The following is a 54,808-nucleotide window of genomic DNA, read 5'->3' as shown; positions in this document are numbered from 1 at the left end:
TACCGCACCGCACTGCGCAACGTGCTGGCCCACAAGGGCCGACTCCTGATGACGGCCCTCGCCGTCATGCTCGGCACCGCCTTCGTCGCCGGCACCATGGTCTTCTCCGACACCTTCGGCAAGGCCATGCAGGACAGCAACTCCAAGAGCTACTCCGACGTGTCGGTCCAGATCGTCGACCGGTCGGCCGGCTCCTCCGCCTCCGCCCGGGAGAAGAGCGAGACGAGCGCGGCCACCCTGACCGACGCCACCGTCCAGCAACTCGGCGCGCTCCCCGGGGCCGCCTCGGCCCGCGGCGTGGTCAGCGGCTTCACCGGCGTCGCCGACCGGAACGGCAACCTGATCGGCCAGGCCTGGACCGCCAAGGGCGCCAACTTCGCGCCCGGCGCGGACGGCAAGGACGTCCGCTACCCGATGGCGGAGGGTCAGGGCCCGAAGAAGGCCCAGGAGATCGCCCTCGACCGCAGGACCGCCGAGAAGGGCGGCTACAAGGTCGGTGACACCGTCCGGATCGCCTCCAACGGCCCGGTCGCCGAGGCGAAGCTCACCGGCGTCTTCACCACCGACGACCCGGTGGTGAACACCGGCGGCACGCTCACCCTGTTCGACCGCGCCACCGCCCAGCAGTTGCTGCTGGAGCCGGGCCGCTACAGCAGCGTCGTGCTCGCCGCCAAGCCCGGCACCACGGAGGCCGCGCTGCTCGCCGAGGCCCAGCAGAAGCTCCCGGCCGGCCGGCAGTTCGACGCCGAGACCGGTCAGCAGCTCAAGGACGACGAGCAGAAGATGATCACGAGCAGCACCGACGGCATGCGGACCATGCTGCTCGCCTTCGCCGGGATCTCACTCTTCGTCGGCATCTTCATCATCGCCAACACCTTCACCATGCTGGTCGCCCAGCGCACCAAGGAGCTCGCCCTGCTGCGGGCGATCGGCGCCAGCCGCAAGCAGGTCACCCTGTCCGTGCTGATCGAGGCCCTGGTGATCGGCGCCCTCTCGGCCGCGGCCGGCCTGGTGGTCGGCATCGCGATCGGCGCCGGGCTGCAGTCCGCCGTCCACTCGCTGAACGACGGCCTGCCCACCGGCGCGCTGGTGGTCAAGCCGCTGACCGTGGTGGTCACCCTGGTGGTCGGCGTCCTGGTCACCGTCCTCTCCGCGCTGCTGCCCGGGCTCCGCGCCTCGCGGATCGCCCCGGTGGCCGCGATGAGCAGCGGGGACCAGCCGACCAGCCAGAAGAGCCTGCTGGTCCGCAACATCATCGGATCGATCCTCACCGCGGGCGGCGGCGCGCTGGTCGCCTACGGCGCCTCCACCGGCAACGGCGACGGCCGCGCACCGGTCGCCCTCGGCGCCGGGGTCGCCCTGATCGGCGTCTTCATCCTGCTGCCGCTGCTCTCCCGCCCGGTGATCGCCCTGGTCGGCCCGGTGCTCGGCAAGCTGGCCGGTACGCCCGGCAAGCTCGCCCGGCAGAACGCGGTGCGCAACCCGCGCCGCACCGCCGCCACCGCCGCCGCCCTCACCATCGGTCTGACCCTGGTCACCGGCCTGACGGTGATCGGCGCCTCGGTCGGCGGAGCCCTCGACAAGGCCGTCACCAGCTCGATGAAGGCCGACTACCTGATCTCGACCGCGAACGACATGAGCCTGTCGCCGAAGGTCCCCGCCGAGGTCGCCAAAACCGCCGGAGTGACGGCCTCCTCGCCGCTCACCACCGTCTACTGGGACCTGAACGGCACCACCAAGTCGATCAGCGGCCTGGACGCGGACACCTTCGACCAGCTCGTCTCCGTCAAGCTGACCAGCGGATCCACCGCGGGCTTCGCCCAGGGCCAGGCCCTGATCGACACGGACGTCGCCAAGAAGAACAACGTCACCACCGGCTCGACCCTGACCGTCACCTACCCGGACCAGTCCACGGGCCGGCTGACCGTCGGCGGTGTCTACGAGTCGGGCGGCATGCTCGGCCCGGTGGTGCTGGCCAACAGCGAGATCGTCAAGCACGAGCCCACGCCGTACATCAGCGACGTCCTGGTCAAGGGCGCCGACGGTGCCACCGACTCGCTCAAGAAGGCGCTCAAGGACGCCACCGGCGCCAACCCGGTGATCGAGGTCAAGTCCAAGCAGGACGTCCGCGACGACTTCAGCCAGATCATCACCATCGCGCTGAACATGATGTACGGCCTGCTGGCGATGTCCGTGCTGGTCGCGGTCCTCGGTGTGGTCAACACGCTGGCCATGTCGGTCTTCGAGCGCAAGCGCGAGATCGGGATGCTGCGGGCGATCGGCCTGGACCGCAGCGGCATCAAGCGGATGGTCCGCCTGGAGTCGGTGGTGATCTCGGTCTTCGGTGCCGGCATCGGCGTGCTGCTCGGCTGCTACACGGCCTGGGGGATCCTCGGCACCCTGAAGTCCAGCATGGCGGGCCTGACCACGACGCTCCCCTACGGCCAGCTGCTGCTCTTCCTCCTGCTCGCCGGCCTGGTCGGCCTGGTGGCCGCGATCTGGCCGGCCCGCCGGGCGTCCAAGCTGGACATCCTGGAGAGCATCAAGACCGACTGACCCACCGGCGCCGGGCACCGCACCGGCGCCGCACACGGAAAGACCCCCACCGGAGGGTTCGGTGGGGGTCTTTCGCTACTTCTGTACTCCGCCCGGTCGCACGGCCGGCTGAGCACCACGGAGGTCGTGGTCCGGCGACGCTGCCGGGCGGAGGGCCTCCGACTCATTTCCCGGTGCTCCCACACCGGGATCTCAGTCGCTTACTTGCTGCTGGCGAGTTCCTTGTCGGCGGCCGGCTTGGCGGCCTCGACCGGCTTCGGCGCGGGCGCCGCGGCCTCCTGGAACGCCTCGAACGGCTTCTCCATCTGGGCCAGGCCGACGGCCTCGCGCTTCAGGAAGACCGCCAGCGTCCAGTCGGTGAAGACGCGCACCTTGCGGTTCATGGTCGGGACCATGGCGCCGTGGTACAGGCGGTGGAACCACCAGGCCGGACGGCCCTTCAGCTTGTACTTGCCGAAGAGGATCGCCACACCCTTGTGCAGGCCGAGACCGGCCACCGCACCGAGGTTCTTGTGCTTGTACTCGGCCTGCGGGAAGCCGCGCATGCCCGAGATCACGTTGTCGCCGAGGACGGCGGCCTGCCGGACGGCGTGCTGCGCGTTCGGCGGGCACCAGGCGCCCTCGCCCGCGGCGAGGTCCGGCACCTGGGCGTTGTCGCCGGCGGACCAGACGTAGTCGAAGCCCTTGACCTGCAGGGTCGGGGCGGTGTCCACGTGGCCGCGCGGGCCCAGCGGGAGGCCGAAGTTGGCCAGCACCGGGTTGGGCTTGACGCCCGCCGTCCACACGATGGTGGAGGCGTCCGCCTCGACGCCGTTCTTCAGCACGACGTGCTGGTCGACGCAGGAGTCCATCGAGGTCTCGATGTAGATCTCGATGTTGCGCTCTTCGAGCTTCTCCTTGGTCCACAGACCGAGGTCCGGGCCCATCTCCGGGAGGATGCGGTTGGCCGCCTCCACCAGGATGAAGCGCATGTCGTCACGGCTGACGGTCTTGTAGATCTTGGCGGCGTCGCGCGCCATGTCCTCGATCTCGGCGATCGTCTCGACACCGGCGAAGCCACCGCCGACGACGACGAAGGTCAGCGCCTTGCGGCGGATCGCCTCGTCCGTGGTGGACTCGGCCTTGTCCAGCTGCGCCATGACGTGGTTCCGGAGGCTGATGGCCTCCTCGACCGTCTTCATGCCGATGCCGTGCTCCGCCAGACCCGGGATCGGGAAGGTCCGGGAGACCGAGCCGGTCGCGACGACCAGGTACTCGAAGGGCAGCTCGTACGAGTCGCCGGCCGCCGGCTGGATGGTGGCGACCTTGCGGGCGTGGTCCACACCGGTGACAGCACCGGTGAGCACCTCCGCCTTCTTGAGGGCGCTGCGCAGCGGCGCGACGAGGTTGCGGGGCGCGACGTTGCCGCCGGCCGCCTCGGGGAGGAAGGGCAGGTACGTCATGTACGACCGCGGGTCGACGACCGTGACGGTCGCTTCGCCATAGCGCATCTTCTTGAGGATGCGCATCGCGGCATACAGGCCGACGTAACCACCGCCGACAATGAGGATGCGAGGACGCTCCGTGGTGCTCATATCCGAAAGTATCCAGCACCGTCCGGAGCAGCCTTCGTGAGGCCCGTCACAAGCTCCTGGACACCCTGTGCTACACTTCGCGGCCACTTTCTCGGCCCCGGGGAGCCGTCTCACAGCCCTCCCCGCCTCCCCGTGAGGCTACGGACCCGAACGGCCCTGCTGAGCAGCAACGATCCATGGCACGCCTGGGTTCCCGCGCGTGATTTCGATTTTCAAACCCCCACGGGGGCGTCACCTGCGATCCAGCGGGCGACACGACGGACAGGCCTTCGGTCCCACATTTCGGACGTAGCGGACCGGTCAGCGCGACGAATGGCTGGATCGCCATGTGAAGAAATTCACGAACTTTCTCGCAGGGCACCGGGCGCGCCCCGGCCCCGGAACCCCTTCGGGGGGTCCGGGGCCGGGGCGGTAAGCCTCGCACCGGGCTAGGAGGCGATACTCCAGGCGATGCCGTCCAGGATGTCGTGCTCGCTCACGACCAGCTCGGCGGCGCCGGTCCGCTCCATGATCTCCAGCAGCTCCAGCGCGCCGGCCGCGATGACGTCCACCCGGCCCGGGTGCATCGACGGGATGGCCGCACGCTCGGCGTGGGTGGCGGCGAGCAGCTCGGAAGCGATCCGGGCCACGTCCTCGCGGGTGATCCGCGAGTGGTGGATCCGCTCGGAGTCGTACCCGGGCAGGTCCTGGACGATCGCCGACACCGTGGTGACCGTCCCGGCCAGACCGACCAGCGTCGCCGCCCCGGTCAGCGGGACGACCTCCTCGGCCTTGTCCAGCTCGGCCCGGACGTGCGCCCGCGCCTCGGCGACCTGCTCCGCCGAGGGCAGCTCGGCGCCGCCGAAGTGCCGCTCGGTCAGCCGGACACAGCCGATGTCGACCGAGCGGGCGGCCCGGACGTCCTCGGCGCCGAGCACGAACTCGGTGGAGCCGCCGCCGAGGTCGAAGACCAGGTACGGCGCCGGGAACTGGCCGCCGGTGAGCTCCTTGGTGGCGCCGACGAAGGAGAGGTGCGCCTCCTCCTCGCCGCTCACCACCTCGGGCCCGACGCCCAGGATGTCGCGCACGCCCTTGGCGTACTCGTCACTGTTCTCGGCGTCCCGCGAGGCGCTGGTGGCCACGAAGCGGATCCGCTCCGGGGCCACCCCGAAGCCGGCGATCACCTCGGCGTACTCGCGGCAGGCCGCGAAGGTGCGGGCCAGCGCGTCCGGGTGCAGCCGGCCGGTCCGGTCCACTCCCTGGCCCAGCCGGTTGATCACCATCCGGCGGTCGAGGTCGGTGATCGCCCCGGTCTCCGGATCGAGGTCGGCGACCAGCAGGCGGATCGAGTTGGTACCGCAGTCGATCGCGGCGACCCGGGTGACACTCATGCGTCGGGCTCCTCGGCATTCTCCTGCGCGGCCCGCTTGGCGGCGCGTTCGGCGGCCTTCTGCTGCTTGGCGGCGATCACGGCCTCGTGGTCCTGCTGCTTGGCACGGTTCCTCGCGACCCGCTCGCCGGCGGCCTCGACCTCGTCGGGGGAGACGCAGGGGCCCTTGGCCCACCAGTCCTCCAGCATGCCGATCGCCTCGTCGCCGAGCGGGTTGACGCCCTCGCCGGCCGCCAGCGAGTGGCCGACCAGCACGTGCAGGCACTTCACCCGGTCCGGCATGCCGCCGGCGCTGGGGAAGCCCTCCAGCACCTCGATGGCGTCGCGGCGCGCGATGTAGTCCTCGTGCGCCTTCTGGTAGGCGGCGGCCAGCTCCGGGTCCTCGGCGAGCCGGGCGGTCTGCTCCTTCATCACGCCGTCCGCCTCCAGCGTGCCGATCAGCGAGGCGGCCTTGGGGCAGGTCAGGTAGTAGAGCGTCGGGAACGGCGTGCCGTCCGCGAGCCGGGGGGCCGTCTCCACGACGTCCGGGTTGCCGCAGGGGCAGCGGTGCGCCACCGAGCGCAGGCCGCGCGGGACCCGGCCGAGCTGTGCGGCGATGGCCGCGACGTCGGTGTCGGAGACGGAGGGGTGGTTCTCAGTGGTCATGGGGGGAGCTGGCTCCAGCAGGGGCAGGGGCGGGTGAAGAGGGCGGGGCGAGAGCGGCGGTGTCGGCGGCGTCCACCGAGTCCCAGACGCTCGCGTACCAGGGCTTGGCGGCCTTGGCCGCGCCGTCGGAGGGGGCGGGCGGGACGGCGGAGGACTGGGTGGCGCCCCGGCCCGCCGGATCCACCGCGATGTACGGGGTCTCCCCCGGCATCGCGTAGTGCAGCCGGCTGCGGGCCTGCGCCTTGACGTACTCCGGGTCCTGCCAGCGGGTCCTCTCCCGGCGCAGCTGCTCGACCTGTTGCCGGGCGTGCTCGGCCTTCGCCCGCTGGGCGGAGATCTCGGAACGCTGGGAGATGAACTGCCTGGTCGGGTAGGCCAGGATCGCGACCAGGGAGCAGAGCACCAGGACGAGGACGGTCGCCCGGCTCGTGAAGCGAGGCCGGGCGGCAAAGCCCGGGATCCTCCAGCCTGCCATCTCCCGTGTCCCCTCCTGATCGCGACGGTGCCCCGCCGTCCACCCTACGGGGTGAACGGCGGGGCACCGGTCAGGCTTGCGCTACTGGGCGCGATCGGCCCTCGTGACGGGCCCGGGCCGACGACTGCTCGGCCGCGCGGTCACTACTCGGCGGAGCGGAAGCGCGGGAACGCGCCGCGGCCGGCGTACTCGGCCGCGTCGTCGAGGATCTCCTCGATGCGCAGCAGCTGGTTGTACTTGGCGACGCGCTCGGAGCGGGCCGGGGCGCCGGTCTTGATCTGGCCGCAGTTGGTGGCGACGGCGAGGTCGGCGATGGTGACGTCCTCGGTCTCACCGGAGCGGTGCGACATCATGCAGCGGTAGCCGTTGCGCTGGGCCAGCTCGACGGCGTCCAGGGTCTCGGTCAGCGAGCCGATCTGGTTCACCTTGACCAGCAGCGCGTTGGCGGTGCCGGTCTCGATGCCCTTGGCCAGGCGGGCCGGGTTGGTGACGAACAGGTCGTCGCCGACCAGCTGGACCTTGTCGCCCAGCTTGACGGTCATGGCCTTCCAGCCGTCCCAGTCCGACTCGTCCAGCGGGTCCTCGATGGAGACCAGCGGGTACGCGGCGACGAGCTCGGCGTAGTACTCGATGAGCTCGGCGGCGGAGAGCGCCTTGCCCTCGAACTGGTAGGCACCGTCCTGGTAGAACTCGGAGGCGGCGACGTCCAGGGCGAGCGCGATGTCCCGGCCGGGCACGTAACCGGCCTTCTGGATGGCCTCGGTGATGAGGTCCAGGGCCTCGCGGTTGCTGTCCAGGTTCGGCGCGAAGCCGCCCTCGTCGCCGAGGCCGGTGGACAGGCCGCGCTCCTTCAGCACGCCCTTGAGGGTGTGGTAGACCTCGACGCCCCAGCGGACGGCCTCGGAGAAGGACTCCGCGCCGATCGGAGCGATCATGAACTCCTGGATGTCGACGTTGGAGTCCGCGTGCGAGCCACCGTTGAGGATGTTCATCATCGGGACGGGCAGGACGTGGGCGTTCGGGCCGCCCAGGTAGCGGAACAGCGGCAGGTCGCTGGCCTCGGAGGCGGCGTGCGCCACGGCGAGCGAGACGCCCAGGATCGCGTTGGCGCCGAGCGAGGACTTGTCCGGCGTGGCGTCCAGGTCGAGCATGGCCTGGTCGATCAGGCGCTGCTCGGTGGCGTCGTAGCCGACCAGCTCGGGGCCGATCTGCTCGATGACGGCCAGGACGGCCTTCTCCACGCCCTTGCCGAAGTAGCGGTTCTTGTCACCGTCGCGAAGCTCCAGCGCCTCGAAGGCACCGGTGGAGGCACCCGACGGGACAGCGGCACGGCCGGTGCTGCCGTCGTCGAGGCCGACCTCGACCTCGACCGTGGGGTTGCCACGCGAGTCGAGAATCTCACGGGCTACGACGACATCGATGGACGGCACGAGGCATCTCCTAGCGGAAGCAGGTTCGGCTGACGATGGGTGCTGTCGGCCGGATGGTTGCGGAGTCGTTACGACCAGAGCCTAACCGCACGGGCTCCCGGGACCACGTCGACCTCGGTCCCGTCTCAGCGTGTGGCCGGGCTACCCACCGGTAGTTCACCTGGTTGTCCCACGAAATGCGGCCGGATGCGGACGAAGGGGGCCGAACCGGCCCCCTTCGTGGCGTCACCGCACGGGGAGTCACCACACGGGCGGTCAGCCGAGATCGAGCTGCTGGCCCGGGAGGATCATGTTGGGGTCGGTGCCGACGGTGCCGCGGTTGCCGTCGTACAGCGTCTGCCAGCCGCCCTCGACGCCCTGGGCGGCGGCGATCGTCGACAGGGTGTCACCGGACTGGACGGTGTAGCCGTGCCCGGTGCGCTGCTGGGCGGCGACCGCGGCCGGGGCGCCGTGGGCGGCGGGGCGGCTGTCCTGGCCCGCGTACCCGCTCGTCTGCTGGGCGGCCTGCTGACCGGCGTACTGCTGGTAGACGCTCTGGTGGCTGGTCCAGTACCAGGCGCCGTCGCTCTGGTACCAGAAGACCTTCGCGTCGGCGTCCCAGCCCGGCTGGCCGGCGAAGCCCGGAGCCCGGTCGTCCTGCTGGGCGGGCTGCTGGGCGGCGGGCTTCGGAGCCTGCTGCTGGGCCGGCTTCTGGGCGGGCTTCTGCGCCGGCTTCTGCGCGGGCTTCGACTGGGCCGGCTTGGCGGCGGCCGTCGGCTCGGCGTCCGAGGAGGTGTCGACCGAGGCCGCGGCCCCGCCCTTGGCCAGGCCCGCCTTCTGGGAGCAGACCGGCCAGGCGCCCGGCCCCTGCGAGGCGAGGACCTTCTCGGCGACCGAGATCTGCTGCGCCCGGCTGGCCTGGTGGGCCTGCGGCGCGTACGAGGTGCCGCCGAACGCCTTCCAGGTGCTGGAGGTGAACTGGAGGCCGCCGTAGAAGCCGTTGCCGGTGTTGATGCCCCAGTTGCCGCCGCTCTCGCACTGGGCGACCGCGTCCCAGGTCGAGGCCGGGGCGGCCGAGGCGCCGGTGGCGGTGAGGAGCGGCAGGGCGAGTCCGACGCCGGCCACGCCGGCAACGGCGATGGCCTTCTCGGTCTGGGTGCGACGACGGTGACGGCCGGTTCCGACGAAGAGCATGGGGAAGTCCCTCTCCGCACGCCTGCGAGGTGAGCTGTCGGGTTCGGACCGGGAGGTGGCCCGGCCGCACGACGCGGACGCCTTCTGCCCGCGCGGGCGGCTTCACCCCAAGCCGTGGGGGACGGCAACAAACCTGGTTCCCCCGCCCCTGCCCAAGGGTTCTGGTCGGTTTCCCGTAACGCGGCGGGCAGGATTCGGCGTTCCGCGCACGAGGTCCGCAGCTGCGAACTCCAGGGAGGGTAGACAGATCCTCACATCAATAACAAGCTCATATCGCAGGTATCACACATAAATTACGGCGCGTGGCCGATCGCCTACCAACGACAGGGCTATGTCCGGTTTGATGCTGATTCATACCCGCTGATAGGGCGTGTCGGCGACACCCCGTCAGCGTGTCGCGGTCTCGGCGCGACGAGATCGAGACACCGCCGGGGGTCGCCGGACGGATTTGCTCAGAGCCCGTCCACCGGTGCCGCGGAGGGCTTCTCGGGGGTGAATTCCACCGGGAGATCGCGCAGTCCACGCATGATCAGGCCACCGCGCCAGCGGAGCTCCTCCGGGCTAGCGGCGAGTCGCAGATCGGGCAACCGGGTGAGCAGGGTGGTGAGCGCCGCGCGCCCCTCCAACCGGGCCAGCGGCGCACCGATGCAGTAGTGGATGCCGTGCCCGAAGCCGAGGTGCGGGTTGTCCGTCCGGGCCAGGTCGAGGGTGTTCTCGTCGGCGAACCGCGCCGGGTCCCGGTCCGCCGCCGCGAGCACCACCAGCACCGGATCGCCGACCGGGATGTCCACGCCGCCGATGGTCAGCGGGCTGGTCGCGAACCGCCAGGTGGCGAGCTCCACTGGACCGTCGTAGCGCAGGAGTTCCTCGATACCGGTCTCCAGCAGCGCGGTCTCGCCGCGGGCGATCGAGTCCTGGAGCAGCGCCCGCTGCCCGGGGTTGCGCAGCAAAGCGTAGGTGCCGTTGCCGATCAGGTTCACGGTCGTCTCGAACCCGGCGAAGAGGAGGATGAAGGCCATCGCCGCGGCCTCGTTCTCGGTCAGGTGCTCACCGTGGTCGCTGGCCCGGATCAGCCCCGAGATGAGGTCGTCGCCGGGATCGGCCCGCTTGCGGTGGATCAGCTCCGCCAGGTAGGCGCGCATCCGCTTGACGGCGCGTCCCACCCCGCCGCGCTGCCCGCTGCCATGGCGGATCATCATGCCCGCCCAGTCCCGGAAGTCGTCCTGGTCCTCGGCCGGCACGCCGAGCAGGTCGCAGATCGCGTAGATCGGCAGTGGGAAGGCGAACTCGTGGATCAGGTCCGCCGAGCCGCGCTCCGCGAAGCCGTCGATCAGCCGGTCGGTGAGCTGCTGCACCCGGGGCTCGAACTCCGCCACCCGGCGCGGCGTGAACGCCTTCGAGACCAGCCGGCGCAGCCGGGTGTGGTCCGGCGGGTCGATGTTCAGCAGGTGGGTCATCAGATTGGCCTGGCGCTCGCCGGGGATGCCGACCCGGCCGCTGCGGTGGGCGTGCCCGCTGTGGTGGGCCGGGTCCTTCGAGAGCCGGCTGTCGGCGAGCGCCTGCCGGGCGTCGGCGTACCTGGTCACCAGCCAGGCCTCCACCCCGCTCGGCAGGGTGGTGCGGTGCACCGGTTCGTGCTCCCGCAGCCACGCGTACGCCGGGTACGGGTCGGCGGCGAACTCCCAGGTGAAGAGCGGCGGGCGGGCTGAATCGGGCTGAACTGGCATGTGTCGACCGTATCCGGTGGGGAACCCCGGCGCGGCAGGCGTGAGCCTGGTCACCTGAGGGGTAATCCCTGTTGCGGAGGGTCAGGACCTGCCTACGATCCTCCGCAAGCAAAATGCGTGGGCGCCGGTGCGGAGCCGCCCACAGGGAGGAGCGCACCATGCGGGTCACCGGGGCAGTCGTGGTCATCGCCGTACTCGCCGGCGGGTCGGGAGCCGGCCTCGCCCGCCGGTTCACCGCCGCGGGCGCCTCCGGCGTCCTCATCGCCGACCAGCAGGTCGGCATCGCCGAGGACCTCGCCACCGAACTCGACCGGCCGGGCTGCCCGGTCGTCGGCGTCTGCGGCGACATCCGCCGCCCGAGCGACATCGCCGCCCTGGTCGACACCACCGAGAAGCACCTCGGCCCGATCGACCTGTTCTGCGTCGCAGGGCCGGGCGGCGAGCGCGTCGTCTCCCTCGCCGAGCTGCCGGACCACCTCGACCTGGAGCGGCTGGCCGAACTGCTCGCCCTGGTCGGCGAGGCGATCGCCGAGGTCGTCGACGAGGTGGTCCCGGTGCAGCGCCGGGCGGTGGAGGACGTGGCGGCGGTCTGACGGGGGGCGGCGGTCGCGGTGCGGGCGGCGTGCCCGGGCGGCGGTCGCGGTGCGGGCGTGCCCGGGCGCGGGTCTCGGCCCGGGCGTGCTCCGGGGGGCCGCTCGGGGCTACTCGGGCTTGAGCCCCTCGGCGGCGCGCACGGCGTCCCGGTAGCCGCGCGCGGCCGCCCGGAGCGCGGCGTCCACGTCCACCCCCGCGTCGAACGCCCGCTGCGCCACCGCGAGCAGCAGCCGGCCCGCCGACTCCGCCGTGAGCTCCGCGGGCAGCTCGTAGGCCGCGTCCGGCACACCGGTGAAGCCCGCCCGGCGCACCCGGGACACCAGCTTCGCCGCGTACGCCAGCGCGGGAAGACCGGCCGGCACGCCGTCCAGCACCGACTCGCGCTCCGACTTCTCGGCGGCCTTCAGCGCCTCCCAGTTCGCCTCCACCTCGGCGGCGCCCTCGGCCTCGACATCCCCGAACACGTGCGGGTGGCGGTACATCAGCTTATCGACGATGTCACCCGCCACGTCGTCGATGGAGAACGCGTCGGTGGGGTGCTCCTCGGCGATCCGGGAATGGAAGAAGACCTGGAGCAGGACGTCGCCCAGCTCCTCGCGGAGCGTGTCGCGGTCCCCCTCCTCGATCGCCTCGACCAGCTCGAAGGACTCCTCCACCAGGTACTTCACCAGGCTGGCGTGGGTCTGCTCGGCGTCCCAGGGGCAGCCGCCGGGCGAGCGAAGGCGGTCCATCACCGAGACCAGGTCCAGCAGCCGCGCGCCCGGCAGGTCGTACGAACCGGGCAGCACCTCGATCTCGGGCACCTCGCCCGCGTGCTCGACCGCGAGGCGCGCCAGCGCGTCGGTGAGCCCGGGGTCGCCGTCCGGGCTGCCCAGCCAGACCGTCGGCCCCGAGGCGGCCGGCTGTCCGGTCAGCAGCCGGGCGAGAGCGGGCGCCGAATCGGGCGCCACCACCTCCACCTCGACCCCCGCCTGCCGCACCGCCGGCAGCTGCGGGTGCGCGGCGTCCCCGGCGAGCACCCGCCCGGCCGACCTCAGCGCCTCCCAGGCGGGCCAGGCCAGCAGGCCGGGAGCCACCCGGTGGGTGGTGGTGAGCAGGATCAGCTTCGCGCCCGGAAGATTCGTCACACCCCGAACCTACCCGGCCCCGGTGAGCCCCCGCCTCCACGTTTCACCCGGCCAGGGGGACGGCGGGGCAGGTGCCGGTCAGGCCGCGTACCGGGTATCGCCCGGGCGGGTGCCGGTCAGGGTCCGGCACCGCCCTCCGCCCGGCCCGACGGGCGACAGGCATCAGCCCCGAGGCGGCGAGACCACGGCACCGGACCGGCCCCACCGCCGTACTCCGCCCGCCCCCGAGGGCGACGGCTGGCCCGGGTGTCGGCCGCGCCCCACCGCCCTCCGCCCGACCCGGAAGACGACGTCGGGGTACGTGCCGGCCCGCCGCCCCGCACCGCCTGACGCACCCGACGCAGAGGGGCAGCGGCAGGCCCCGGTGCCGGTCCGGCTCCGCCCCCTCGGTCGAAGGACGGCGGCAGGCCCATGGGTCCTCGCCCCTCCCGTTCGGCCGCAGCGGCGCGGGCCGGTCGCGCGGCACGGAGTGAGAAGTCGACCGGTCCGACTTCCTGTGCCCGTCGAACCTGAGGGCCAGCCGGCATGGGCCCCCGCCCGCCCCGTTCCGCCGCAGGGGCGCGTACCGGTCGCGGCGCGCGGAGTGGGAAGTCGGCCGGTCCGACTTCCTGTGCCCGTCGGGCCTGGGGGTCAGCCGGCCAGCCAGGGCGGGGTGTCGGGGAGGAGGGCGGCCCGGTCGGCGTCCCAGGTGCCGTAGCGGGGGTTGACGCGCAGGTGGAGGGCGGCTTCGGCCAGGGCGAGGCGGACGGTGTGGTCGCCCGCCGGGGTGGCGGCGTCCTGGCCCGTGGCGGCGGCGAGGCGGCGGATGCTCAGCTCGCGACGGAAGTAGTCGTCGACCCCGGGACCGGCGACACCCCGGGCGGCCAGGACGCGGGCGAGCGGGCCGGCACCGCCGTACCGGTCCTGCGCCGCCGTCCGGGCCGCCGCCACCTCCGCACCGCCCACCGCGAGCCCGCGGTCGGCCAGTGCGCGGGCGACGACCGCGTCGAGCACCAGGTCCGCGACGGCCCGTCGTACCAGTCCGTCCGGCGGCCGGCGGCCGTCCGCGGAGGCGCCGCCGGCCGCCTCGCGCAGCTCCGCGACCCGGGCCTCGACGACCGCCACCGGGATCCGCCGGCCGTCCAGCACGGCCGCCGTGCCCGGCGTCAGCCCGTCGGCTCCGCAGGCGGCCAGCGTCGGGACGGCGAGCAGGGCGCCGACGACGACGGCGGTCCGACGGTGCATGGCTGGTCTCCGGGGTGGGGGCGGCAGGCGTTCGGAGGCGCCTTCCCGCGAGCGGCCGGACGGTGTCCCGAGGGTAGGGCGGCCCGGCCCCCTCGGCGCGGACCGTGCCCCGAACGGCTCACCCGGCGTGCGGCGTCAACCCCGACGATCGTCCAGGTCTCCCCCTGCCTTTCGACCCGGGCCTCGGTCCCCCGGCTACCCCTACCGTCCTGACCATGACGAACAGGGCCAGGAAGAGAGCGGTCAGGACGAGGACGGTCGAGGCGGAAGGGGTCGGGGCCGGAAGGGCCGGGGCGAGCAGGGCGACCGGCACCCGGGTGGCGGTAGCGGTGGCGGTGTTGGGTGCGGGCACCGCCGCGGTCGGGTGGCTGGCACCGACAGGCGGTGGGCGGGCCGGGCACGGCGGGCCGGTACGGGTGACCGGCGGCGCGTCCGCCGGCGGCTACCGGCGGGTGGCCGATGTCGTCGTCGACGCACCGCACCGGCTCGCCTCGCTGCTGGAGCCCGCCAGCGAGGCGGGGTTGCTGGTGCTCGGGCTGCTGCTGGTGCTCTGCTGGTGGACGGCCCGCGGCCGACGCGCCGCCGACGCGGTCGCGGGGGTCGCGCTCACCGGGCTCGGCACCGTCCTCGCCTACGGGGCGAGCGAGGTGCTGAAGGTCGTGGTCGACGAGGAGCGGCCCTGTCGCGCCCTGCCCGACGCCCTGTCGGCACACCCCGTCGTCGCGCACTGCCCGCCGCCGGGCGACTGGTCCTTCCCCAGCAACCACGCGACCCTGGCCGCCGCCCTGACGACCGGTCTGGTCCTGCTGCGGCCGCGCTGGGCCCTGCTGGTCGTCCCGGTCGGGGTCGCGACGGCCGCGCTGCGGGTGGCCGCCGGGGTGCACTATCCGCACGACGTGGTCGCCGGGGCCGTTCTCGGCGGGGCGATCACCGCGGCGGTGGTCGTCGCGCTCCTGCCGCTCGCCACGGCGGCGGTGGCATCGCCGGTCGGGATACGGGTGCTGGGCCCGCTGGCGGCGGCGCGGCCGTCAGGCGCGCGGACCGCCCGCGCACGTTCCGCCGGTGGTCAGGCCGGCCTCGTGGGCGAGGACGGCGGCGGCCGCCCGGTTGGCCACTCCGAGCCGCGCCAGGACGGAGCTCACATGGGCTTTCACGGTCCCCTCCACCACCCCGATCCGGCGGGCGATCTGCCCGTTGGACAGTCCGGCGGCGATCAGCGTCAGCACCTCCCGCTCCCGGGTGGTCAGCGCGGCCACCTGTTCAAGCGCGGCGGAACGTCGGTCGGCCGGCCCGCCGGCTCCGGTGGCGGCGAGGTGGGCGACCACGCGCGCGGCCACCTTGGGTGAGAGGTAGGCGGCGCCGTCCGCCACCGCCCGCACCCCGGCGATCAGTTCCTCCGGCTCACCCGACTTGATCAGGAACCCGTTGGCGCCACCGCCTAGGGCCCGCAGGATGAAGTCGTCCTCGCCGAAGGTCGTCAGCATGACGATCCCGGTGGCCGCGCCGGAGCGGCGGATCTCGGCGGCGGCGGTGATGCCGTCCGTGCCGGGCATTCGGATGTCGAGCACCACGACATCGGGGCGGTGGCGGCGGACCAGCTCGACGGCCTCCCGGCCGTCCCCGGTCTCGGCGACGATCTCGATCCCCGGATCGGTGGTGAGCACGGCGCGGACGCCGGCCCGGACCATCGGCTCGTCGTCGGCGATCACCACCCGGATCGGTGTACCGGCGGCGGCCCGCTCGCCGCCGCTCATCCGGCGCTCACGCGATCAGCGCTTCCAAGGAGATCAGTACGTCCCGTTGGAAGCAGAGCCGGTACGCATCGCCGGAACGGTCGTCGTCGAACGGCTCGGCGGTGATCGCGTAGTACTCGCACGTCACTCCTTCTCCCCGGGGTGGCGGGTTCCCCACGGACGGATGGTACGGAAACTGATGGGCAGGCAGAAACCGCTGGACCGTCGCCCGGTCCTGACCGATCCGCAGCGACGCGTAGTCCGCCGGCTCCAGCACGGCACGGCCGGCCGTGTAGATCGTCCACCCCCGCAGGACGGCGGTCAGCGCCAGCACGGTGACCAGTGGCACCAGTACGGTCGCCGCCATCATCCGGCCCACCCGGCGGCGGGCGCGGCTGAGTTCACGGATGGGGGAGACCGGGGCGGGCCCGGGCGACAGAGTGACGGCGGCGCCGGCGCGCGGCAGGTGGGCGAGCACCTCGAACCCGCCGCCCTCGGCGCGCGGCCCGTACCGGAAGGTGCCGCCGGCCAGTCTGACCCGCTCGGCCAGGCCGATCAGCCCACGGCCGCCCGCGTTCGGTGCTGCCGCTGCTGCCGGTGCTGCCGCTGGACCCACCGGTGGCGGCCCGTTCACCACCTGGACGCGGACGCCCTCCGGCGTGTGGGCGACCCGCACGCCGACCCTCGCCTGAGGCGCGTGCTTGGCCGCGTTGGTCAGCGCCTCCTGGGTCACCCGGTACACGGCGTGCTCCACCGCGCGCGGCAGAGCGTCCGCCGGGCCCGTCATCGTCAGGCGGACCTGCAGACCGGCGGCGGCCGCCTCCTCCACCAGGTGGGCGACCCCCGCGTCGGCGGGGCCCCGGGCGGCCTCGCCCGCCGCGTCCGTCTCCTCCCGGAGGATGCCGATCACCTCGGCAAGGCGTTCCACGGCCGCTCCGGCACCCTTGCGGATCTCCTGGGCCGCCTCCCGGTGCGCCGGGGCGAGGTCGGGTGCCAGCTTCAGGGCACCGGCCCGCAGGGCGATCAGGCTCAGGTCATGACCGAGGGCGTCGTGCATGTCCTGGGCGATCCGGGCCCGCTCCCGCAGCCGGGCCTGCTCCGCCACCAGTTGCTGCTCGCGCTCCAGCCGCTCCGCCCGCTCCCAGCCGGCCCGGACCAGTTCCTGGGACTGCCGCCAGAACCGGCCCGCCATCCAGGGCGCCATGCCCGCGCAGACCACCAGCGAGAGGAAGGACGTCCCCGGGACCATCCAGGCCGGTACCGCCAATGCCACCGTCACCCCGCCCGCCACGACAGCGGCCAGCACGGTCACGGCCCACCGCACGCGATCCGTCCGCCACCCGGCCAGGAACGCCGTGGCGATCGCGGGCAGCGCCCACCAGATGCTTACCGCGCACGCCCCCGTGGCCACCGCCGTACCCACCAGCAGCGCCCCGTCGAGCCACCTGCTCCACCTGCTCCACCACTCACCGTTCACCCTCACGGCTACGACAGTAGGAGGCGGGCAGCAGCACCGAATCTGCCGAAAGTCATACCCGGCCCAGGCGAGCCGACCCAGCGGGCCACGCTGCTCGCCCGACTCACGCTGCACGCCCGCAGGAAGCCGGACCCGCCGACTTCCCACTCCAGCTCAACGGGCCGGCGGCCAGGGAGCGGTGTGCGGGTCGCGGGGTGTGGGGGTGTTGGCCGATCCTCTCGGTGAAGCGGTAACGACCGCCGATCACCCTGGCCGCGGTCACCCCGGCGGCACGCACGGCCGGCCGTCCTCGCGGGCCTGACGGCGCAGCAGTTCACCCAGCCCGCGTATCTCCTCCCCGGTCGCGGGCGGTCCCGGGCCGGACCGGGGTCGACTACGGGGCCGGGTACCCGTAGCCGGGCGCGGGCGGCGGGGTCGGGGTCCCGAAGGGCGGGCCGTACCCGGAGACCGGTGCCTGCGGGTAGGCCGGCCCGGACACGGGCGGTCCGTACGGTGCGGCGGGCGACGGGTGGTACGCCGCCGCGGCGGGCGCCTTCGGCCGGCCCGCCTCCCAGACCGCGCGCAGGTCCATCGCCAGGAAGTGCAGCGGTGCGCCGAGCCACATCAGCACCATGGCCACCATGCCGACGGTGTCCGCGGTGGGCGCGTCGCCGGTGCCGCCGGCCACGCCCGCGCAGACCAGGTAGGTGAGGAAGAGTGCGGCGAACACCGCCGCACCGAGGGTGTCGTACGCCCGGCGGCGGCGGACCGCCAGCAGCAGCGAGGGGATCATGCCGAGCAGGCCGACCGTCACCAGCGGCGTGAGGACGCACAGCACCCGGCCGAGCACCCCGTAGGGCCCGGCCGCCTCCCCGGGCCGCCGGGCCGGACCGGGCGGCGGCGGAGCGGGGTACGACACCGTGCCCGGCGCCCCGCCCTGGGGCAGGCCACCGGGGAACGCGCCGCCGGGCGGTGGTCCGAACTGCCCGGGGTACTGCCCTGACATGTGCGCTCCTGAGCGGGTGAGGACGGCGGTCGGCCGCAGCACGGACGAACCCCGCACACCGTACCGCCCAGCACCGACCCGCCGGCGGGCTTCGCGGGCCCCGGTCCCAGGGCGAGGAGTCAGGAACGAGGATCCGCGGCACAGCAGAGAGCGGCGGCCCCCGGCGCATCGCCCGGGACCGCCGCCGCACATCCGCCGGAACGGGTCGCTACTTCTTCGACCCCGCCAGGTCGTCGAACATCGCGGACAGGAACTCACGGCACCAGCCGAGCAGTTCCCGCCCGACCAGCGGCTTGCCGCCGATCCGCCCGGTGGACGGCCGGGGCACCAGCAACTGCTGGGCGGCCGCCTTCACCTGGCTGCGCGGGTAGAGCCGGTTCAGCCGCAGCTGCTGCGACTCGCGCAGCTCCACCGGCCCGAACCGGACGTTGGCGCCGGCCAGCGTGATGTCGGCGATGCCGCACCGGCGGGCGTACAGCCGCAGCGCGGCCACCAGCAGCAGGTTCTCCACCGGCTCGGGCAACTTGCCGTACCGGTCGACCAGTTCGTCCCGGACCTGCTGGATGTTCTGCTCCGAGTTGACCGCCGCGATCGAGCGGTACGCCTGCAGCCGCAGCCGCTCGCCCGGCGCGTAGTCGTGCGGCACGTGGGCGTCCACCGGCAGCTCGATCTTGACCTCCAGCGGCTCCTCCTCCGGCTCGCCGCCGCCGGACAGCGACTCCCGGAACTCGGCCACCGCCTCGCCGACCATCCGCATGTAGAGGTCGAAGCCGACGCCCGCGATGTGCCCGGACTGCTCGCCGCCGAGCAGGTTGCCGGCGCCGCGGATCTCCAGGTCCTTCATCGCCACGTACATACCCGCGCCCATCTCGGTGTGCTGGGCGATGGTGGCCAGCCGCTCGTGCGCCGTCTCGGTCAGCGGCTTCTCCGGCGGGTACAGCATGTACGCGTAGCCGCGCTCGCGCCCACGGCCGACCCGGCCGCGCAGCTGGTGCAGCTGGGAGAGCCCGAAGGTGTCACCGCGCTCGACGATCAGGGTGTTGGCGTTGGAGATGTCGATGCCCGACTCGACGATCGTGGTCGACACCAGGACGTCGAACTCCTTCTCCCAGAAGTCGACGACCACCTTCTCCAGCGCGGTCTCCCCCATCTGCCCGTGCGCGGTGGCGATCCGCGCCTCGGGGACGAGGTCCCTCAGCCGGGCCGCCGCCTTGTCGATCGACTCGACCCGGTTGTGGATGTAGAAGACCTGACCCTCGCGCAGGAGTTCACGCCGGATGGCGGCCGAGATCTGCTTCTCGTCGTAGGGGCCGACGAAGGTCAGCACCGGGTGCCGCTCCTCCGGCGGGGTGGTGATGGTGGACATCTCCCGGATGCCGGTGACCGCCATCTCCAGGGTGCGCGGGATCGGCGTGGCGGACATCGTCAGCACGTCCACGTTGGCCCGCAGCTTCTTCAGCTGCTCCTTGTGCTCGACGCCGAAGCGCTGCTCCTCGTCGACGATGACCAGGCCGAGGTCCTTGAAGCGGGTCTCCGAGGAGAACAGCCGGTGGGTGCCGATGACGACGTCCACCGAGCCCTCGAACAGGCCCTCCAGCACGGCCTTCGCCTCGCTGTCGGTCTGGAAGCGGGAGAGCGCCTTCACCGTCACGGGGAAGTTGGCGTACCGCTCGGCGAAGGTGGAGAAGTGCTGCTGCACCAGCAGCGTGGTCGGCACCAGCACCGCCACCTGCTTGCCGTCCTGGACGGCCTTGAAAGCCGCCCGCACCGCGATCTCGGTCTTGCCGTAGCCGACGTCGCCGCAGATCAGCCGGTCCATCGGGACGGACTTCTCCATGTCCGACTTGACCTCGGCGATGGTGGTCAGCTGGTCGGGCGTCTCCGCGTAGGGGAAGGCGTCCTCCAGCTCGCGCTGCCACGGGGTGTCCGGGCCGAAGGTGTGGCCGGGCGCGGCCATCCGGGCGGAGTACAGCTTGATCAGGTCGGCGGCGATCTCCTTGACCGCCTTCTTGGCCCGCTGCTTGGTCTTCGCCCAGTCCGCGCCGCCGAGGCGGTGCAGCGTGGGGGCCTCGCCGCCGACGTACTTGGTGACCTGGTCCAGCTGGTCGGTCGGCACGAACAGCCGGTCGCCGGGGTGGCCGCGCTTGGCCGGCGCGTACTCCAGCACCAGGTACTCGCGGGTGGCCCCCTGCACCGTGCGCTGCACCATCTCGACGTAGCGGCCGACGCCGTGCGCCTCGTGGACGACGTAGTCGCCGGCCGCCAGAGCCAGCGGGTCGATCGCGTTGCGGCGCCGGGAGGGCATCCGGCGCATGTCCTTGGTGGAGGACTTCTGCCCGGAGAGGTCCGTCTCGGTGATGACGGTGAGCTTGAGCGCCTCGTCGACGAAGCCGTGCTCGATCGAGCCGCAGGAGACGTAGACGACGTCCCTGGTCGGCGCCTCGCCGAGGTCGGCGACCAGGCGGGCCGGGATGCCCTCGTTGCCGAGCACCTCCGCGAGCCGGGAGGCCGGGCCGTGGCCCTCCGTCACCATGACCACCCGCCAGTCGGCGGCCAGCCGCTCCTTGGCGTCGGCGATGGCCCGGGCGGTGTCGCCCCGGTACGCCTCCACCGCGTGCATGCCCAGGGTCAGGGTGTTGACGTCGAACTCCAGCACCTCGCTGATGCTGGACTCGCTGGTCGCGAAGGGGCTGACCGACCACCAGGGGAGCCCGATCTCGGCGGCGTGCTCGCGCACCTCCGCGAGCGAGCGCAGCGAGGCGGCCGAGACGTCGATCGTCTCCAGGTCGATCGGCCGGTCCCCGCCGGCGGCGGCCGCCACCCAGGAGGCGTGCAGGAACTCCTGGCTGGTCGCCACCAGGTCGGCCGCCCGGGTGCGGACCCGCTCCGGGTCGCAGACCACGGCCACCGATCCGAGCGGGAGCACGTCCATCAGCAGTTCCATGTCGTCCACCAGGACGGGCGCCAGCGACTCCATGCCCTCGACCGCGATGCCCTCGGCGATCTTGTCCAGGATCTCGGCCAGCCCGGGCTGCTGGGCGGACAGCTCGGCGGCCCGCGCCCGCACCTCGTCGGTCAGCAGCAGCTCACGGCAGGGCGGCGCCCAGAGACCGTGCTCGGCGATCTCCAGCGAGCGCTGGTCGGCGACCTTGAAGTACCGGATCTCCTCGACGTCGTCGCCCCAGAACTCCACCCGCAGCGGGTGCTCCTCGGTCGGCGGGAAGACGTCCAGGATGCCGCCGCGGACGGCGAACTCGCCGCGCTTCTCGACCAGTTCGACCCGGGCGTAGGCGGCTGCCGACAACCGCCGGGCCACCGCCTCCAGATCGTGCGACTCACCGCGCAGGACGGCCACCGGCTCCAGCTCGGCCAGCCCCTTGACCTGCGGCTGGAGCACCGAGCGGACGGGGGCCACGATCACCTGCACCGGTCCGGCGGCCGGGTCGTCCGCCCGCGGGTGCACGATCCGGCGCAGCACCGCCAGCCGGCGGCCGACCGTGTCCGAGCGCGGCGAGAGCCGCTCGTGCGGGAGCGTCTCCCAGGCCGGGTACTCGGCGACCGTGTCGGGCGGCAGCAGCGAGCGGAGCGAGGCGGCGAGGTCCTCGGCCTCCCGGCCGGTCGCCGTGACGGCCAGCACCGGGCGGCCGCGCTCCCCGGCCGACTGCGCGGCCATCGCGCGGGCCAGCGCGGCGATGGCGAACGGCCTGGCGGCGGGCGGGCCGACCAGGTCCAGGTGGTGGCGAGCGCCGGCCGCGGTACCGGTCGCGGTCGCGGCCTCGATCGCCTCGGCGAGCGCCGCGTCCCGCGCGACGACATCGAGCAGTCCGGTCAGGCTCATCAGGAGTCTCTTCTTCGTGCCGTGGCTGGTGCCGCCCGGGCGGCACCAGCCTGCCGGGGCAACGCGAACGGCCCGGCGCGCCGAGCGGCCGGGGGTCTCCAGCCTACGCCGCAGGGCCGACACGCACGCGGCGCACGGGCCCGGCGGGGCCGCGGGACGGGTGCGGCGGGCGCGGGGCCGGACCGGGCCGGCGCCCGGACGGGGACGAAGCACCGGCCGCACGCTGCGGCTCCGCCTCCGCGTTCCGCCACGAACTGGACATACTCCTGTCACTGGCCGTCCATGGAGATCGCGCACCATGGTGACTGTGCCCGCCGCACCCAACCGTGGGGGATGGCTGCGGAGGGCACAGTCGCACACCCGATGGGGGTCGGGGGTGCGAGGCCGGGCGACCCTGGGTGGGGGCGCCCGCCCAAGCGCCGGGAACCGTGGCGCCCTTTCCTGGAGGGCGCCACGGGTCTCGGCCTCTTTCGTGGTGCGCGGGCACCCGCTCCGCGCGCCCGTTCCCCGCCGCGCACCCCCCTTCCGCGCCCTCGCCGCACCGCGCACCCGGCCACGCCGCCGCCGCACCGCGCCCCCGGCCACCACCCACCGGACCCCCGCGCCCCCGGCCACCACCCACCGGACCTCCGCGCCCGCGCGACCACCACCCCAGCCACCACCACCTGAACGGCCACCACCCGCCCGCGCGGCACGGCTCCGCCCACTTCGCCGAAAGGCCACGCGGCCCGGCGCCGCTCCCTACCCTGTGGTGAAGGCCGTGTGGGGATGCCCCGGCGGGGACCAGGGGGCGTCGCGATGGAGGGGGTTCTTCGTCATGCGCGTTGTCATCGCAGGTCAGGGGTATGTGGGGCTGCCGCTGGCGGTCCGGGCGGCCGAAGTCGGCTATCAGGTGGTCGGCTACGACGTGGACGAGCGCCGGATCAAACGGCTGGCCGTCGGCGAGTCCTACGTCGAGGACATCCCGGCCCCCCGGCTGCGGCCGCTGCTGGAGAACGGCAGCTACCTGCCGTCCGCCGAGCCGGCCGACGTGGCCGGCTTCGACATCGCGGTGATCACGGTCCCGACGCCGCTGCGCGACGGGGTGCCGGACCTCTCCTACATCGAGGCCTCGGCCCGGTTGCTCGCCCAGCACCTGCGCCCGGGCGCCACCGTCGTGCTGGAGTCCACCACCTACCCGGGCACCACCGAGGAACTGCTCGCGCCCCTGCTGGAAGAGGGGTCCGGACTGACCGCCGGCCGGGACTTCCACCTCGGCTACAGCCCCGAGCGGATCGACCCGGGCAACCCGACCTGGCGACTGGAGAACACCCCGAAAGTGGTCTCCGGCATCGACCCGGCGGCGCTGGCGGCGGTCGACGGCTTCTACGGACGGCTGGTCGAGCGAACCGTCCCGGTCTCCTCCTGCAAGGAGGCCGAGCTGACCAAGCTGCTGGAGAACACCTTCCGCCATGTGAACATCGCGCTGGTCAACGAGCTGGCGATGTTCGCCCACGACCTCGGCATCGACGTCTGGGAGGCGATCGACGCCGCCTCCACCAAGCCGTTCGGCTATCTGCGCTTCACCCCCGGGCCGGGGGTCGGCGGGCACTGCCTGCCGATCGACCCCTCCTACCTGTCCTGGCGGGTGGAGCGGGCGCTCGGCCAGTCGTTCCGCTTCGTCGAGCTGGCCAACGACGTGAACAGCCACATGCCCGACTACGTGGTGCGCCGGCTCGCCGAGGCGCTGAACGAGCGGCAGCGCTCGGTCAAGGGCTCCCGGGTGCTGCTGCTCGGGCTCGCCTACAAGAAGAACACCGGCGACGCCCGGGAGACCCCGGCCGCCCGGGTCGCCGAGCTGCTGACCCGGATGGGCGCCGAGGTCCGGGCCGCCGACCCGCACGTGGTCGTCGGGGTGCACGTCCCCGAGCCGGTGATCCCCGGGCAGCGGGCGGCCGAGCTGGACCCGCACGGCGACCCGTTCGCCGCCGTCCGCCGGGTCGAGGCGACTCCGGAGGAGCTGGCCGGGGCCGACGCGGTGGTGCTGCTCGCCGACCACGACGAGTTCGACTACGAGGCCGTCACCGCGCACGCCCGGTACGTGCTGGACTGCCGCCGCCGGCTCTCGGGCGCGACGGTCGAGGTGCTGTAGGGCCGGTCGGCCCGCGCGAACGCGGTGCCGGGCGTCCGCACCCGCCCGGCACCGCGCACAAGGGATCCGGCCCGCCCCGGCTCCCGGTGACTACCAGCGGGACAGGTTGATGTCGTACATCGTCACCTGGTGGCCCTGGTTGCCGTTGAAGTCGTACTGCTCCCAGTTGAAGACGGTCCAGGAGCCGAGGCCACCCCCCAGATAGGTGATGACCCGGTTGTTGCCCGCGTCGATCCGGTCCACGTTGTAGACCCGGACGGACATCCAGCCGTCATTCGCGAAGCAGAGCCGGCCGCTGTAGCCGTAGTTGTACACCTTCGCGAAATCGGTGCGGTTTCCGCATTCGACCTGGCTCACCGCGTTCGCGCCGGTCGTCGGCAGCAGTGCGGCGGCAGCGGCGGTGAGAACGGCGAGGGCACCGATCCGGCGGGCCAGGACATTTCCGGTGCGGCGATCCCTGCGGGGATTTGCGGGATTTGTGCGGCGAATCATGAAACCCCTCCATCGACAGCGGTTGCGACTCCAGAGATTTACATGGGGGCCTGTCGCCGAACAGCTGATTTCCGGCCAAGCCGAAACCCCCGGGACGGGCCGCCGGGCCGGGGTCGAGCGGAATGCGCTAGGGTCCGAACAAGCTTGCCGTGCCCGAGGATCGGAGCAGACGATTGGCACGTCCACCACATTTCGGACGATTCGCCGCCATCACCCTGGCGGCCGTGCTGTCGGCCATTTCCGCAGGCTGCGCCGAGGATACCGGGGGGAAGTCGGTGAAATCCGCGCCGACGCCCCCCGCGATCGGCACCCCTGAACCCCCGGAATCCGGCCGCGCCGGAATGACCGGACTGCCGCTTTCCGCTTATCAGGCCAATGACCAGGTGGCCGTGAAAGAGATTCAGGCCAGGAATATGCTGGTCGTCTCCTGCATGCAGCGGGCCGGATTCACCGGTTTCGGCGGCGACGGCCTCCAGGCGGCGCAGGCCCCGGACAACGCGACGGCCCTGCCGGCCGGCGCCTGGGGGTACCTCGGGGCCGAGGCCGCCGCCGTCCAGGGGTTCCACCCCCCGAAGCGGGCGCTGCCCCGGCCCGTCGCGCCGGCGGCCGGCCCGGCCGAGGCCTACGACGCGGCCCGGGTCGACTGCGATCGGCAGGCGGCGGAACGGATCGGCTCGCCGCCGGGGCCCGGGGCCGAGCTGGTCGGCCGGCTCTTCGACGAATCGATCGGGGCGACCGGCCGCGACGCCCGGGTGGCCGCGGCGACCGGCGAGTGGTCCACCTGCATGGCCGCCGCCGGCTTCCGCGTCGACGACCCGGCGGCCCTGCCGGAGCGGTACCGGGCGGTCGCGGAGATCACCCCGGGCGAGCTGGCGACGGCCCGCGCCGACGCCGACTGCACGGCCCGGAGCAATCTGGCGGGGATCTGGTTCGCCGTACTGGCCGGCTACCAGCGGCAGCAGATCGACCGGAACGCGCAGGCCCTGACCGCCCAGCGGGAGGCGGTCAGGGCCCAGGACGCGAAACTCACCCGGCTGGTGGCCGGCGGCTCGTGAGGCCCTCACGGGGTCACGAGCCGCCGGGCCACCCGGTGCCGGGACCGGCGCTCGCGGTGCCTCAGCGCCGCCTGTTGAGGCCCACCGTGTTCGGGGTGGCGTAGTCGCTGCCGTCGTCGACGATCACGATCTTCGGAATGATCCGGGTCTCGTCCTCGGCGGGCCGGCCCGGCGCGTCGGCCGCCTCGTCGTCGGCCACCTCGTCGGCGGCGGTCGCGGCCGACCCGCTCGGCGGCGTGCTCGGCGTGCTCGGCGTGCTCGGCGGCGCGCTCGGCCGGGGCGGCACCCCCGCCGGGGCGGCGGGCGCCACCGGACCGGGCGCGACCGGTCCGGGGCTGACCGGCCCGGTGGCGACCGCGCCGGCGACGGCCGGAGCGGAGTCGGCCGGAGCGGAGTCCGCGGCCGGGGCCGGGGCAGCATCGTCGGGAGCGGCGTCGAAGGGACCCACCGGGCCGGGAGTGACCGGCAGCACCGCGGTGGCCGCCTCGGTGACGGCCCGCTGCCCGCCGCCCACCGCGACGGTCTTGCGCAGGTTCGCCACCGCGATCTCGCCGGTGTCCGCCTCGGAGTCGACCGCCGGCGCGGGCCCGGCGGGGGTCTCGGCCGCCAGGTCGGGCTCGATCGCGCCCACCGCCGCGCCGGTGAGCGAGGCGAGGGTGCCCTTGATGTGGTCCAGGTGCTGCTGCACCGTCTCCTGCCGGGCCGCGAACTCGCGCTGCTCGCGCTCGCTCTCCGCGTTGATCCGCTCGGCCTCGCGCCGGGCCTGCTCGATCAGCTGGTCCGCCCGGGCCTGCGCCTCGGCGTCGGACTGCTTGATCTGCCCGAGCACGGTCTCCCGGTACTGCTCGGCCTCCTTGACCCGGCGCTCCGCGGTCGCCGAGATCCGGGCGTCCTCGGCGTCGGCCCGGGCCTCGGTCGCCGCGAAGGTCTCGTCGGCCTCCCGGCGCAGCTCGGCGAGCTTGGCCTCGGCCAGCTCGGAGGCCTCGGCCGCGGCGACCCGCACCTTGGCGGCGTGGCCGGTGGCGGCGTCCCGCACGGCCCGGCTCTCGCGGTCGGCGTCGGCCCGGATCGCCTCGGCCTCGGCGCGGGTCCGCTCCTCGGTGCGCCGGGCGGCCTGGTCGGCCTCGGCGCGGGTGGTGGCGGCGTACTCCTTGGCGGCCTGGCCGAGCGCCTGACCGGCCTCGTAGACCTCGTCGCGGAGGTCCTCGGCGAACCGCTCGGCGGCCTCCCGGACCGCCCGGGCCTCGTTCGCGGCCATCGTGGCCAGTCCGGCGGCCTGCTCGCTGAGCACCTGGTAGTCCGGGTCCGGAGCGTCGGCGGCGGCCTGCCGGATCTCGGCCAGCCGCCGCTCCATCTCCCGGATTCCGGCGCCCAGCACGCTCAGCCGTTCCCACGCCTCGTCCCGTTGGGCGGTGAAAACGGTCAGGGCTCGGTCGACCTGCTCGGGCGCGTAACCGCGCCGGGCAGCGGTGAAGCCGTGCTGGGGGACGGCATCGCTCATGGGCTCTTCCCCTCGTGTCGCGGGCTGCGGAGCCCATGATCGGACGGAACGGACGGATCCGGAACCGGAACCGGAAGGCGGTCCGGAATCGGACGCCGTACGGATCGGAACGCGGCGAGGAATGGACGAATAGACCCATCCTCTTGACCTATTTTGCGCAGATCAGGGCGAAACCCCAACGAGGCAGAGCCGCGACGGCACGCCGAAGGGGTCGTTCCGGACACCGGAACGACCCCTTCCACCTGCACGGATCCGCGTCGGCCCGCTACAGCAGGCCGTCCCAGAACTGCTCCAGGAGGACGGCCCACCAGGTGTCCGCCGACTGCAGGGCCGCGGGGTCGATCGCGGCGAGCTGAGCCTGGAAGTCGGTCGTCCAGCGACCGGCCTGGTCCGGGGTCAGCCCGTACCGCAGCCGCCACATCCGGCCCAGCAGGGCCAGGGCGCGAACGAACTCCGGTACACCACTGTTGACGAACCGGGGCGGCTCGCCGGTTCCGTCGATGTCCACCGCGACCACGTGCGCCGTGCCGTACTGCACGCAGAGCTGGCGGCCGTAGTCGTTGCCGAGCACCAGGTAGCCGCCGAAGTCCGGGCCGCCGGTCAGTCCGCGCTCGGCGGCCAGCTCGGCGAGCGTCGGGATCGGGCGGCCCTCCTGGGCCTGCGCCCAGAAGAAGGGTCCGAACTCGCGCGGCAGGCCCCCCCACATCAGGGTCTGCGCCACCGGCTCGGGCACGCCCTGGCGGGAGACGGCGCGCTGCTCGAAGTGGAACACGTTCGAGCCGAAGGCCTGGCTCACCTCCTGGCCGAGCTGCTGCGGTGCGATCGGCGGCAGCACCGGAACGCTGCCCGGGGCGGGCGGCGGCACCCGGAACGGGCGGACCCGCTGGGCGCCGGAGGCCAGCTGGTGCAGCTCGTCCAGGTGGTCCAGCAGCTGGGCCATGCCGGCCTGCCGGGAGTGGTGGTCCCGGCCGTAGTCGGCGGTGTGGGTGAGCCGGACGTTCGGCCAGGAGGCGGCGATCATCCGGTTGCAGTAGCCGCCCGGCAGGTCGCAGGACTCCAGCTCGGTGTAGAGCTCCAGGACCTGCTCCGGCGGGACGTTCAGCCGGCGCAGGTCCTGGAGGATCTTCCACTCCGGGTGCGGGGTGCCGGGCTCGCTGCGGTGCAGCAGCTTCTGCTCCGAGCCGTCCGGGCCGCGGTAGCTGAGCGCGGCGAAGTAGCCGGGGCCGACGGCCGGCACACCGGGCGGCACCGGGGCGCCCTGCGGCGGACCGGGGACCGGCGCCGGGGCGGCGGCCGGGGCGGCCGGCGAGGCCGCGCCGGGGTAGCCGTAGCCGGCCGCGCCGGGGCCGGGCGGGGGCGGCACGGCCGGGCCGCCGGACGGCGGCGTGCCGGGATCGGCCGGGGCACCGCCCAGCAGCGCCGGGTCGATCGCTCCCGCCAGCTGGGTGCGCTCGTACGCGACCCCGCCGGCGGGCGGGCCGGCGGCGGGTGGCGCGGGCGGGGCCGCGGGGCCGCGCAGGCCGGCCGGCGGCGGGGGCGGCGGGGCACCGGCCGCGCCGCGACCTCCCGCGGCCGCGGCGGGGGCACCCGTGCCCGAGGACTGCCGCAGGCCGCCCGGCGGGGGCGGCGGCGGGGCGGCGGCCGCGCTCCGGCCGAGCGAGACCGGTGCTCCGCCCGGAGCGGCCGTGCCGCCGCGCAGGGCGGCCGGCGGGGGCGGCGGCGGGGCGGCCGCCGCGCTCCGGCCGCGCGCCCCGTGCGACGCGTCGGGCGCCGGAGCGGGCGCGCCGGGGGTACCGGGGGCGCCGGGGGCGCCGGGCAGGCCCATCAGGCCGGGCATCGCGTCCGGCGAGGCCAGCACGGTCGCGGCGTGTTCGACACCGGGGCCGCCCGGCGGGATCGCCGGGCCGCCGGGAGCCGGCGCGCCCGGACCGGGGGCACCGGGCAGGCCCATCAGGCCGGGCATCGCGTCCGGCGAGGCCAGCACGGTCGGGGCCTGCTCGGCCGACGGCGGCACCGGCGCGGCCGGCGCACCGGGGGCCGGGGCGCCCGGGCCCGGGGCGCCGGGCAGCCCCATCAGGCCGGGCATCGCGTCCGGCGGCGCCAGCACCGTCGGGGCGGGCTCGACCGCCGGAGCGGCGGCGGGGGGCACCGGGGCCATCCCGTAGCCGCCCTCGGGCAGCAGCACGGTGGCCGCCTCGGCACCGGGCCGCGGCTCGCCGGCCAGACCGGCGCCGTTGGTCCGCAGACCGTCGGGCAGCAGCACGGTCGCCGCCTCGGCACCGGCGGCCGGCGGGGACGGGACGGGCGGGGCGGGCGGAGCGAGCGGCGTGGCGGGCACCGGCGGGGCGACCGCCGGCGCGGCCGGGGGCGGGCCGCCCTGGCCGGGCGGCGGGGCGAGCATGGTCGGTGCGTCCCCGGCCGGCCGCTCGGAGACCGGCGGCGTGGTCAGCACGGCGGGTGCCGGCGGCACCGGCGGCGCCTCGGAGCCGGCCGGACCAACCGGAGCGGCCGGAGCGGCGGCGGGTGCCGGAGCCGGCGGGGCCGGATGCGCGGGCGCCGGGGCGCCGAGCCGTTCGGCCTCGGCGGCGATCGCCGCGGCCCCCGCCTCCTGGAGCCACTGCGGCGGGCTGAGCAGGAAGGACGTCGCCTCCACCGGCCCGGGCGCGGGCCTGGCCGCCCCGGCCGGATTGGCCGCGACCGGCCGTCCGTAGACCTCCTCGTACTGCCGGACCACCTCGTTGACCGGCAGCGCCGGCCAGAGCGTGCTGGCGCCGGAGTCCCGGGCGATCACCAGCCGCGCCTCACCCGCCGAGCCGCCCGGGGCCGCCGAGCCCTCGGAGCCGTCCGCCGGGCCGCCGGAGCCACCGGCCGCGCCCTCCGCGGGCTGCACCGCCCAGCAGACGAAGCCCAGGTCGAACTCCCGGACCCGTACCTCGCGCTGCCGCGGACGCGGCACCCCGCCGTTGATCCACTCGTCGGCGAGCTCCTGCGCCTGCGTGTACGTCACCACGCCCGGTTCACCCCTGTCCCCTTCGTCCCCGCTTGTTCCGCTACCACCGTCGCCGCAGCCGTACGGGCCACGTCAGCCCACCGGCACGGCGCGGGCGAACCCGCCGTCCACCATCAGCTCCGCGACCGTCTCCAGTTCCGGCGGACTGCCGGCCAGCCGGAGCAGGAAGTCGTCGAAGTCCTCGCCGCAGGGCAGCAGCAGCCGGGCGACCCGCTCCTCGGGCGCCTCGGGGGCGCCGCCGTCACGGGCGTCGTCGTAGAGGCAGAACCAGACCGAGCCGGCCCGGTCGCCGCGCACCTTGAGCGCCACGATGCCGCCCTGGGCATACGCGATGCCCAGGTAGTCCTTGGTGAGGTGGTCGCGCAGGCACTTGTTGGCGTAGACGACGTCCTCCGTCCCGTACTCCTCGCTGAGGGTCAGGAACGGCTGGTCGAGCAGCAGCCCCAGCTCGGGGTCGAGCGCCACGCCGACCGGGGCCCGGCCGCCGGCCAGCTTGAGGAAGGTCCGGTACGCGCCGGGCAGCCGGTAGCCGAGGCGCTCCTCGGCCCGCTGCACCAGGTCCTCGGGGACGCCGATCGGGTCGCCGCCGTCCCGGGCGAGCGAGAAGTGCACCGGCCGGCGCTCCTGCAAGGGGCGGGTGCCCCGGCGGGTGTGGTCCGCGGTGGAGGTGGCCAGGCCGCCGTGGTGCCGCAGCAGCGCCTTCACCTCGACCGGGACGAGCTCCATCCGCCGCCAGCCGGGCGCGGCCCGGCCGACCGCGTGGTGCCAGGTCCAGCCGGGCGGGGTGGCCACGGCGGTCTCCAGGTCGGCCCAGAGCGGATGGCCCTGGGTGAACTGCGCGGCATTGGCCGAGACGTAGTCCGTCAGCCGCAGTTCGTCGACGCCGAAGCCCTCCGGCGGATCGGCCACCTCGGCCGCGGCCGCCGCGTACGGACCGAAGTCCGGGTGACCGTGCTCGTCCACCCTGACCCCGGCGGGGTGCCGCTCCGCCCGGACCGGGTCCGGGAACTGCACCACCTGACCTGCGTACGCCGCGTTGGGCGCGGCGGCGACGCCGGGCCGACCTGTCGTCATCTGGGAGCCCCCACTGGCTGCTGCAAATTCGGTGCGCTTGCTGGACACCAGCGTAGGGGGTCCCCCCGGGCCACGACCCCCCGCCCGGGCACACCGGACAGCCCGCGGGCCACGGGCGGGGAGCGCGGCCGCGGGCCCGGACCGCGCCGGCCCGCCGGGGCTCAGGCGGCGAGCGCCTTGGCCAGCGTCTCCACGACGCGTTCCTGCTGGGCCGCGGTGATGTGCGGGTGGAGCGGCAGGGTGAGAAGCTCCCGGGCGGCCCGCTCGGCGACCGGGAACGCGCCCGCACCGTGGCCGAGTTGCCGGAACGCCGGCTGGAGGTGGACGGGTACCGGGTAGTGGACGCCGGCGCCGATGCCCGCGGCCTGCAGCGCGGCAAGCACGGCGTCCCGGTCCCGGCCGGGCCCGATCCGCACCGCGTACAGGTGCCAGACGTGCTCGTTGCCGGGCGCGGTCCGCGGCGGGGTGAGGCCGTCGATCCCGGCCAGCAGCCGGTGGTAGCGCTCGGCGGCGGCCCGGCGGGCCTCGTTCCAGGCGGGCAGCCGGCGCAGCTTGGCCCGCAGCACGACGGCCTGCAGCGCGTCCATCCGGGAGTTGAAGCCGAACCGCTCGTGCTCGTACTTGCGGCCCGAGCCGTGGTCGCCGATCAGCCGGACGGCGGCCGCCAGGGCGTCGTCGTCGGTGACGACGGCGCCCGCGTCCCCGTACGCGCCGAGGTTCTTGCCGGGGTAGAAGCTGGTGGCGGAGACCAGCCCGTGGAGGGCGCGGCCGTGCTGCCGGGCGCCCTGGGACTGCGCGGCGTCCTCCACCACCGGCCGGCCGGCGGCCAGCTCCAGCAGCGGGCCCATCGGGGCGAGCTGCCCGTTGAGGTGGACGGGCAGCAGCGCGACGGCGCCGGGCAGCGCGTCCGCCACGCGCTCGGGGTCGATCAGCAGGTGGTCCGGGTCGGCGTCGACCAGCACCGGGCGCAGCCCGGCCCGGACCACGGCCTCCGCGGTGGCGACGAAGGTGTTGGCGGGGAGCACCACGCCGCCGCCGGGCGGCAGGTCGAGGGCGCGCAGCGCCAGTTCGAGCGCGTCGGTGCCGTTGGCGGCGCCGACGCAGTGCCGGGCGCCGGAGAAGGCCGCGTACTCCGCCTCGAAGCCGGCCGTCTCGGGGCCCTTGATGTAGCCGCCGGTGGCGAGCACCCGGTCGAAGCCGGCCCGGACCTCGGCCTCCACCTCGGCGTGCGCGGCCTTCAGGTCCACCAGCGGAACCGGCTCGTCGACGGGCTGATCGGTGCTCATCCTGGTCTCCCCCTGGGTGTCTCGGCGGATCGGAGCGGGCGGACGGCGGCGACGGCCCGGCCCCGGGCCGTGAACGTGGCCGTGGCCGTGGACGGGCGGGGCTGGCCGGGCCGGTTCAGCCGAGCGCCGCGCGCACGGCCCCGACCACCCGGTCCTGCTGCCGCTCGGTGAGCGCGTGGTAGAGCGGCAGGATCAGCGAGCGGCCGGTGAGCAGCTCGGTGGCGGGCAGCGGCACCCGGGCGGTGCCCTGGTACGGGGCCTCCAGGTGGGCCGCCATGATGCCGCGCCGGGCGGAGACGCCGGCGGCGGCGAGGTCGGCGAGCACCGCCCCGCGGTCGGGGGCGGTGTCCGGGAGCAGCAGCCAGCAGGACTGGTAGTTGGTGCTGCCGTGCGCCGGGTCGGCCACCAGCCGGCCGCCGGTGCCGGCCAGCAGCTCCCGGTACCGCTCGGCGAGTTCGCGCCGCCGGGCGACCATGGCCGGCAGCTTGCGCAGCTGCACCAGGCCGATCGCCGCCTGGATGTCGGTCATCCGGTAGTTGAAGCCGATCTCGTCGTACGTCTCCAGCCGGCCGGCGCCGTCCTTCGCGGCGTGCCGGTCGGCGGCCGAGACGCTCATCCCGTGCTCGCGCAGCCGGCGCAGCCGGGCGGCGAGCGCGCCGTCCTGGCAGGTGACCATGCCGCCCTCGCCGGTGGTGAGCAGCTTGCGCGGGTGGAAGGAGTAGGCGGCCAGCGCCGCCGTGCCGCCCACCGGCCGGCCCCGGTGGACGGAGCCGGCCGCGCAGGCGGCGTCCTCGACCACGGTCGCCCCGCGCGGTTCGACCAGCGCGCGGAGCCCGTCCAGGTCGACCGGGACGCCGCCCTGGTCGACCGCGATCACGGCCCTGGTCCGCTCGGTGAGCAGGGGTTCGACGGTGGCGGCGGTGAGGTTGCCGGTGGTGACGTCCACGTCGGCGAAGACCGGGACGGCGCCGACGTAGGTGACGGCGTTGGCGGTGGCGACGAAGGAGAACGAGGGGACGACGACCTCGTCCCCCGGCCCGACCCCGGCGCCGATCAGCGCCAGGTGCAGGGCGGTGGTGCAGGAGGAGACCGCGACGGCGTGCGGTACCCCGAGGTGCTCGGCGAAGGCCCGCTCGAACTCGGCGACCCGGGGGCCCTGGGCCACCCAGCCGGAGCGGACGGCCTCGGCGGCGGCGAGGGCCTCCTCCTCGCCGAGCCAGGGGATCATGACGGGGATGGTGGACACAGGTGTACTCCGAACTGCCGTGCAGACGAGGGGACTACTGCTCGCGCCACCAGGCGACCAGCCTGCGCAGGCCGTCGTCGAGGCCCAGTTCGGGCTTCCAGGCGAGGTCGCGTTCGGCGGCGGTGATGTCCGCCAGGCGCCGGACCACGCCGCCGGCGGTGCCCCGGGCGGGGCCGTGCTCGACGTCGAGGTCGGTGCGGTCCATCGCGGTGAGCAGGGCGTCGGCCAGCCCTCGCAGCGAGACCTCGGTGCTGCTGGCGATGTTGTAGACCCGATCGGTGACGGGCGCCGCGGCGGCCAGCAGGTTGGCCCGGGCGATGTCCTCGGTGTAGACGAAGTCCATGGTCTGCGCGCCGTCGCCGAAGATCAGCGGCGGCTGCCCGGCGGCGATCCGCTCCATCCAGCGGATGAACACCTCGGTGTACTTGCCGTGGACGTCCATCCGGGGCCCGTACACGTTGAAGTACCGGAGCGCGACGTAGTCCAGGCCGGCCATCGCGTGGAAGCTGCGCAGCAGCCCCTCGTTGAAGACCTTGGCCGCCCCGTACAGGGTGTCGTTGTGGTACGGGTGCTGGGTCTCCGGCGTCGGGAAGACGTCGGCGAGGCCGTAGACGGAGGCGGTGGAGGAGGCGATCACCTTGCCGACGCCGACCTCCGCGGCGGCCTCGACCACGTCGAAGGTGCCGTCCACCATGATCTCCAGGGCCAGCCTGGGCTCGGTGGCGCACTGGGTGATCCGGATCGCGGCCAGGTGGAACAGCAGGTCGGTGCCGGGGCCCAGCAGCTCGCGCAGCAGGCCGCGGTCGCGGATGTCGCCGTCCACCACCCGCAGCTGCCCGGGTGCGGCGATCTCGCGGGCGTACGCCAGGTTGGCCGCCCGGCCGCGGACGAAGTTGTCGAGCACGACCACCTCGCGGGCGCCCGCCGCGATCAGCTGGTCGACCACGGTGGAGCCGATGGTGCCGGCCCCGCCCGTGACCAGGCAGCGGGAGCCCTCGATCTGTACAGCGTTCACCGCGCGGCGGCCCTCTCGTTCGCGTCGGACAGTTCGTCGGGACCGGCGCCGACCGGGACGGTGGCGCCGCCGAGCTCCAGGCTGAGCGAGGCGGCCTCCAGCAGCTGCAGCACGCGCAGTCCGGCCCGGCCGTCGGTGAGCGGGGCCCGGCCCTCGGTGATGGCGGCGGCGAACTCGGCCATCACGTTGCGCAGCGCCTCCTGCTCGACCAGCGCGGGCGCGACCATCTCGCCCACCCGGTAGGAGATCAGCGTCTGGTGGCGGATCGCGTCGGTCAGCTCGTCGGGCGGGGTGAGGTCCACGCCGCGGTCGTGCACCGCGAGCCGGGCCTGCGGGTTGAGGTCGTCCCAGACCAGGGTGCGCCGCGAGCCGCCGATGAGCGTCGTGCGGACCTTCGTCGGGGAGAGCCAGTTGACGTGGCAGTGCGCCAGCGCGCCGTTGCTCAGCCGGACCGTCAGATAGGCCACGCAGGCCCGGCCGGCCCCGATCGGGTCGGCGCCCTGGGCGGAGACCCCGATCGGTTCGACGCCCGGTGGCAGGACGAAGTCCAGGATGGACAGGTCGTGCGGGGCGAGGTCCCAGAGCACGTCCACGTCCGGCTGGACCAGCCCGAGGTTGATCCGCACCGAGTCGAAGAACTGGACGTCGCCGATCTCCCCGCCGTGCACCAGCTCGCGGATCCGGCGCACCACGGGCGTGTAGCAGAAGGTGTGGTCGCACATCAGCACCAGGCCGCGCTCCTCGGCGAGCGCCACCAGCTCGGCGGCCTCCGCGGCGGAGGTGGTGATCGGCTTCTCCACCAGGACGTGCTTGCCCGCCTCCAGCGCGGCCCGGGCCAGCCGGTAGTGCGCGGCGGCCGGGGTGGCGACCGCGACCGCGCCGACCCGCTCGTCCGCGAGCACCTGGGCGAACGAGGTGGTGGACCGGACGGTGCTGTACTCGCCCAGCACCCGGCGGGACCTGGCCTCGTCCAGGTCGCAGAGCCAGTGCAGGCGCAGCGCCGGCGTCTGCTGCGCGTTGCGGACCAGGTTCGGGCCCCAGTAGCCGGCGCCGACCACCGCGATCCCGACCGGGTGCGCGGGCGCGGGCTGCGGCGGCGCGCCCGGGGTGGGCACGTGCTCGCCGGGCGCCTCGTTCGCGGTTTCCGTCCCCGTCATCGCAAGACCCCCCTTGCTCGACGCCGGGGCGCCCTTGCCCCGACGGCCTCAAAGGCCAGACCGAGCAGAGGAGTTGCCGCACCGGCCGATCAACCCCCCAGGGACCGGCCGCCCCCTTGGCTCGCTGCTGGAACGCTACCGGCCGCCGCCCCCGGCCGGAGGCGGATTCGGGAAACCCGGGGACGAGTCGTGACGACGGCGTGCGGATCCGGCCGACCCGGCGTGCCCACCGGCCCGCCGGTGGCCGGCCGTCGCCCCCCGGTTGTACGGATGTCGGTGCCATTTGACAGGCTTGCCCCGGACTGACCCCACACGGTCCCGTCACCGGCGGACGAACAGGAGGAGGACGACGTATGACCACCGGCGAACCGGCCGGCCCGCCCGTGCTGCGCCACTTCCGCGACAGCCTGCTGCCCGCCGTCGCCGCCGCCCTGTCGCTGAAGGGCGGCGAGGTGCACACCCTGGCGGGCGACAAGCCCGCCCGGCGCCCGGCCCTGCATCCCCTGGTGGCCGACTTCCTGGACGCGCTGCCGCTGGAGCACCGCGAGCGCTTCACCGGCCGCTGCCCGGAGGCCGTCCTGCTCTCCCAGTACCTGGCCGTCGTGGACGCCAAGCGCTCCAAGCGCGCCGCCCGCAAGCCGCTGGGCCTGCCCGAGGCCCGCAAGGCGCTCAAGGGCTCGCGGCTGACCACCGTACGGATCCGCGAGGAGCACGACCCGGCGCACGGCACCCACGCCCCGCCCTGCCGCTCCTGCGTACCGCTGCTGGAGCACTTCGCCGTGCGGAGCGTCGCGGTCGGGCCGCCCGCCCGCTGACCGCGCACCCGCGTACGCCCCCCGTCCCCGAGCCGCCGGAGCCCGCCCTGAACCCGCCCAGTCCGCCCAGTCCGCCGCTGCCCCCGCCGAGCACGTCCGGCGGGTCCGCCCTGCGCAGCCGCCCGCGCTTTCCGGCCGATGTCGCCGCCGAACTCAAGGCGGCCGGCTGGCACCCCGGCCGCTGGCAGATCCGCCAGGCCGAGGAGTGGGCCGACGCCCTGGCGGCGTACGGCGGCCCGGCCGGCGTCGGTCACGCGGTGTTCCCGGCCGCGGTGGAGGCCTGGGCCGAGTTCGGCGGCCTCGCCTTCGACCTCGACGGCCCGGGGCGCCAGCTGGCCCGGACGCCCTTCCTGGTGGACCCGCTCTGCGGGCTCCACCAGCCGCGCACCCTGGCCGACCTCGGCCGCGCCCTGGACACCCGGCTCGCCCCGCTCGGCGAGGAGGCGTACGGCCAGGCCCTGCTGGCGGTGGACGAGGAGGGCCGGGTCTACAGCCTGGACCACACCGGGGAGTGGTTCCTCGGCCACGGCGTCGACCAGGCGATCAGCACCCTCGTCCTCGGTACCGCGCCCGAGCGGCTGCGCACCGCCGACGAGGGCTGAGCGCTCCGGCCCGGGCCGCGCCGGGCGAACGCCGCCCGGCCGGCGGCCTCACCCCAGCCGGTCGGCCCGGACGGCCAGCCTGGACGGCAGCACCGCCTCGACCCGGAAGCCCCCGTCCGCCTCCGGCCCCGCCGAGAAGGTGCCGCCCAGCGCGACCACCCGCTCCCGCATCCCGATCAGCCCGTTGCCCCCGCTGGGCAGCGCCGCCGCCGTCCGCTCGCCGCCCGGACAGGCGTTCACCACGCTGACCCGCACGCCGTTGGGCGCGTAGGCGAGCAGCACGGCGACCTGCGCGCCACCGGCGTGCTTGTGCGCGTTGGTCAGGCCTTCCTGGACCACCCGGTACGCGGTCTGCTCGGCCTCGGTGGTGAACTCCTGGCGGCTGCCGCTGACGGTCAGGGTGACGGCCATCCCGGCCGCCCTCGACTGGTCGACCAGCCGGGGCAGCGCGACCAGCGAGTCCGGCTCCGGCGCGCTGTCGTCCGACATCCGCAGCACCCCGAGGATCTCGCGCAGTTCGTTCAGCGCCTGCCGACCGACCTCCCCCATCAGCTTGGCGCTCTGGGCCGCCCTCTCCGGGTCCTTCGCCACGATCCGCTCCAGCGCCCCGGCGTGCACCACCATCAGCGACACCCGGTGGGCCACCACGTCGTGCATCTCCCGGGCGATCCTGGTCCGCTCCTCCAGCCGGGCCCGGCGGGCACGCTCGCGGGCCTGCTCGGCCAGCAGGTCCAGCTCGGTCTCCAGGCCGTGCGCGCGGTCCTTGAGCGACTCGATCAGCCGCCGCCGCGCGCCCACGTACAGGCCGGTGACCACCGGCGGCACGGTCAGGCCGACGGCCACCAGCACCGACAGCAGCACCTGCCCCCAGAGCGGCGGCTGCTCCACCGTCAGGTCGGAGGGGGTGAGCATGGACACCAGCATCACGCCGACCGCCTCGGCGAAGGCCAGAGCGGACAGCGCCACCACCCGCCGGCGCCGGCTCGGCCACTCCCAGGTCTCCGCGAGCGTGTAGAGCGACACCGTCAGCAGCACCACGCCCAGCATCCCGGGCATCGCCACCAGGGCCACCAGCACCGGCACCGCCGGCCAGCGCCGCCGCAGCACCAGCGTGGCGCCGGCCGCCGCGCCGAACAGCGCGACCCCGACGATGGCCACCACGCCCAGGTGGACCCGGGGCGCCAGGAAGGCGACCGCGCTGGCCGCGCACTCCAGCGCCGCCAGCGCCGCCAGCCCGATGTCCAGGAGAGCGCTGCGCCGGCGCTCCCACCACCAGAACGACCGGTCCCGCTCGCGCTCCCCAGGCGACTTGCTCATAGCCCCACAGCCTAAGCGTGAACCCCGACCCGTCCCCACCCGGTTCCGCCCCGACACCCGGGCGGGCCTTCAAGTGGTCCAGACCACCTGAACCGGCTGTGATCTTGTCCGCCATCCGGCCACCTCGCGGACAGCAACCGCCCCGACACCTATGCTGGGTCGCGTCGGACAGCGCGGTCCGCACGCGTCACACCCGCCACACGTGTGCGGAGCTGTGACGATGAGCCGTTGCCGAACCCCACCACCACAGGGAGCCAGCCGTGACCGCTCCGGTCCCCACCCCGGCGGACAGCCCCAGCCGTGTCGGCCCCGCCGGCGCCGACGCCGACAACACAGCCCTGCGCGCGGACATCCGCCGCCTCGGCGACCTCCTCGGCGAGACGCTGGTCCGCCAGGAGGGCCCCCAGCTGCTGGGCCTGGTCGAACAGGTCCGCCTGCTGAGCCGCACCGACGGCGAGGCCACCGCCGAACTGCTCTCCGACATCGACCTGGACACCGCCGCCAAGCTGGTCCGCGCGTTCTCCACCTACTTCCACCTCGCCAACGTCACCGAGCAGGTGCACCGCGGCCGGGAGCTGGCCACCCGCCGCGCCCGCGAGGGCTCGCTGCTCGCCCAGACCGCGGACCAGCTCGGCGAGGCGGACCCGAAGCACCTCGCGAACACCCTGGCCCACCTGGCCGTCCGCCCGGTCTTCACCGCCCACCCCACCGAGGCCGCCCGCCGCAGCGTCCTCAACAAGCTCCGCCGGATCGGCGAGCTGCTCGACCGGATCCACCGCGAGCAGATCGCCGCCGGCCTCTCGCACGCCGACCAGGCCCGCACCACCTCCGCCAAGCGGCAGGCCGACCGCCGCCTCGCCGAGGTCATCGACCTGCTCTGGCAGACCGACGAGCTGCGGATCGCCCGCCCGGAGCCGACCGACGAGGCCCGCAACGCCGTCTACTACCTGGACGAGCTCTACCGCGAGGCCGTACCCGAGGTCCTGGAGGAGCTGCACGAGGAGCTCGCCCGGGTCGGCCTCACCCTGCCCGACGGCGTCCGCCCGCTCACCTTCGGCACCTGGATCGGCGGCGACCGCGACGGCAACCCGAACGTCACCCCGCAGGTCACCTGGGACGTCCTGAACCTCCAGCACGAGTACGGCATCAAGGACGCCCTGGCGGCCGTCGACGACCTGCGCAACTCGCTCTCCACCTCCGAGCGCCTGGCCGGCGCCTCGGCCGAGCTGGTCGCCTCGCTCCACGCCGACCTGGACGTGCTCCCCGAGCTCAGCCCGCGCTACAAGCGGATGAACGCCGAGGAGCCCTACCGCCTCAAGGCCACCTGCGTCCGGCTCAAGCTGGAGAACACCCGCGAGCGGCTCGCCCAGGGCACCCCGCACGTCGCGGGCCGCGACTACCTCGGCACCCGCGAGCTCGTCGCCGACCTCCGGCTGATCCAGGAGTCGCTCCGCTCCCACCGCGGCGGCCTGATCGCCGACGGGCGGCTCGCCCGCGCCATCCGCACCATCGAGGCCTTCGGCCTCCAGCTCGCCACCATGGACGTCCGCGAGCACGCCGAGGCCCACCACCACGCGCTCGGCCAGCTCTTCGACCGGCTCGGCGAGGAGGCCTGGCGCTACGCGGACATGCCCCGCGAGTACCGGCAGAAGCTGCTCGCCAAGGAGCTCCGCTCGCGCCGCCCGCTCGCGCCCACCCCGGCCCCGCTGGACGCCGCGGGCACCAAGACCCTCGGCGTCTTCAACACCATCCGCGAGGGCTTCGAGCGGTTCGGCGACGAGATCGTCGAGAGCTACATCATCTCGATGTGCCAGGGCGCCGACGACGTGTTCGCCGCCACCGTGCTGGCCCGCGAGGCCGGTCTGATCGACCTGCACGCCGGTATCGCCAAGATCGGCATCGTGCCGCTGCTGGAGACCACCGACGAACTCCAGGAGGCCGACCGGATCCTGGACGAGATGCTCTCCGACCCCTCCTACCGGCTGCTCGTCTCGCTGCGCGGCGACGTCCAGGAGGTCATGCTCGGCTACTCCGACTCCTCCAAGTTCGGCGGCATCACCACCTCCCAGTGGGAGATCCACCGCGCCCAGCGCCGGCTGCGCGACGTCGCCCACCGCTACGGGATCCGGCTGCGGCTCTTCCACGGCCGCGGCGGCACCGTCGGCCGCGGCGGCGGCCCCTCGCACGAGGCCATCCTGGCCCAGCCCTGGGGCACCCTGGAGGGCGAGATCAAGGTCACCGAGCAGGGTGAGGTGATCTCCGACAAGTACCTGCTGCCGTCGCTGGCCCGGGAGAACCTGGAACTGACCATCTCGGCCACCCTGTCCGCCTCGGCGCTGCACACCGCCCCGCGCCAGGCCCCCGAGGAGCTGGCCCGCTGGGACGCCGCGATGGACCAGGTCTCGGCGGCCGCGCACACCGCGTACCGCGCCCTGGTCGAGCAGGAGGACCTGCCGAAGTACTTCTTCGCGGCCACCCCGGTCGACCAGCTCGCCTCGCTGCACCTGGGCTCCCGGCCGTCCCGCCGCCCCGACTCGGGCGCGGGCCTGGACGGCCTGCGCGCCATCCCGTGGGTGTTCGGCTGGACCCAGTCCCGCCAGATCGTGCCCGGCTGGTTCGGCGTCGGCGCCGGCCTCGCCGCCGCCCGCGAGGCGGGTCTCGGGGACGTCCTGGACGAGATGTACGGCCAGTGGCACTTCTTCCGCAACTTCCTGTCCAACGTCGCCATGACGCTGGCCAAGACCGACCTGCGGATCGCCCGCCACTACGTCGAGCAGCTGGTGCCCGCCGAGCTGCACCACATCTTCGACCAGATCACCGCCGAGCACGAGCTGACCCTGCGCGAGGTGCTCCGCCTCACCGGGGAGAGCGAACTGCTGGAGCACAACCCGGTGCTGAAGCAGACCTTCACCGTCCGCGACGCCTACCTCGACCCGATCTCCTACCTCCAGGTCGCGTTGCTGCGCCGCCAGCGCGAGGAGGCCTCCACCGGCCGCCCGGAGGACCCGCTGCGGGCCCGCGCCCTGCTGCTGACCGTGAACGGCATCGCCGCCGGCCTGCGCAACACCGGCTGACCGGCGCCCGGCACCGCAAGGGCCCGGTGCCGCCCCCTCGGTCGAGGGGGCGGCACCGGGCCCTTCGCGTCACACCGGTCGTACCGTCGTCACTCCACCGGATCGCCCGCGCGCCGGCGCTTCAGCCAGAGGGCCGCGCCGCCCGCCGCCACGACCAGGCCGCCGCCGACGGCCAGCAGGCCCGCGTCACCGCCGACCGAGCCGCCCAGTACCGGCCCGAACTGGGCCGCCGCGGGATCCTGGGACACCACACCGGGATCGGGGTCCGCCACCGTCTCCGCGTGGGCCACGCCACCGCCCGAGAGCAGCACGCCGGCCGCCCCCAGCGCACCGGCCGTGCCGACCTTGCGGCCGAGCTTCCTCAGCCGTACCACCCGAACCCGCCGCAGGCGCCGGACCGGCCGCAAACTCCGCATCGAGAACTCCCCAGGACCCGTTCGCGTACGGGCCCGACGCTATCCGATCCGGCACGGGTTTCTCACACCCATTCAGGTTTGGGCGGCCAAGCGTTGTACGACTGTTGCCCAGCCGCCCCGCCCACCGCGGCGGGCGGGCGGGGATCCGCTCCCTTGCCGAACAACCGTCCTGACGCCGGATCAGGAGTGGTAGACGCCCTGGGCCCGCTCCAGGCCGTCGGTGAGCAGTGCCTCCACGGCGTCCGCCGAGCGGTCCACGAACCACTCCAGCTCCTTGCGCTCGGTGGCGGAGAAGTCCTTCAGGACGAAGTCCGCGACCTCCATCCGGCCCGGCGGGCGGCCGATCCCGCAGCGCACCCGGTAGTACTCCGGGCCCAGCGACTTGGTGATCGACTTCAGCCCGTTGTGGCCGTTGTCGCCGCCGCCGAGCTTCAGCCGCAGCGTCGCGTAGTCGATGTCCAGCTCGTCGTGGACGGCCACCAGGGCCGAGGCCGGCGTCTTGTAGAAGTCCCGCAGGGCGGTCACCGGCCCGCCCGAGAGGTTCATGAAGGTCATCGGCTTGGCCAGCACCACCCGCCGGCCCGCCAGCCGGCCCTCGGCCACCTGCGCGCGGCTCTTGTGCGCCTTGAACCTGGCACCCATCCGCTGCGCCAGCAGGTCCACCACCATGAAGCCGATGTTGTGCCGGTTCCGGGCGTACTGCTCCCCCGGATTGCCCAGCCCGGCCACCAGCCAGGGGCCCTCGTACGCGTCCTCGCTCATCGCATCGCTCCTCGTGCTCTCGCTCGTCGACATCATCCCGGACACACCGCTGCCCCGGCCGCTCCAGTACGGAGCGGCCGGGGCAGCGGTCAGACGGTGCGGGAGGCTCAGGCCTCGGCGCCGGCCTCGGCGGCCTCGGCGTCGGCGTCGGCCTGCGAGGCCTGGGCGCCGATGACCTGCAGCACGACGGTGTCGGCCTCGACGGCCAGCGTGGTGCCCTTGGGCAGCGAGATGTCACCGGCGGTGATCGAGGCACCGGCCTCCAGGCCCTCGACCGAGACGGTCACGGACTCGGGCAGGTGGGTGGCCTCGGCCTCGATCGGCAGCGCGTTGAGGACGTGCTCCAGCAGGTTGCCGCCGGGGGCCAGCTCGCCCTCGGTGAGGACGGGGATCTCGACGGTGACCTTCTCGCCGCGCTTCACGAGGAGCAGGTCGACGTGCTCGATGGTGCGCTTGATGGCCTGGCGCTGGATGGCCTTCGGCAGGACGTACTCGTCCTTGCCCTCGATCGGAACGACCAGCAGGGCGTTCGGGGTCTTGAGGGCCATCATCAGGTCGTGGCCGGGCAGGTTCAGGTGAACCGGGGCGTGGCCGTGGCCGTAGACGACACCGGGGACCAGGCCGGCACGGCGGGCCCGGCGGGCAGCGCCCTTACCGAACTCGGAACGGGTCTCAGCGGCGATGCGGATCTCGGACACGACTGCACTCCTCGTGAAAACTGGCGCGGGGGTGCAGGCAACGCGAAAAACCGCCGGGACCACACCCACAGTACGTTCGGGGGTCACTCGGCGGCGTACGACCTCTGCCAACGGCCGGAAGAACCGGCCCCAGCAGCGCGTCGATCACGGAGCACGGGCACCCGACGAGCAGGCACACGGCATCCCTCGCCGAGCATTTTCACGAGTCTAACCGCACCGGTGCCCTCCGACGAAATCGACGGCGGCCCCGGCCCTTTGAGGACCGGGGCCGCCTGCGCGGGCTTCGTCAGTGCACGCCCTCGAACAGGCTGGTGACCGAGCCGTCCTCGAACACCTCGCGGATCGCGGCGGCGATCGACGGGGCGATCGACAGCGTGGTGATCTTGTCCAGCTGGAGCTCGGCCGGGGTCGGCAGGGTGTTCGTGAACACGAACTCGCTGACCCGGGAGTTCTTCAGACGGTCCGCGGCCGGACCGGAGAGCACGCCGTGCGTGGCGGCCACGATCACGTCCGCGGCGCCGTTCTCGAACAGCGCGTCGGCCGCGGCGCAGATGGTGCCGGCGGTGTCGATCATGTCGTCGACCAGGACGCAGACCCGGCCCTTGACGTCACCGACCACCTCGGCGGACAGGATGGTGTTGGCCTGGGTCATGTCGCGGCGCTTGTGGATGATCGCCAGCGGCGCGCCCAGACGGTCCGACCACTGGTCGGCGACCTTCACCCGGCCGGCGTCCGGGGACACCACGGTGAGGCGGTCGCGGTCGACCTTGTCGCCCACGTAGTCCGCCAGCAGCGGCAGCGCGAACAGGTGGTCCACCGGACCGGAGAAGAAGCCCTGGATCTGCGCGGTGTGCAGGTCCACCGCCATGATCCGGTCCGCGCCGGCGCTGGCCAGCAGGTCCGCGATCAGGCGGGCCGAGATGGGCTCGCGGCCCAGGTGCTTCTTGTCCTGGCGGGCGTACCCGTAGAACGGCAGGATCGCGGTGATGCTCCGGGCCGAGGCCCGCTTCAGAGCATCGATCATGATCAGCTGTTCCATGATCCACTGGTTGATGGGAGCCGTGTGGCTCTGCATCACGAAGCAGTCCGCACCGCGCGCGGAGTCCAGGAAGCGGACGTAGATCTCACCGTTGGCGAAGTCCAGGGCCTTGGTCGGGACCAGCTCGGTCCCGAGCGCCTCGGCCACCTCCCTCGCCAGCTCAGGGTGGGCACGGCCGGAGAAGAGCTTGAGTTTCTTCTCACCCGACGTCGTGATCCCGCTCACTGCACCGTCTCCTCGCGTTGCTGACGCTGAACCCGTCCGCACCGCAGGCAGGCACGAGCCCGCTGGCGATAGGGGTCGGGGAAATGTCGGTACGCCTGGACACGGGCGGTAAGCCCAGTGGCGCACGTATGTCCCCAAGGTTACGCGCCCGTGCGGAAACCGTCCGCCCCGGGACCGCCCCTCGGACTCCCACCCGGCCCGTCAGACCTCCGCGGCCCCGTCCGTCGCGGCAGCCGCGGCCTGCGCCGATGCGGTCCCGGGGCGCTTGCGCTCCACCCAGCCCGCGATGTTGCGCTGCTGCGCCCGGCTCACGCCCAGCGCGCCGGGCGGAACGTCGCCGGTGATCACCGAGCCGGCCCCGGTGTAGGCGCCGTCGCCGACCGTCACCGGGGCGATGAACATGTTGTCCGAGCCGGTCCGGCAGTGCGCCCCGATCACCGTGCGGTGCTTGTTCACCCCGTCGTAGTTCACCGTGACGGAGGCCGCGCCGATGTTGCTGCCCTCGCCGATGGTGGCGTCCCCGATGTAGGACAGGTGCGGCACCTTGGCGCCCTCGCCCAGCTCCGAGTTCTTCACCTCGACGTAGGTGCCGACCTTCGCCTTGCGCCCGAGCCTCGCCCCCGGCCGCAGGTAGGCGTACGGGCCGGCGGTGGCGAAGTCGCCCACCTCGGCGCCGTCCGCCGTGGTGTTGCTCACACGCGCGCCGGCGCCGATCCGGGTGTCCTTGAGCGTCGAGTTCGGGCCCACCTCGCAGCCCTCGCCCAGATGGGTGAGGCCCTGCAGCTGGGTGCCCGGCAGGACGACCGCGTCCGGCTCGTAGGACACCTGGACGTCGAACCAGGTGGTCGCCGGGTCCACCACCGTGACGCCGGCGCGCATCGCCCGCTCCAGCAGGCGGTCGTTCAGCAGGCGCCGGGCCTGGGCCAGCTGCACCCGGTCGTTGATGCCGAGGATGTCGCGGTAGTCCGCGGCCACCACGGCGCCGACCCGGTGGCCGGCCGTCCGCAGGATCTCCAGGGTGTCGGTGAGGTACTCCTCGCCCTGGACGTTGTCGGTGGTGACCCGGGACAGCGCCTCGGCCAGCAGCTTGGCGTCGAAGGCGAAGACCCCGGAGTTGATCTCGTCGACCGCCCGCTGGGCGTCCGAGGCGTCCTTCTCCTCGACGATCGAGGCGACGGCGCCGTCCGCCTCGTCCCGCAGGATCCGCCCGTAGCCGAACGGGTCCGGGACGACGGCCGTCAGGACGGTGACGCCGTTGCCCTGTTCGGCGTGCGCGCCGGCGAGGGCCGCCAGCGTCGCGCCGGTCAGCAGCGGCGCGTCCCCGGTGGTGACGATCACCGTGCCGTCCAGCTCCACGCCGTCGGCCGCCAGGGCCTCCAACGCGGTGCGGACGGCGTGCCCGGTGCCCTTCTGCTCCTCCTGCACCACGGCGCGCGCCGCCGGGTAGTGCGCCCCCAGGTGCTCCTGCACCTTCTCCCGCATGTGCCCGACCACGACGACCAGCTGCTGCGGGGTCAACTCCTGTGCTGCCGCGACCGCATGGCCCACCAGCGACCGCCCGCAGACCTCGTGCAGCACCTTGGGCAGGCTGTTCGACTTCATCCTGGTCCCGCCACCGGCGGCAAGCACGACAACGGCGGCAGGCGAATTGGCACTCACGGGGGGAGGCTCCTCAGTCGGTTCACAGAGAGGGCAGTGCAGCCCGGCCGGGACCCAGGCCGGTCGCCTTCGCACAGTCCGCCGAGCAGCCCCGACAATACCGGGGGGCGGGGGATGCGCCCGAAACAGAGCGCCCGCTGGCTCCGCCGCTAGGATTCGAACCCAGACAAAGGCCTCCAAAGGGCCCTGTGCTGCCATTACACCACGGCGGATCGATCATCAACTCGCAGCGCCCGAGGCGCTCCGACACAGCCTAAGGGTTGCGGCCGCATAGCTCCACCACCCCGGCGCGGCCGGCCCGGCCCGCGCGGATCCCGGGCGTTGTCCATCCAGTCGGGTGAAATACGCCGAGCCGCCCGCGACCACGTATTCCCCTGACGGCCGAACGCAACCTACGATGCCGTAGGTTACGCAGACGTAACCTCCACCCCGCCCTCAAGGGACACCCATGACCATCCAGGCCGGCGAGGCGCGCGCCGATACCGCGCACTCCATCGATCCCGCCCCGACCCTGCTCTCCGCCACCCGCGGCGGGGAGAACCAGGGCCTCGCCGAGCGGGTCGCGCTCGGGTTGTTCATCGCCGTGCCGTTCGCCGCCCTGCTGGCGGCCGTGCCGGTGGCCTGGGGCTGGGGCCTGGGGTGGACCGATCTCGCGATCGCCACCGTCATGTACTTCCTCACCTGCCACGGCATCACGATCGGCTACCACCGCTACTTCACCCACGGCTCCTTCAAGGCCAACCGGGCCCTGCGGATCGCCCTCGCGGTGGCCGGGTCGCTGGCCATCGAGGGCCCGCTGGTCCGCTGGGTGGCCGACCACCGCAAGCACCACCGGTACAGCGACAAGGACGGCGACCCGCACTCGCCGTGGCGCTACGGCGAGACCGTCCCGGCCCTGCTCAAGGGCCTCTGGTGGGCGCACATGGGCTGGCTCTTCGACGAGGAGCAGACCCCGCAGCTCAAGTACGCGCCGGACCTCGTGGACGATCCGGCCATAAGGCGGATCTCCCGGCTGTTCTGGCTCTGGACCTCGCTCTCGATGCTGATCCCGCCGCTGGTCGGCGGGCTGGTCACGCTCTCCTGGCAGGGTGCGCTCTCCGCCTTCTTCTGGGGTTCACTGGTCCGGGTCGCCCTGCTGCACCACGTCACCTGGTCGATCAACTCGATCTGCCACGCGCTCGGCAACCGCCCGTTCCGCTCCCGCGACCGCTCCGGGAACGTCTGGTGGCTGGCGGTGCTCTCCTGCGGCGAGTCCTGGCACAACCTGCACCACGCGGACCCGACCTCGGCCCGGCACGGCGTGCTGCGCGGGCAGGTCGACTCCTCGGCCCGGCTGATCCGCTGGTTCGAGCTGGCCGGCTGGGCCCGGGACGTCCGCTGGCCGGACGCGCAGCGGATCGCCGCCCGCCGCGCCGCATGAGGGCTCGCCTGCAGCATGATGTAGGGGTGAACGGGAGCAGCGCAGACAGCACAGGCGGCCACGAGAGCCCGCGGACGGACGCCGCACCCGATCCGGTGCAGGCCCGTCCGCGTGCCGCTGCCCCGGCGGGCGCCGCCGCGCCCGCGGGCCGCCGCCGCAGCGGCCGGGTGCGGATGACCGGGAAGCAGCGGCGGGAGCAGCTGCTGGAGATCGGCCGGTCGGTGTTCGCGGAGCGCGGCTACGACGGCACCTCGGTCGAGGAGATCGCCGAGCGGGCCGGGGTCTCCAAGCCGGTGGTGTACGAGCACTTCGGCGGCAAGGAGGGGCTCTACGCGGTGGTCGTGGACCGCGAGATGCAGCTGCTGCTGGACATGGTGACGGGGGCGCTGACCGGCGGGCACTCGCGGGAGCTGCTGGAGCAGGCGGCGTTCGCGCTGATGGACTACATCGACACGTCCACGGACGGCTTCAAGATCCTGGTCCGGGACTCCCCGGTGGCCCAGTCGACCGGCACCTTCGCCTCGCTGATCAGCGACATCGCGACGCAGGTCGAGGACATCCTGGGCCTGGAGTTCAAGGCGCGGGGCTTCGACGCGCGCCTCGCCCCGATGTACTCGCAGATGCTGGTGGGCATGGTCGCGCTGACCGGCCAGTGGTGGCTGGAGGTGCGCAAGCCGCAGAAGGCCGAGGTCGCCGCCCATCTGGTGAACCTCGCCTGGCACGGCCTGGAGGGGATGGAGCGGCACCCCAAGCTGGTCGGCGACCGCAAGGCCTAGGCCCGGGCCGCCGCCGTCCGGCCGCTACCGCTTCACCCCGACGGCGAAGATCCGCCGGAACGGGAAGACCGTGCCGTACGGGCCGGCGGGGTAGGCCTCGCGGAGCAGGGCGCCGTACTCGGCGAGGAAGGCCGCCCGCTCGGCCGGGTCGGTGAGCCGGGTCAGCACCGGCCGCAGGGCGGTGCCCTTGACCCACTCCAGGACCGGGTCCGCGCCGGGGAGCAGGGTGCTGTAGGTGGTCTCCCAGACGTCGGCGGCGCAGCCGGCCCCGGCCAGGGCCGCCAGGTAGGCGCCGGGTCCGTGGACGCCGGCCCGGGTGGCGCCCTCGCCCAGGGCGTCCCGCCAGCGGGGGCTGCGGCGGAGCCCGGCGAGCAGGGTGTGGCTGGGCGAGTCGAAGTTGCCGGGCACCTGGAAGGCGATCACGCCGCCCGGCTCCAGCGCCGCCGCCCAGCGGGGCAGCAGGTCGAGGTGTCCGGCGGGGCCGGCGGCCCCGTGCTCCGGGGTGAAGCCGATCCACTGCAGCGCCGCGTTGGAGACGATCAGGTCCGGTGCGGCCGGGGCCGGGTCGTAGCCGCGGGCGTCGGCGAGCAGGTAGTCCGCGGTGGGCTCGCCCTCGGCGCGGGCGGTGGCGAGCATCTCGGCGGAGTTGTCGAGGCCGGTGATCCGGGCTCCGGGCCAGCGTTCGCGCAGGACGGCGGTGGAGTTGCCGGGGCCGCAGCCGATGTCCAGGATCCTGGCGGCCGGTTCGTGCGGGAGGACGGGGACGCGGGCGAGCAGGTCGCGCAGCGGGCGGGTCCGTTCGTCGGCGAAGCGCAGGTACTGCTCCGGGTCCCAGACGGGGGTGCTCATGGTCGACCTCGCAAGTATCTCGACATCAAGATATCCAGTCGCAGGTTCCACGTTACATTTCTCGATGTCAAGAGACTTCACATCGACACATCCCCCGATACACTGATCGTCATGGAGGACGAGGTCGACCGCCTGGTCGCAGCATGGCGCCGAGAGCGCCCCGACCTCGACGTGGAACCACTTGAGGTGCTCAGCCGGGTCAGCCGACTCGCCCGGCACCTCGACCGCGCCCGCCGGACGGCCTTCGCCGAGCACGGCCTGGAGCCCTGGGAGTTCGACGTCCTGACCGCGCTGCGGCGCGCCGGCTCCCCCTACCAGCTCTCCCCCGGCCAGCTGCTCACCCAGACCCTGGTCACCTCCGGCACCATGACCAACCGGATCGACCGGCTCACCGGCAAGGGCCTGGTCAAGCGCCTGCCCGACCCGGACGACCGGCGCGGCGTGCTGGTCCGGCTCACCGAGGACGGCCGCGACCGGGCCGACCAGGCGCTCGCCGGGCTGCTGGCCCACGAACGCGAGCTGCTGGCCCAGCTCACCGGCACCCAGCAGGGCGAACTCGCCGGACTGCTGCGGCAGCTGGTCGCCCCCTTCGACAACATCCCGAGCTGACCGCCGCCCGGTCCGCCGTCAGAAGCCGTCCGGGTACGGGGAACTGAGCGCGGGCACCGGGACCGGCTCGGCCTCCGCGGTGCGGTAGCCGGGCAGCAGCTCGGCCAGCCGCCGGCGCACCTCCCCGTCGCTGTTGCCGACCGCCGCCGCGTACAGGCCCGTCAGACCGCCCGCGAGGTCCTCGGGGCCGCCGCCGCACCCGGCCACGGTCGCGTAGATCCGGGCGTGCGCGGTGGGCAGCCGCTCCTCGCCCTCCGAGAACAGCGCCTCGTTCAGCTTCTCGCCCGCCCGCAGCCCGGTGAAGCGGATCTCCACCTCGTCCCGGCCCAGTTGCACCTGCTCGGCGAAGTTGTGGACCAGGTCGACGATCCGCACCGGATCGCCCATGTCGAGCACGAACACCTCACCGCCGCGGGCCATCCGGCCGGACTCCAGCACCAGACCGACGGCCTCCTCGATGGTCATGAAGAACCGCGTCACATCGGGGTGGGTGATGGTCACCGGGACGCCGCTGCGCAGCTGCTCGGCCAGCACCGACAGCAGCGAACCACGCGAGCCCAGCACGTTGCCGAACCGGACCGCCGAGAACACCCCGGTGCCCAGGTTGCGCGCGTCCCGGGCGTTCGCCTGCACGATCAGCTCGGCCAGCCGCTTGCTGGCGCCGAGCACCGAGGTCGGATCGGCCGCCTTGTCGGTGGAGATCAGCACGAACCGCTCGACACCGGTGGCCAGCGCCGCCTCCACCAGGTGGTCGGTGCCCAGCACGTTGGACTTGACCGCCTCGCTGGGGTGACGCTCCAGCAGCGGAAGGTGCTTGTGCGCGGCCGCGTGGAAGACCACCTCGGGCTTCAGATCGCGGAAGATCTGCTGGATCCGCGGCCGGTCCCGGATGTCCGCGATCACCAGGGACTCGTCGGTCAGCAGCGCCTCACCCCAGATCTCCAGCTGGAGCCGGTGCAGGTTGGACTCGTCGTGGTCCAGCATGTAGAGCGCGCTCGGATTGAACGCGTGGACCTGGCGGCAGAGTTCGCTGCCGATCGAGCCGCCGGCCCCGGTCACCAGCACCCGGCGGCCCTCGATCACGTCCCGCACGTCGGCGGAGACCACGTGCACCTCGCGCCGCCCGATCAGCCGGTTGACGTCCAGGCTGCGCATGTCCGAGCCGACCACCTCGCGGCGCAGCGCGGCCAGGAAGGACGGCAGGTAGCGGACGGCGGCGCCGGCCGCGGCGGCGGCGGCCGCGAGCCCCCGGACCCGCTGCGGGGCCAGGCCGGGGATGGCGAGCGCGACCACCTGGACGCGGTGGCGGACGGCGAGCTCGGTGAGCTCGGCGAGGGTCCCGAGGACGGGGACGCCGCCCACGACCCGGCCCGCCTTGGCCGGGTCGTCGTCGAGCAGGCCGATCGGGTCGAGGCCGAACTCCGGTGTCCGGCCGAGGTCGCGGACCAGCGCCGTCCCGGCCGCACCGGCTCCGACGATCAGCGTGCGCAGGCCCGTCGGCGGTGTCGCGGCCGCGGTGGCCGCGGCCGGCGAAGGGGCCTCCCTGCCCCCGCTCGGGCCGGACCGGGCTGCGTGCGGGCGTGCGGAAGTGCTGTGCGGCGACATCTGTCCTCCGGATTTCCCTGACCTGACGGACCTGAGCCGGTACCTGGGTGTGACGGGCGGATCAGCCGGCGCCGGGAGCTGTGGTCGAGGCGACGGACGGCGGGGCAGTGGGCGCGGCCGGCTCGGAGGGGCTGACGCCCGCCCGCCGGGCGACCGCGACGGCGGCCAGGGTGGAGTGCACCCCGAGCTTGCCGAGGACGTTCTGCATGTGGGTGCGCACGGTGTGCGGGGAGAGGTAGAGCCGTTCGGCGACGGCCTGCCGGCCCAGGCCGGCCACCATGCAGCGCAGGATCTGCTTCTCCCGGGGGGTGAGCGTGTCGACCAGGCGCTCGCTCTCGGTGCGGTCCCGCCGGGCGGTGGTGAGCTCCCGGATGACACCGGTCAGCAGGGCGGGCGGCAGGTGCGTCTCGTCGCGCAGCACGCCCCGGACCACGGCCAGCAGGCGGGCCAGCGAACTCTCCTTGGCCACCCACCCGGTGGCGCCGGCGTGCAGGGCGCGGGCGGCGCGCAGCGGGTCGTCGGCGGCGGCCAGGACGATCGCCCGCAGCGCGGGATGGTGGCGGCGGACCCGGGCGAGCAGGGTGATCCCGTCGGGCGCCGGGGCGGCGTGGTACCGGTCGGGCGAATACGGCCCGGGCGGGTACGGGGCGGTCGAGCAGGCCGCGGCAGGGGCGCCGCGGGCCGGGACACCGGGGCCGGCGGGCGGCCCGGGTGCGGCGGCCGGGCGGCGGGGCGCGGGCAGCGTCACCGGCGGGCGCCGTCGCAGGGCCTCTGGCGGGTCGGCACCGGGCTGGCGCGGTGTGCGCGCTCCGTCGGCGTCGGCACCGAGGTCGGCATCGATCAGGACGACGTCGAAGGCCCGGCCCTCGGTGGCGGCACGCTCCAGGGCACGCTCGGCGGCGGCCGCGCTGCCGGCCGCGCCGACCTCCACGTCGGGCTCGGCGGCGAGCGCCGCAGCCAGCGCCTCGGCGAAGATCCGGTGGTCGTCGACCACCAGGACGCGGATCCGCCCCATCGTCACTCCCCCCTGTTCGGCCGAGCTGCGCCCGGGGCGCCGGCGCGGACCACCGCCGTGGCCCGGGTCCTGCTCCGCCGCCCACCCCCCGGCTCCCGGGAGGACCAAAGCACCGACCCCCACCGGTACCGGAATCAGCGTACGGGGTGGGGGGCGGCCCGGTGGGGGTTTGGTGAAGTTTCGCCAGGAGGTGCGGACTTGGCGTGATTCGGCGACGGCGGTGCCTCCCGGCGGGCGGCGGTGACCGGAGTGGTGGCGGCCCGGGCGACGCCGCGGAGGGGGCGGCCCGGGTGTCCCGGCGACCGGCGGCCGGTCAGGCGCCGTAGGGGCGGACGGCGCGGGCGTCCCGCAGCGCGTGGGCCCACCAGGTGAGCTGGTCGAGCATGCCCTTGGCGGCGCCGGTCGGGACGGTCGGGTCGACGGGCTCGCCGTCCTCCCCGAAGGCGCCCCAGACGCTGTGGAAGCTGACGGAGTCCCGGACGGTGACGGTGTGCAGCTCGGCGAAGATCAGCCGGAGCTGCTCGACCGCGCGCAGCCCGCCACCGAGGCCGCCGTACGAGACGAAGCCGACCGGCTTGGCCTGCCACTCGGCGCGGTGCCAGTCGATGGCGTTCTTCAGCACGGCGGGGAAGCTGTGGTTGTACTCGGGCGTGACCACCACGAACGCGTCGGCGGCGGCCAGCCGGGGCGAGAGCGCGGCGAGGCACTCGGCCTGCTCGGCCGTGGGCTCCTCGCCCAGGTGCGGCAGCGGATGGTCGGCCAGGTCGATGACATCGAGATCGAGATCGGCCCGCTGCCCGGCGGTGCGCACGAACCACTCGGCGACGGTGGGCGCGACGCGGCCCGGGCGGTTGCTGCCGACGATGACGGCGACGCGGTACGGGGTCTCGGACATGACGGTCTCCGGGAGTTGGTCTCTACGGTCACCGCCCGATCGGACGGCCCGTCAGGTAAAGTACAACGTTCGTGGCACTAGGTACAACGCTTATGGCAAACCTCTCGGGAGCCCCTCGATGACCGGTGAGAACGACACCCCTACCGCGCCCCGCCGAGGACTGTCCGAGAAGCGACAGGCCATCACCCGGGCCGCCCGGACGGTCTTCGGCCGGGACGGCTACTCCCGCGCCGGCATCGACGCCATCGCGGCCGAGGCGGGGGTGTCCACCCGCACCATCTACAACCACTTCGCCGGCAAGGAGCTGCTCTTCCGGACCGTCGTCCAGGAGAGCACCGGACAGGTCGGGAACGCCCAGCTGGAGGTCATCGACCGCCACCTGGCCAAGGTCACCGACCTGGAGTCGGACCTCGTCGCGCTGGGCCTGGCCTGGGTGGGATCGCTGACGGCCTTCTCCGACCACTTCGCGCTGGTCCGGCAGATCAACGCCGAGGCGGCACACCTCCCGAAGGACCTGCTGGAGGCCTGGCAGGCCGCCGGGCCGCTTCGGGCCGTGGTCGAACTCGGCTGGCGGTTCGGCGGGTTGGCCGACCGCGGACTGCTGGACGCCCCCGATCCGGAGCGCGCCGCGCAGCACTTCGTCCTGCTCGTCGGCAGCGAGATCACCCAGCGTTCCTACTGGGGGGCGTTCCCGCTCGCCCCGGCGGAGACCGAGGAGCTCGTCACCACCGGCGTGCGGGCCTTCCTGCGCGCCTATGCCGCGCGCCCGGCGCACTGACCACCGACAGACCGGCACACTGCTCGCGACGGGCGCACCGGCGAGCGGCGGGAACGGCGAAGCGCCGCCCCCGGGGCGGGGAGCGGCGCTTCGTTCACGGCACGGGCCGACGACCGCGGGCCGACGACCGCGGGCCGAGGCCTAGAGGCCGTTCTTCTCCAGGGTGAACTTCCAGGCGTCGGCGACGATGTCGTCGAGGTTGGGGCGCTTGGGGGTCCAGCCGAGCCTCTGGTGGGCGCGCTCGGCGGAGGCCACCAGGACGGCCGGGTCGCCGGCCCGGCGCTCGGCGGTGACCACCGGGATCTCGCGGCCGGTGACGCGCTTGACCGACTCGATGACCTCGCGGACCGAGAAGCCGCT

At 74.0% G+C, this 54,808-nt stretch carries 43 protein-coding genes, 1 tRNA gene, 2 pseudogenes and 1 riboswitch; of the genes and pseudogenes, 12 read left to right on the top strand and 34 right to left on the bottom strand.

All coding sequences use genetic code 11. From position 1 onward, the window contains the following. Window positions 1–2,556, top strand: a 2,556-nt coding sequence (locus ACZ34W_RS31850) for an ABC transporter permease (RefSeq protein WP_465609034.1), incomplete at its 5' end; no start/stop codon positions are given. 200 nt (window positions 2,557–2,756) lie between these two features. Here ACZ34W_RS31850 and ACZ34W_RS31845 read toward each other — a convergent pair. From ACZ34W_RS31845 to ACZ34W_RS31815, 7 genes are all read right to left on the bottom strand, one after another. Beyond that, a complete protein-coding gene (locus tag ACZ34W_RS31845) occupies window positions 2,757–4,130 on the bottom strand; it encodes an NAD(P)/FAD-dependent oxidoreductase (protein WP_329489347.1) in 1,374 nt (457 codons plus the stop codon). Between the two features lie 428 nt (window positions 4,131–4,558). After that, the gene (locus ACZ34W_RS31840) at window positions 4,559–5,500 is read right to left on the bottom strand and encodes a Ppx/GppA phosphatase family protein (protein ID WP_329489346.1); all 942 of its coding nucleotides are present in this window, start codon (window positions 5,498–5,500) and stop codon (window positions 4,559–4,561) included. Then, a complete protein-coding gene (locus ACZ34W_RS31835) occupies window positions 5,497–6,162 on the bottom strand; it encodes a DUF501 domain-containing protein (protein ID WP_380390315.1) in 666 nt (221 codons plus the stop codon). The genes ACZ34W_RS31840 and ACZ34W_RS31835 overlap by 4 nt, the downstream gene beginning before the upstream one ends. Beyond that, window positions 6,134–6,619 (bottom strand): FtsB family cell division protein, encoded by a 486-nt coding sequence (locus ACZ34W_RS31830; protein WP_465609031.1) that lies wholly within the window; start codon window positions 6,617–6,619, stop codon window positions 6,134–6,136. Before ACZ34W_RS31830 ends, ACZ34W_RS31835 begins: the two co-directional genes overlap by 29 nt. A 143-nt stretch (window positions 6,620–6,762) precedes the next feature. Next, window positions 6,763–8,049, bottom strand: coding sequence for a phosphopyruvate hydratase (gene eno / locus ACZ34W_RS31825; RefSeq protein ID WP_329489343.1), 1,287 nt, complete (start codon window positions 8,047–8,049; stop codon window positions 6,763–6,765). A gap of 255 nt (window positions 8,050–8,304) precedes the next feature. Continuing rightward, entirely contained in the window at window positions 8,305–9,222 is a 918-nt protein-coding gene (locus ACZ34W_RS31820) for a transglycosylase family protein (protein WP_465609029.1), read from the bottom strand. A gap of 5 nt (window positions 9,223–9,227) precedes the next feature. Next, window positions 9,228–9,400, bottom strand: a riboswitch (cyclic di-AMP (ydaO/yuaA leader). Window positions 9,401–9,674: 274 nt separating this feature from the next. After that, a complete protein-coding gene (locus ACZ34W_RS31815; RefSeq protein ID WP_329489341.1) occupies window positions 9,675–10,949 on the bottom strand; it encodes a cytochrome P450 family protein in 1,275 nt (424 codons plus the stop codon). A gap of 158 nt (window positions 10,950–11,107) precedes the next feature. Between ACZ34W_RS31815 and ACZ34W_RS31810 the strand changes: the two genes are divergently transcribed. Further along, window positions 11,108–11,542: an SDR family NAD(P)-dependent oxidoreductase gene (locus ACZ34W_RS31810; RefSeq protein WP_329489340.1), complete on the top strand. Its 435-nt coding sequence runs from the start codon at window positions 11,108–11,110 to the stop codon at window positions 11,540–11,542. Between the two features lie 108 nt (window positions 11,543–11,650). Here ACZ34W_RS31810 and ACZ34W_RS31805 read toward each other — a convergent pair whose 3' ends face one another. The 3 genes from ACZ34W_RS31805 to ACZ34W_RS31795 form a co-directional block, all read right to left on the bottom strand. Continuing rightward, window positions 11,651–12,670, bottom strand: coding sequence for a nucleoside triphosphate pyrophosphohydrolase (locus ACZ34W_RS31805; protein WP_465609026.1), 1,020 nt, complete (start codon window positions 12,668–12,670; stop codon window positions 11,651–11,653). Between the two features lie 630 nt (window positions 12,671–13,300). Then, a complete protein-coding gene (locus ACZ34W_RS31800; RefSeq protein ID WP_465609024.1) occupies window positions 13,301–13,894 on the bottom strand; it encodes a SurA N-terminal domain-containing protein in 594 nt (197 codons plus the stop codon). Window positions 13,895–14,336: 442 nt separating this feature from the next. Further along, complete coding sequence (locus ACZ34W_RS31795; protein WP_329492413.1) at window positions 14,337–14,504, bottom strand: hypothetical protein; 168 nt, start codon at window positions 14,502–14,504, stop codon at window positions 14,337–14,339. On the opposite strand from ACZ34W_RS31795, the pseudogene ACZ34W_RS31790 reads away from it, so the two are divergent. Next, window positions 14,440–14,781: pseudogene (locus tag ACZ34W_RS31790) on the top strand (phosphatase PAP2 family protein); the annotation flags it as partial. The gene ACZ34W_RS31795 and the pseudogene ACZ34W_RS31790 overlap by 65 nt on opposite strands. 141 nt (window positions 14,782–14,922) lie before the next feature. On the opposite strand, the gene ACZ34W_RS31785 reads toward ACZ34W_RS31790, so the two are convergent. The 4 genes from ACZ34W_RS31785 to mfd form a co-directional block, all read right to left on the bottom strand. Beyond that, the gene (locus ACZ34W_RS31785) at window positions 14,923–15,648 is read right to left on the bottom strand and encodes a response regulator (RefSeq protein ID WP_465609022.1); all 726 of its coding nucleotides are present in this window, start codon (window positions 15,646–15,648) and stop codon (window positions 14,923–14,925) included. Between the two features lie 7 nt (window positions 15,649–15,655). Then, window positions 15,656–17,110: a sensor histidine kinase gene (locus ACZ34W_RS31780; protein WP_465609020.1), complete on the bottom strand. Its 1,455-nt coding sequence runs from the start codon at window positions 17,108–17,110 to the stop codon at window positions 15,656–15,658. A gap of 367 nt (window positions 17,111–17,477) precedes the next feature. Beyond that, window positions 17,478–18,089, bottom strand: coding sequence for a hypothetical protein (locus tag ACZ34W_RS31775; protein WP_465609018.1), 612 nt, complete (start codon window positions 18,087–18,089; stop codon window positions 17,478–17,480). 208 nt (window positions 18,090–18,297) lie between these two features. Then, window positions 18,298–21,927, bottom strand: a complete 3,630-nt coding sequence (gene mfd, locus ACZ34W_RS31770) for a transcription-repair coupling factor (RefSeq protein ID WP_465609016.1) — start codon at window positions 21,925–21,927, stop codon at window positions 18,298–18,300. An 817-nt stretch (window positions 21,928–22,744) separates the two neighbouring features. Here mfd and ACZ34W_RS31765 point away from each other — a divergent pair. Next, entirely contained in the window at window positions 22,745–24,058 is a 1,314-nt protein-coding gene (locus ACZ34W_RS31765) for a nucleotide sugar dehydrogenase (RefSeq protein WP_329489333.1), read from the top strand. Between the two features lie 90 nt (window positions 24,059–24,148). Here ACZ34W_RS31765 and ACZ34W_RS31760 read toward each other — a convergent pair whose 3' ends face one another. Further along, window positions 24,149–24,550, bottom strand: a complete 402-nt coding sequence (locus tag ACZ34W_RS31760; protein WP_329489332.1) for a beta/gamma crystallin domain-containing protein — start codon at window positions 24,548–24,550, stop codon at window positions 24,149–24,151. Window positions 24,551–24,939: 389 nt separating this feature from the next. Between ACZ34W_RS31760 and ACZ34W_RS31755 the strand changes: the two genes are divergently transcribed. Next, complete coding sequence (locus tag ACZ34W_RS31755) at window positions 24,940–25,605, top strand: hypothetical protein (RefSeq protein WP_465609013.1); 666 nt, start codon at window positions 24,940–24,942, stop codon at window positions 25,603–25,605. Between the two features lie 61 nt (window positions 25,606–25,666). On the opposite strand, the gene ACZ34W_RS31750 is transcribed toward ACZ34W_RS31755, so the two are convergent. The 7 genes from ACZ34W_RS31750 to ACZ34W_RS31720 form a co-directional block, all read right to left on the bottom strand. Continuing rightward, window positions 25,667–27,106, bottom strand: a complete 1,440-nt coding sequence (locus tag ACZ34W_RS31750) for a cell envelope integrity protein TolA (protein WP_465609011.1) — start codon at window positions 27,104–27,106, stop codon at window positions 25,667–25,669. 265 nt (window positions 27,107–27,371) lie between these two features. Further along, window positions 27,372–30,116, bottom strand: coding sequence for an SUKH-4 family immunity protein (locus tag ACZ34W_RS31745; RefSeq protein ID WP_465609009.1), 2,745 nt, complete (start codon window positions 30,114–30,116; stop codon window positions 27,372–27,374). A 72-nt stretch (window positions 30,117–30,188) separates the two neighbouring features. Further along, window positions 30,189–31,190: an HNH endonuclease gene (locus ACZ34W_RS31740; RefSeq protein WP_329489328.1), complete on the bottom strand. Its 1,002-nt coding sequence runs from the start codon at window positions 31,188–31,190 to the stop codon at window positions 30,189–30,191. 161 nt (window positions 31,191–31,351) lie between these two features. Continuing rightward, window positions 31,352–32,476, bottom strand: coding sequence for a DegT/DnrJ/EryC1/StrS family aminotransferase (locus ACZ34W_RS31735; RefSeq protein ID WP_465609007.1), 1,125 nt, complete (start codon window positions 32,474–32,476; stop codon window positions 31,352–31,354). Window positions 32,477–32,591: 115 nt separating this feature from the next. Next, window positions 32,592–33,704: a DegT/DnrJ/EryC1/StrS family aminotransferase gene (locus ACZ34W_RS31730; protein WP_465609005.1), complete on the bottom strand. Its 1,113-nt coding sequence runs from the start codon at window positions 33,702–33,704 to the stop codon at window positions 32,592–32,594. A 52-nt stretch (window positions 33,705–33,756) separates the two neighbouring features. Further along, complete coding sequence (locus ACZ34W_RS31725; RefSeq protein WP_465609003.1) at window positions 33,757–34,737, bottom strand: NAD-dependent epimerase/dehydratase family protein; 981 nt, start codon at window positions 34,735–34,737, stop codon at window positions 33,757–33,759. Further along, window positions 34,734–35,894 carry a Gfo/Idh/MocA family protein gene (locus ACZ34W_RS31720; protein ID WP_465609001.1) on the bottom strand — a complete coding sequence of 387 codons (1,161 nt, stop codon included), beginning with the start codon at window positions 35,892–35,894 and terminating at the stop codon, window positions 34,734–34,736. Before ACZ34W_RS31720 ends, ACZ34W_RS31725 begins: the two co-directional genes overlap by 4 nt. 353 nt (window positions 35,895–36,247) lie before the next feature. Between ACZ34W_RS31720 and ACZ34W_RS31715 the strand changes: the two genes are divergently transcribed. Together ACZ34W_RS31715 and ACZ34W_RS31710 are read left to right on the top strand one after the other, a co-directional pair. Beyond that, window positions 36,248–36,709: a YwqJ-related putative deaminase gene (locus ACZ34W_RS31715; protein WP_329489323.1), complete on the top strand. Its 462-nt coding sequence runs from the start codon at window positions 36,248–36,250 to the stop codon at window positions 36,707–36,709. Between the two features lie 110 nt (window positions 36,710–36,819). Further along, the gene (locus ACZ34W_RS31710; protein WP_329492226.1) at window positions 36,820–37,311 is read left to right on the top strand and encodes an SUKH-3 domain-containing protein; all 492 of its coding nucleotides are present in this window, start codon (window positions 36,820–36,822) and stop codon (window positions 37,309–37,311) included. A 48-nt stretch (window positions 37,312–37,359) separates the two neighbouring features. Here ACZ34W_RS31710 and ACZ34W_RS31705 read toward each other — a convergent pair whose 3' ends face one another. Beyond that, window positions 37,360–38,628, bottom strand: coding sequence for a sensor histidine kinase (locus ACZ34W_RS31705; RefSeq protein WP_329489322.1), 1,269 nt, complete (start codon window positions 38,626–38,628; stop codon window positions 37,360–37,362). A 260-nt stretch (window positions 38,629–38,888) separates the two neighbouring features. Here ACZ34W_RS31705 and ppc point away from each other — a divergent pair, with 260 nt between their 5' ends. Further along, complete coding sequence (ppc, locus tag ACZ34W_RS31700; protein WP_465608999.1) at window positions 38,889–41,702, top strand: phosphoenolpyruvate carboxylase; 2,814 nt, start codon at window positions 38,889–38,891, stop codon at window positions 41,700–41,702. Between the two features lie 89 nt (window positions 41,703–41,791). Here the strand turns inward: ppc and ACZ34W_RS31695 are convergent, their stop codons facing one another. The 6 genes from ACZ34W_RS31695 to ACZ34W_RS31670 all read right to left on the bottom strand — a co-directional run bounded on the left by ACZ34W_RS31695 (window position 41,792) and on the right by ACZ34W_RS31670 (window position 46,713). Beyond that, window positions 41,792–42,118: a hypothetical protein gene (locus ACZ34W_RS31695; protein ID WP_352290665.1), complete on the bottom strand. Its 327-nt coding sequence runs from the start codon at window positions 42,116–42,118 to the stop codon at window positions 41,792–41,794. Between the two features lie 180 nt (window positions 42,119–42,298). Then, window positions 42,299–42,880, bottom strand: a complete 582-nt coding sequence (gene pth, locus ACZ34W_RS31690) for an aminoacyl-tRNA hydrolase (RefSeq protein ID WP_329489320.1) — start codon at window positions 42,878–42,880, stop codon at window positions 42,299–42,301. Between the two features lie 107 nt (window positions 42,881–42,987). Beyond that, window positions 42,988–43,578, bottom strand: a complete 591-nt coding sequence (locus ACZ34W_RS31685; RefSeq protein WP_329489319.1) for a 50S ribosomal protein L25/general stress protein Ctc — start codon at window positions 43,576–43,578, stop codon at window positions 42,988–42,990. A 286-nt stretch (window positions 43,579–43,864) separates the two neighbouring features. Continuing rightward, a complete protein-coding gene (locus ACZ34W_RS31680; RefSeq protein WP_329489318.1) occupies window positions 43,865–44,842 on the bottom strand; it encodes a ribose-phosphate diphosphokinase in 978 nt (325 codons plus the stop codon). A 201-nt stretch (window positions 44,843–45,043) separates the two neighbouring features. After that, window positions 45,044–46,501 carry a bifunctional UDP-N-acetylglucosamine diphosphorylase/glucosamine-1-phosphate N-acetyltransferase GlmU gene (glmU, locus tag ACZ34W_RS31675; RefSeq protein ID WP_352290664.1) on the bottom strand — a complete coding sequence of 486 codons (1,458 nt, stop codon included), beginning with the start codon at window positions 46,499–46,501 and terminating at the stop codon, window positions 45,044–45,046. Window positions 46,502–46,639: 138 nt separating this feature from the next. Next, a tRNA-Gln gene (locus ACZ34W_RS31670) sits at window positions 46,640–46,713 on the bottom strand. A gap of 236 nt (window positions 46,714–46,949) precedes the next feature. Between ACZ34W_RS31670 and ACZ34W_RS31665 the strand changes: the two genes are divergently transcribed. Together ACZ34W_RS31665 and ACZ34W_RS31660 are read left to right on the top strand one after the other, a co-directional pair. Next, complete coding sequence (locus ACZ34W_RS31665; protein WP_329489316.1) at window positions 46,950–47,921, top strand: acyl-CoA desaturase; 972 nt, start codon at window positions 46,950–46,952, stop codon at window positions 47,919–47,921. 95 nt (window positions 47,922–48,016) lie between these two features. Then, complete coding sequence (locus ACZ34W_RS31660; RefSeq protein ID WP_329492224.1) at window positions 48,017–48,697, top strand: TetR/AcrR family transcriptional regulator; 681 nt, start codon at window positions 48,017–48,019, stop codon at window positions 48,695–48,697. A gap of 24 nt (window positions 48,698–48,721) precedes the next feature. Here ACZ34W_RS31660 and ACZ34W_RS31655 read toward each other — a convergent pair whose 3' ends face one another. Next, window positions 48,722–49,546, bottom strand: coding sequence for a methyltransferase domain-containing protein (locus ACZ34W_RS31655; protein WP_465608995.1), 825 nt, complete (start codon window positions 49,544–49,546; stop codon window positions 48,722–48,724). Window positions 49,547–49,657: 111 nt separating this feature from the next. Between ACZ34W_RS31655 and ACZ34W_RS31650 the strand changes: the two genes are divergently transcribed. Further along, entirely contained in the window at window positions 49,658–50,155 is a 498-nt protein-coding gene (locus ACZ34W_RS31650) for a MarR family winged helix-turn-helix transcriptional regulator (protein ID WP_329489314.1), read from the top strand. A gap of 18 nt (window positions 50,156–50,173) precedes the next feature. On the opposite strand, the gene ACZ34W_RS31645 is transcribed toward ACZ34W_RS31650, so the two are convergent. From ACZ34W_RS31645 to ACZ34W_RS31635, 3 genes are all read right to left on the bottom strand, one after another. Next, window positions 50,174–51,760 (bottom strand): polysaccharide biosynthesis protein, encoded by a 1,587-nt coding sequence (locus tag ACZ34W_RS31645; RefSeq protein WP_465608992.1) that lies wholly within the window; start codon window positions 51,758–51,760, stop codon window positions 50,174–50,176. Between the two features lie 61 nt (window positions 51,761–51,821). Beyond that, window positions 51,822–52,775, bottom strand: a complete 954-nt coding sequence (locus ACZ34W_RS31640) for a LuxR C-terminal-related transcriptional regulator (protein ID WP_465608990.1) — start codon at window positions 52,773–52,775, stop codon at window positions 51,822–51,824. Between the two features lie 313 nt (window positions 52,776–53,088). Beyond that, on the bottom strand, window positions 53,089–53,670 hold the full coding sequence (locus ACZ34W_RS31635) for an NADPH-dependent FMN reductase (RefSeq protein WP_329489311.1): 582 nt from the start codon (window positions 53,668–53,670) through the stop codon (window positions 53,089–53,091). 118 nt (window positions 53,671–53,788) lie between these two features. Here ACZ34W_RS31635 and ACZ34W_RS31630 point away from each other — a divergent pair, with 118 nt between their 5' ends. Continuing rightward, window positions 53,789–54,448 (top strand): TetR/AcrR family transcriptional regulator, encoded by a 660-nt coding sequence (locus tag ACZ34W_RS31630; RefSeq protein ID WP_465608988.1) that lies wholly within the window; start codon window positions 53,789–53,791, stop codon window positions 54,446–54,448. Between the two features lie 141 nt (window positions 54,449–54,589). On the opposite strand, the pseudogene ACZ34W_RS31625 reads toward ACZ34W_RS31630, so the two are convergent. Next, window positions 54,590–54,808: pseudogene (locus ACZ34W_RS31625) on the bottom strand (UDP-glucose 4-epimerase GalE); the annotation flags it as partial.

It is taken from the genome of Kitasatospora sp. NPDC022856 (genome assembly GCF_055561235.1).
The sequence above is the reverse complement of the archived record's forward strand: the minus strand, read 5'-3'. Positions and strand labels throughout refer to the sequence as shown.

What these genes read in the sequence shown, in the direction of transcription:
- ACZ34W_RS31635 (WP_329489311.1), bottom strand. Translation starts at nt 53,670, where the DNA reads ATGTCCGAGACCCCGTACCGCGTCGCCGTCATCGTCGGCAGCAACCGC.
- ACZ34W_RS31760 (WP_329489332.1), bottom strand. Translation starts at nt 24,550, where the DNA reads ATGATTCGCCGCACAAATCCCGCAAATCCCCGCAGGGATCGCCGCACC.
- ACZ34W_RS31720 (WP_465609001.1), bottom strand. Translation starts at nt 35,894, where the DNA reads ATGACGGGGACGGAAACCGCGAACGAGGCGCCCGGCGAGCACGTGCCC.
- ACZ34W_RS31630 (WP_465608988.1), top strand. Translation starts at nt 53,789, where the DNA reads ATGACCGGTGAGAACGACACCCCTACCGCGCCCCGCCGAGGACTGTCC.
- ACZ34W_RS31830 (WP_465609031.1), bottom strand. Translation starts at nt 6,619, where the DNA reads ATGGCAGGCTGGAGGATCCCGGGCTTTGCCGCCCGGCCTCGCTTCACG.
- ACZ34W_RS31840 (WP_329489346.1), bottom strand. Translation starts at nt 5,500, where the DNA reads ATGAGTGTCACCCGGGTCGCCGCGATCGACTGCGGTACCAACTCGATC.
- ACZ34W_RS31810 (WP_329489340.1), top strand. Translation starts at nt 11,108, where the DNA reads ATGCGGGTCACCGGGGCAGTCGTGGTCATCGCCGTACTCGCCGGCGGG.
- ACZ34W_RS31695 (WP_352290665.1), bottom strand. Translation starts at nt 42,118, where the DNA reads ATGCGGAGTTTGCGGCCGGTCCGGCGCCTGCGGCGGGTTCGGGTGGTA.
- mfd (WP_465609016.1), bottom strand. Translation starts at nt 21,927, where the DNA reads ATGAGCCTGACCGGACTGCTCGATGTCGTCGCGCGGGACGCGGCGCTC.
- ACZ34W_RS31775 (WP_465609018.1), bottom strand. Translation starts at nt 18,089, where the DNA reads ATGTCAGGGCAGTACCCCGGGCAGTTCGGACCACCGCCCGGCGGCGCG.
- ACZ34W_RS31750 (WP_465609011.1), bottom strand. Translation starts at nt 27,106, where the DNA reads ATGAGCGATGCCGTCCCCCAGCACGGCTTCACCGCTGCCCGGCGCGGT.
- ACZ34W_RS31640 (WP_465608990.1), bottom strand. Translation starts at nt 52,775, where the DNA reads ATGGGGCGGATCCGCGTCCTGGTGGTCGACGACCACCGGATCTTCGCC.
- ACZ34W_RS31715 (WP_329489323.1), top strand. Translation starts at nt 36,248, where the DNA reads ATGACCACCGGCGAACCGGCCGGCCCGCCCGTGCTGCGCCACTTCCGC.
- ACZ34W_RS31740 (WP_329489328.1), bottom strand. Translation starts at nt 31,190, where the DNA reads ATGACGACAGGTCGGCCCGGCGTCGCCGCCGCGCCCAACGCGGCGTAC.
- ACZ34W_RS31705 (WP_329489322.1), bottom strand. Translation starts at nt 38,628, where the DNA reads ATGAGCAAGTCGCCTGGGGAGCGCGAGCGGGACCGGTCGTTCTGGTGG.
- ACZ34W_RS31765 (WP_329489333.1), top strand. Translation starts at nt 22,745, where the DNA reads ATGCGCGTTGTCATCGCAGGTCAGGGGTATGTGGGGCTGCCGCTGGCG.
- ACZ34W_RS31645 (WP_465608992.1), bottom strand. Translation starts at nt 51,760, where the DNA reads ATGTCGCCGCACAGCACTTCCGCACGCCCGCACGCAGCCCGGTCCGGC.
- pth (WP_329489320.1), bottom strand. Translation starts at nt 42,880, where the DNA reads ATGAGCGAGGACGCGTACGAGGGCCCCTGGCTGGTGGCCGGGCTGGGC.
- ACZ34W_RS31845 (WP_329489347.1), bottom strand. Translation starts at nt 4,130, where the DNA reads ATGAGCACCACGGAGCGTCCTCGCATCCTCATTGTCGGCGGTGGTTAC.
- ACZ34W_RS31735 (WP_465609007.1), bottom strand. Translation starts at nt 32,476, where the DNA reads ATGAGCACCGATCAGCCCGTCGACGAGCCGGTTCCGCTGGTGGACCTG.
- ACZ34W_RS31820 (WP_465609029.1), bottom strand. Translation starts at nt 9,222, where the DNA reads ATGCTCTTCGTCGGAACCGGCCGTCACCGTCGTCGCACCCAGACCGAG.
- ACZ34W_RS31800 (WP_465609024.1), bottom strand. Translation starts at nt 13,894, where the DNA reads ATGCACCGTCGGACCGCCGTCGTCGTCGGCGCCCTGCTCGCCGTCCCG.
- ACZ34W_RS31650 (WP_329489314.1), top strand. Translation starts at nt 49,658, where the DNA reads ATGGAGGACGAGGTCGACCGCCTGGTCGCAGCATGGCGCCGAGAGCGC.
- ACZ34W_RS31655 (WP_465608995.1), bottom strand. Translation starts at nt 49,546, where the DNA reads ATGAGCACCCCCGTCTGGGACCCGGAGCAGTACCTGCGCTTCGCCGAC.
- ACZ34W_RS31665 (WP_329489316.1), top strand. Translation starts at nt 46,950, where the DNA reads ATGACCATCCAGGCCGGCGAGGCGCGCGCCGATACCGCGCACTCCATC.
- ACZ34W_RS31785 (WP_465609022.1), bottom strand. Translation starts at nt 15,648, where the DNA reads ATGAGCGGCGGCGAGCGGGCCGCCGCCGGTACACCGATCCGGGTGGTG.
- ACZ34W_RS31730 (WP_465609005.1), bottom strand. Translation starts at nt 33,704, where the DNA reads ATGATCCCCTGGCTCGGCGAGGAGGAGGCCCTCGCCGCCGCCGAGGCC.
- ACZ34W_RS31815 (WP_329489341.1), bottom strand. Translation starts at nt 10,949, where the DNA reads ATGCCAGTTCAGCCCGATTCAGCCCGCCCGCCGCTCTTCACCTGGGAG.